44 protein-coding genes (1 of these 44 running past the window's edge) are annotated in these 57671 nt (G+C 42.3%); 28 read left to right on the top strand and 16 right to left on the bottom strand.

Annotated elements, in window-relative coordinates:
- Window positions 1-1117 carry the 5' portion of a 1-deoxy-D-xylulose-5-phosphate synthase gene (dxs, locus tag ABIN91_RS23710; protein WP_348054115.1) on the bottom strand. 812 nt of this gene lie to the left of the window's left edge, so 1117 of the gene's 1929 nt are visible here — the first part of the coding sequence; it begins with the start codon at window positions 1115-1117; the stop codon falls past the left edge of the window.
- A 352-nt stretch (window positions 1118-1469) separates the two neighbouring features.
- Here dxs and ABIN91_RS23705 point away from each other — a divergent pair, with 352 nt between their 5' ends.
- From ABIN91_RS23705 to ABIN91_RS23695, 3 genes are all read left to right on the top strand, one after another.
- Complete coding sequence (locus tag ABIN91_RS23705; protein WP_348054113.1) at window positions 1470-2213, top strand: segregation/condensation protein A; 744 nt, start codon at window positions 1470-1472, stop codon at window positions 2211-2213.
- Window positions 2214-2624: 411 nt separating this feature from the next.
- Window positions 2625-3896: a serine hydroxymethyltransferase gene (gene glyA, locus ABIN91_RS23700; protein ID WP_348054112.1), complete on the top strand. Its 1272-nt coding sequence runs from the start codon at window positions 2625-2627 to the stop codon at window positions 3894-3896.
- 14 nt (window positions 3897-3910) lie between these two features.
- Entirely contained in the window at window positions 3911-6304 is a 2394-nt protein-coding gene (locus ABIN91_RS23695) for a PAS domain S-box protein (protein ID WP_348054111.1), read from the top strand.
- Between the two features lie 96 nt (window positions 6305-6400).
- On the opposite strand, the gene ABIN91_RS23690 is transcribed toward ABIN91_RS23695, so the two are convergent.
- The 9 genes from ABIN91_RS23690 to rlmN form a co-directional block, all read right to left on the bottom strand.
- A complete protein-coding gene (locus ABIN91_RS23690) occupies window positions 6401-7105 on the bottom strand; it encodes a phosphoribosyltransferase family protein (protein WP_348054109.1) in 705 nt (234 codons plus the stop codon).
- Window positions 7106-7267: 162 nt separating this feature from the next.
- Window positions 7268-7909, bottom strand: coding sequence for an SCO family protein (locus tag ABIN91_RS23685; RefSeq protein ID WP_348054107.1), 642 nt, complete (start codon window positions 7907-7909; stop codon window positions 7268-7270).
- A gap of 4 nt (window positions 7910-7913) precedes the next feature.
- Window positions 7914-8486 carry a toxin-antitoxin system YwqK family antitoxin gene (locus ABIN91_RS23680; RefSeq protein ID WP_348054105.1) on the bottom strand — a complete coding sequence of 191 codons (573 nt, stop codon included), beginning with the start codon at window positions 8484-8486 and terminating at the stop codon, window positions 7914-7916.
- The gene (locus ABIN91_RS23675; protein WP_348054103.1) at window positions 8458-9243 is read right to left on the bottom strand and encodes a YHYH protein; all 786 of its coding nucleotides are present in this window, start codon (window positions 9241-9243) and stop codon (window positions 8458-8460) included. The genes ABIN91_RS23680 and ABIN91_RS23675 overlap by 29 nt, the downstream gene beginning before the upstream one ends.
- Window positions 9244-9335: 92 nt before the next feature.
- Complete coding sequence (locus tag ABIN91_RS23670; protein WP_348054102.1) at window positions 9336-10094, bottom strand: hypothetical protein; 759 nt, start codon at window positions 10092-10094, stop codon at window positions 9336-9338.
- 3 nt (window positions 10095-10097) lie between these two features.
- A complete protein-coding gene (locus tag ABIN91_RS23665; RefSeq protein ID WP_348054100.1) occupies window positions 10098-10418 on the bottom strand; it encodes a hypothetical protein in 321 nt (106 codons plus the stop codon).
- On the bottom strand, window positions 10415-10981 hold the full coding sequence (locus ABIN91_RS23660; protein WP_348054099.1) for an RNA polymerase sigma factor: 567 nt from the start codon (window positions 10979-10981) through the stop codon (window positions 10415-10417). The genes ABIN91_RS23665 and ABIN91_RS23660 overlap by 4 nt, the downstream gene beginning before the upstream one ends.
- Before the next feature lie 534 nt (window positions 10982-11515).
- Window positions 11516-11719, bottom strand: coding sequence for a hypothetical protein (locus tag ABIN91_RS23655; RefSeq protein ID WP_348054098.1), 204 nt, complete (start codon window positions 11717-11719; stop codon window positions 11516-11518).
- A gap of 73 nt (window positions 11720-11792) precedes the next feature.
- The gene (rlmN, locus tag ABIN91_RS23650) at window positions 11793-12845 is read right to left on the bottom strand and encodes a 23S rRNA (adenine(2503)-C(2))-methyltransferase RlmN (RefSeq protein WP_348054097.1); all 1053 of its coding nucleotides are present in this window, start codon (window positions 12843-12845) and stop codon (window positions 11793-11795) included.
- A gap of 145 nt (window positions 12846-12990) precedes the next feature.
- Between rlmN and ABIN91_RS23645 the strand changes: the two genes are divergently transcribed.
- The 14 genes from ABIN91_RS23645 (at window position 12991) to sprA (ending at window position 34359) form a co-directional block, all read left to right on the top strand.
- Window positions 12991-14169 (top strand): amidohydrolase family protein, encoded by a 1179-nt coding sequence (locus tag ABIN91_RS23645; protein ID WP_348054096.1) that lies wholly within the window; start codon window positions 12991-12993, stop codon window positions 14167-14169.
- Between the two features lie 62 nt (window positions 14170-14231).
- Window positions 14232-14528, top strand: a complete 297-nt coding sequence (locus tag ABIN91_RS23640) for an acylphosphatase (RefSeq protein WP_348054094.1) — start codon at window positions 14232-14234, stop codon at window positions 14526-14528.
- Window positions 14529-14552: 24 nt separating this feature from the next.
- The gene (locus tag ABIN91_RS23635; protein ID WP_348054093.1) at window positions 14553-16040 is read left to right on the top strand and encodes an oligosaccharide flippase family protein; all 1488 of its coding nucleotides are present in this window, start codon (window positions 14553-14555) and stop codon (window positions 16038-16040) included.
- On the top strand, window positions 16037-16468 hold the full coding sequence (gene dut, locus ABIN91_RS23630) for a dUTP diphosphatase (protein ID WP_348054091.1): 432 nt from the start codon (window positions 16037-16039) through the stop codon (window positions 16466-16468). The genes ABIN91_RS23635 and dut overlap by 4 nt, the downstream gene beginning before the upstream one ends.
- 7 nt (window positions 16469-16475) lie before the next feature.
- Window positions 16476-18218, top strand: a complete 1743-nt coding sequence (locus ABIN91_RS23625; RefSeq protein ID WP_348054090.1) for a tetratricopeptide repeat protein — start codon at window positions 16476-16478, stop codon at window positions 18216-18218.
- Window positions 18196-19083, top strand: coding sequence for a DUF4292 domain-containing protein (locus ABIN91_RS23620; protein WP_348054089.1), 888 nt, complete (start codon window positions 18196-18198; stop codon window positions 19081-19083). The genes ABIN91_RS23625 and ABIN91_RS23620 overlap by 23 nt, the downstream gene beginning before the upstream one ends.
- A 40-nt stretch (window positions 19084-19123) precedes the next feature.
- Complete coding sequence (locus tag ABIN91_RS23615; RefSeq protein WP_348054088.1) at window positions 19124-20398, top strand: peptidoglycan DD-metalloendopeptidase family protein; 1275 nt, start codon at window positions 19124-19126, stop codon at window positions 20396-20398.
- Between the two features lie 58 nt (window positions 20399-20456).
- The gene (locus ABIN91_RS23610) at window positions 20457-20900 is read left to right on the top strand and encodes a twin-arginine translocase TatA/TatE family subunit (protein ID WP_348054087.1); all 444 of its coding nucleotides are present in this window, start codon (window positions 20457-20459) and stop codon (window positions 20898-20900) included.
- 11 nt (window positions 20901-20911) lie between these two features.
- Complete coding sequence (locus ABIN91_RS23605; RefSeq protein WP_348054086.1) at window positions 20912-21094, top strand: twin-arginine translocase TatA/TatE family subunit; 183 nt, start codon at window positions 20912-20914, stop codon at window positions 21092-21094.
- Between the two features lie 105 nt (window positions 21095-21199).
- A complete protein-coding gene (gene gatA, locus ABIN91_RS23600; RefSeq protein WP_348054085.1) occupies window positions 21200-22633 on the top strand; it encodes an Asp-tRNA(Asn)/Glu-tRNA(Gln) amidotransferase subunit GatA in 1434 nt (477 codons plus the stop codon).
- 57 nt (window positions 22634-22690) lie between these two features.
- The gene (locus ABIN91_RS23595; protein WP_348054084.1) at window positions 22691-24133 is read left to right on the top strand and encodes a LysM peptidoglycan-binding domain-containing protein; all 1443 of its coding nucleotides are present in this window, start codon (window positions 22691-22693) and stop codon (window positions 24131-24133) included.
- Window positions 24134-24246: 113 nt separating this feature from the next.
- On the top strand, window positions 24247-26541 hold the full coding sequence (locus tag ABIN91_RS23590) for an NADP-dependent malic enzyme (RefSeq protein ID WP_348054083.1): 2295 nt from the start codon (window positions 24247-24249) through the stop codon (window positions 26539-26541).
- Between the two features lie 125 nt (window positions 26542-26666).
- Window positions 26667-27251 carry a Holliday junction branch migration protein RuvA gene (gene ruvA, locus ABIN91_RS23585; protein ID WP_348054082.1) on the top strand — a complete coding sequence of 195 codons (585 nt, stop codon included), beginning with the start codon at window positions 26667-26669 and terminating at the stop codon, window positions 27249-27251.
- A 25-nt stretch (window positions 27252-27276) separates the two neighbouring features.
- Window positions 27277-34359, top strand: a complete 7083-nt coding sequence (gene sprA / locus ABIN91_RS23580) for a cell surface protein SprA (RefSeq protein WP_348054081.1) — start codon at window positions 27277-27279, stop codon at window positions 34357-34359.
- 355 nt (window positions 34360-34714) lie between these two features.
- Here the strand turns inward: sprA and pruA are convergent, their stop codons facing one another.
- Window positions 34715-36349 (bottom strand): L-glutamate gamma-semialdehyde dehydrogenase, encoded by a 1635-nt coding sequence (pruA, locus tag ABIN91_RS23575; protein WP_348054080.1) that lies wholly within the window; start codon window positions 36347-36349, stop codon window positions 34715-34717.
- A gap of 93 nt (window positions 36350-36442) precedes the next feature.
- Window positions 36443-37090, bottom strand: a complete 648-nt coding sequence (locus ABIN91_RS23570) for an energy transducer TonB (protein ID WP_348054079.1) — start codon at window positions 37088-37090, stop codon at window positions 36443-36445.
- A 115-nt stretch (window positions 37091-37205) separates the two neighbouring features.
- Between ABIN91_RS23570 and ABIN91_RS23565 the strand changes: the two genes are divergently transcribed.
- Window positions 37206-37430, top strand: coding sequence for a hypothetical protein (locus ABIN91_RS23565; protein ID WP_348054078.1), 225 nt, complete (start codon window positions 37206-37208; stop codon window positions 37428-37430).
- Entirely contained in the window at window positions 37415-37804 is a 390-nt protein-coding gene (locus tag ABIN91_RS23560) for a type II toxin-antitoxin system VapC family toxin (protein WP_348054077.1), read from the top strand. The genes ABIN91_RS23565 and ABIN91_RS23560 overlap by 16 nt, the downstream gene beginning before the upstream one ends.
- Window positions 37805-37812: 8 nt before the next feature.
- On the opposite strand, the gene ABIN91_RS23555 is transcribed toward ABIN91_RS23560, so the two are convergent.
- Window positions 37813-38721: a serine hydrolase gene (locus ABIN91_RS23555; RefSeq protein WP_348054076.1), complete on the bottom strand. Its 909-nt coding sequence runs from the start codon at window positions 38719-38721 to the stop codon at window positions 37813-37815.
- A 136-nt stretch (window positions 38722-38857) separates the two neighbouring features.
- Here ABIN91_RS23555 and ABIN91_RS23550 point away from each other — a divergent pair, with 136 nt between their 5' ends.
- The 6 genes from ABIN91_RS23550 to ABIN91_RS23525 all read left to right on the top strand — a co-directional run bounded on the left by ABIN91_RS23550 (window position 38858) and on the right by ABIN91_RS23525 (window position 46486).
- Window positions 38858-39247 carry a hypothetical protein gene (locus ABIN91_RS23550; RefSeq protein WP_348054075.1) on the top strand — a complete coding sequence of 130 codons (390 nt, stop codon included), beginning with the start codon at window positions 38858-38860 and terminating at the stop codon, window positions 39245-39247.
- 166 nt (window positions 39248-39413) lie between these two features.
- On the top strand, window positions 39414-41624 hold the full coding sequence (locus ABIN91_RS23545) for a SulP family inorganic anion transporter (protein WP_348054074.1): 2211 nt from the start codon (window positions 39414-39416) through the stop codon (window positions 41622-41624).
- A gap of 79 nt (window positions 41625-41703) precedes the next feature.
- Window positions 41704-42483 carry a DUF2490 domain-containing protein gene (locus tag ABIN91_RS23540; RefSeq protein ID WP_348054073.1) on the top strand — a complete coding sequence of 260 codons (780 nt, stop codon included), beginning with the start codon at window positions 41704-41706 and terminating at the stop codon, window positions 42481-42483.
- 79 nt (window positions 42484-42562) lie between these two features.
- Window positions 42563-43603: a tetraacyldisaccharide 4'-kinase gene (lpxK, locus tag ABIN91_RS23535; protein WP_348054072.1), complete on the top strand. Its 1041-nt coding sequence runs from the start codon at window positions 42563-42565 to the stop codon at window positions 43601-43603.
- On the top strand, window positions 43593-44408 hold the full coding sequence (locus ABIN91_RS23530) for a purine-nucleoside phosphorylase (RefSeq protein ID WP_348054071.1): 816 nt from the start codon (window positions 43593-43595) through the stop codon (window positions 44406-44408). Before lpxK ends, ABIN91_RS23530 begins: the two co-directional genes overlap by 11 nt.
- The gene (locus ABIN91_RS23525) at window positions 44405-46486 is read left to right on the top strand and encodes a putative porin (RefSeq protein WP_348054070.1); all 2082 of its coding nucleotides are present in this window, start codon (window positions 44405-44407) and stop codon (window positions 46484-46486) included. Before ABIN91_RS23530 ends, ABIN91_RS23525 begins: the two co-directional genes overlap by 4 nt.
- 94 nt (window positions 46487-46580) lie before the next feature.
- On the opposite strand, the gene ABIN91_RS23520 is transcribed toward ABIN91_RS23525, so the two are convergent.
- Together ABIN91_RS23520 and ABIN91_RS23515 are read right to left on the bottom strand one after the other, a co-directional pair.
- On the bottom strand, window positions 46581-47846 hold the full coding sequence (locus ABIN91_RS23520) for an asparagine synthetase B (RefSeq protein WP_348054069.1): 1266 nt from the start codon (window positions 47844-47846) through the stop codon (window positions 46581-46583).
- Between the two features lie 319 nt (window positions 47847-48165).
- On the bottom strand, window positions 48166-51006 hold the full coding sequence (locus ABIN91_RS23515) for a T9SS type A sorting domain-containing protein (RefSeq protein WP_348054068.1): 2841 nt from the start codon (window positions 51004-51006) through the stop codon (window positions 48166-48168).
- Window positions 51007-51215: 209 nt separating this feature from the next.
- Here ABIN91_RS23515 and ABIN91_RS23510 point away from each other — a divergent pair, with 209 nt between their 5' ends.
- Together ABIN91_RS23510 and ABIN91_RS23505 are read left to right on the top strand one after the other, a co-directional pair.
- Window positions 51216-52643: an MBOAT family O-acyltransferase gene (locus ABIN91_RS23510; protein ID WP_348054067.1), complete on the top strand. Its 1428-nt coding sequence runs from the start codon at window positions 51216-51218 to the stop codon at window positions 52641-52643.
- On the top strand, window positions 52643-53623 hold the full coding sequence (locus ABIN91_RS23505) for a hypothetical protein (protein WP_348054066.1): 981 nt from the start codon (window positions 52643-52645) through the stop codon (window positions 53621-53623). Before ABIN91_RS23510 ends, ABIN91_RS23505 begins: the two co-directional genes overlap by 1 nt.
- Before the next feature lie 138 nt (window positions 53624-53761).
- Here ABIN91_RS23505 and uvrA read toward each other — a convergent pair whose 3' ends face one another.
- Window positions 53762-56581 (bottom strand): excinuclease ABC subunit UvrA, encoded by a 2820-nt coding sequence (gene uvrA / locus ABIN91_RS23500; protein ID WP_348054065.1) that lies wholly within the window; start codon window positions 56579-56581, stop codon window positions 53762-53764.
- Window positions 56582-56825: 244 nt separating this feature from the next.
- On the opposite strand from uvrA, the gene ABIN91_RS23495 reads away from it, so the two are divergent.
- A complete protein-coding gene (locus ABIN91_RS23495; RefSeq protein WP_348054064.1) occupies window positions 56826-57416 on the top strand; it encodes a sigma-70 family RNA polymerase sigma factor in 591 nt (196 codons plus the stop codon).
- Window positions 57417-57671: the final 255 nt, after the last annotated feature.

Below are 57671 nucleotides of genomic sequence, written 5' to 3'. Positions count from 1 at the left end.
CGTCAAAAGCGCGGTTAGGCATAGCCTTCATCATAATATTTAACGAGCATCCGCTAGGCATAGCCGGGGTAATACCCATTATTTTGGAGTTAGCCTCGGCCAATTCAACTATGGTATGGCCAAAAACATCCTGGTATTTAGGTGGCTGTGGTTTCTCGTAAACCGTTTTTTTAATCTCGCCGGTTATCTTATCAAACAAACCGGGAGCATGCCATTTGGTTTGGTCCTTTTCGGCTAAAGCATAACCTTTACCTTTTACAGTAACGCAATGCAATAGTTTAGGGCCGGGTATATCACGCAAATCTTTCAGCACACCCGCTAAATGTTCTACGTCGTGCCCGTCAATTGGGCCAAAGTATCTAAATTGTAACGATTCAAACAGGTTGCTCTTTTTCAGTAGCGTACCCTTAATACTCTTCTCAATCTTTTTGGCCAGTTTAAACGCATCCGGCCCGAACGATGATATCTTCGCCAGCATACTGGCGATATCGTCCCTAAAACGGTTATAAGGCCTTGAGGTCGATATGTCAGTCAGATATTCTTTCAGCGCACCCACATTCTGGTCGATAGCCATATTGTTATCGTTCAAAATAACTAACAGGTTGCTGTTTTCAATACCGGCATGGTTCAGAGCCTCAAACGCTAAACCGGCTGTCATCGAGCCATCGCCAATAACGGCCACGTGCTGCCTGTCGTTCTCGCCTTTATAGTGCGATGCCACAGCCATACCTAAAGCCGCCGAAATTGAAGTAGAAGAGTGCCCAACGCCAAAAGTATCATATTCACTTTCGCTCCTTTTCGGGAAGCCGCTAATACCGCCATGTATACGGTTGGTGTCAAAAACATCGCGGCGGCCGGTTAATATTTTATGACCGTAAGCCTGGTGGCCAACGTCCCAAACCAATTGGTCGTAAGGGGTATTTAGAATATAATGCAGGGCAACAGTTAACTCCACCACACCCAAACTGGCGCCAAAGTGGCCCCCGTTAACCGAAACAATGTCAATAATATACTGACGAAGTTCCTGACTAAGCTGTTTAAGTTCTTCTGGTTTAAGTTGCTTTAAATCAGAAGGGTAGTTTATTTGTTGCAGTAAGTTTCCCGCAGTTACTTTCATTAATTATGCTCGTGTAAAATAAAGATACAAATTAAGCTATTTATTGCCTAAAATCCACACAAATCGATGTCATTTCTTTCAGGTTAATTTCATTACCGATAACTCCAATAACCGGAGTAATAAAACATGGGTATTTATGGGTATTGAAAAATAACTTCCCAATAAATTCACCGCCTGTTCAGGCGTCTACGCCTGAACACCAACAGTCGTAAGCGTCCAAGCTTGCGAGGGGGGGATAAAGTAAGAAAATTTCAACTCGTCCCACCCAATAATTATCACCATACGCTTTGCGCTCCGCTTAACCTTAAAGATACAAAAAAATCCCGCAAATTCCGTTATTTTTGAACCTGTCATGGCCGAAGAAAGTTTCGAAATTCATCTACCCCAGTTCGAAGGCCCGTTCGATCTGCTCCTGTTCTTCATCGAGCGGGATGAGCTTGATATTCACGAAATCTCCATCTCCAAAATAACCGACGATTTTCTCGATTATCTCCACCACATGAACAGCCTCAACATGGAACTCGCCAGCGAATTCATCTTTGTAGCCGCAACGCTAATGCGCATCAAAGCCAAAATGCTGTTGCCACGATACGAACTTGACGAAGAAGGCAATGAGATCGACCTCAAGCAAGACCTCATCCGTAAACTTATCGAATACAAAAAATTCAAAGTAGTGTGCGAAGAGCTTAAACCCATGGAAGAGGAACGTCTGAAACAAGAAAAACGAGGCTATATCCATCTCGACATGGAAGCCGTTGCCGACCTGGCCGCCCCCGGCGAAGAACTCGAAAGCTTCGACCTCTATAAACTCATGCTCGTTTACAGCCGGGTAATGTCACGCTACAAAACCCAAACCCGCCAAGTAAAGCACACCGTAATACAATACCCCTACACCATCGAAAAACAAAAAAAAGCCATCGCGGCCTTACTCTCCATTAACCTCCGCCTTGATTTTGATGCGATGAGAAAAAACTCCGAAAATCGTGTCCACTTCGTCTACAACTTCCTCGCCGTATTAGAAATGCTCCAGCAAGAATTGGTTGATATCCAAATAGGCTTAGGCTACAATAATTTCTGGATATCGCCGAAGGCATAATTGCTGATCAACTTCTCAAACTGTGTCATTGCTGAGGAACGAAGCAACCGCACGGAGAAAAGCAGTTATGCAAATCTCACCACGCGATCCAATAACCTATCGGTATTTGTAAATTTAATCAAACCCCTCTTCTCTCGTCAGCAGGCAGCTTCGGCCAAAAGCGGAGAGAACGTGTAAGCCTGTGCGGCCGGGAAGGGCCTCTTGATTGTGCATAGCTCAGGCCTGTGAAACCTAAGCCCCCGCGGCTATGAGCGGGAACTATGCAAGACCGTGTTGCAGTCACCACATATTAGCCGACCAAACAACATGTTAATATCTTTCAAAAAAGTGTAAAACTTACCCCGAATTTCCACCCCAAATATCCCAAACCAAATAAAATTTGGTTACCTTTGCCGCATAATTCAACCCCCAATGAAAAGAGACAAACTTATTTTTGAATTACTTGAAGAAGAGTTACAACGCCAGGAAGAAGGTTTGGAACTTATCGCGTCAGAAAACTTTGTAAGCAAACAGGTTATGGAAGCCGCCGGTTCGGTAGCAACCAATAAATACGCCGAAGGCCTACCCGGTAAACGCTATTACGGCGGTTGCCAAATAGTTGATGAGATAGAAACCATTGCCATTGAGCGCGCCAAACAACTATTCAATGCCGCGTGGGCAAACGTTCAGCCACACTCTGGTGCTCAGGCTAACGCGGCCGTTATGCTGGCTTGCTTAAACCCTGGCGATAAAATTTTAGGTTTTGATCTGTCGCATGGTGGTCACTTAACACACGGTTCTCCGGTAAATTTCTCCGGTAAATTATATAAGCCATTCTTTTACGGCGTAGTAAAAGAAACTGGTTTGATAGATTACGATGCCCTGCGCGCTGTAGCCTTAAAAGAAAAACCAAAAATGATCATTTGTGGTGCATCAGCATACTCACGTGATTGGGATTACGAATTTATTCGCAAAGTGGCCGACGAAGTTGGCGCTTTGGTTTTAGCCGATATATCACACCCGGCTGGTTTAATAGCCCGTGGTTTATTGACAGATCCGCTTCCGCATTGCCATATTGTTACTACAACAACACATAAAACCCTGCGCGGCCCGCGTGGTGGAATGATCATGCTGGGCAAAGATTTTGAAAATCCATGGGGACTAAAAACTCCAAAAGGCGAAATCAGAATGATGTCGGCATTGTTAGATTCTGCCGTGTTCCCTGGCACACAAGGTGGCCCTTTAGAACACATCATCGCTGCAAAAGCCATCGCCTTTGGCGAAGCTTTAAGCGATAGCTACATGAAATACGTTGTACAGGTTAAAAAGAATGCCACAGCCATGGCCGAAGCATTTATTAAACTGGGATACAACATCGTTTCGGGCGGAACAGATAACCACTTGATCCTTTTAGATCTGCGTAACAAAAACATCTCTGGTAAAGATGCCGAGAATGCTTTAGTTAAGGCTGATATCACCGTGAACAAAAACATGGTTCCGTTTGATGATAAGTCGCCGTTTGTAACTTCGGGTATCCGTGTAGGTACCGCGGCGGTTACCACCCGTGGTTTCAAGGAAAAAGAAATGGAAAAAATTGTGGAATTGATAGATTCTGTATTGAAATCGCCAGATAGCGAACCTAATATCAAAAAAATACGTAAAAAAGTTAACGAATTAACGGCGAAGTTTCCGTTATATGATTAACTTTAGTACCTATAATGGTTTTAGATCGCAATCCTATTTCTGATAATGAGGTTGAGCGCATTGCTGCGCTCGAATCTTATCAGGTATTGGATACTCTTCCCGAGAAGGATTACGATGCCATTACCAGGTTAGCCTCCTATATTTGTGAAGCCCCAATAGCGTTGATCTCTCTGGTCGATACCGATCGTCAGTGGTTCAAATCAAAGGTGGGCTTCCAGGTAAACGAAACTCCGCGCACCGATGCATTTTGCCGTTATACCATCTTGGGTGATGAGATAATGGAAGTGCCCGATGCTTTGCTTAACGAGCGTTTTGTAGATAATGTACTGGTAACCGGCGAACCTAACATCCGCTTTTACGCCGGCGCGCCGCTGATTGATAACGATGGACATCATTTAGGTTCATTATGTGTTATCGATAGCATCCCGCGCAAACTTACTTTTGAGCAGCGCGATGCCTTAACCACGCTTTCGCGCGAGGTGATATCGCACTTAACCCTGCGCAAGCAAAAAAGGGAACTCGAAGAAACCTTAAAACTTCATAACGAGTTTTATAACCTGTTCAATAACTCTCCCGAGATCCACTGTATCATGGATCGGGATACTAATATTGAGCTCATAAACGATTCGGTTACCCGGATACTGGGTTTTACCCCCAAAGAGTCCATTGGTCATCCCATCTGGTACTTTTTCCCCGCCGGAGATCGCGAACGCGTGTTGCATGTTGTTGAAGAAGGGTTAAAGAGCCATAAAAAAGCGTATGATCTGGAAACCCGTATTGTAACCAAAAGCGGCGAGATCAAATGGGTAAGCTGGTCGGTAATTGCCAAAGACGAAAGATGGTACGCCAGCGGGCGCGATATTACGGATCAAAAACAAATGCTTGCCGATCTGGAGCAACTATCTTTAGTAGCCAGCAAAGTGAGCAATGGTGTGGTAATCAGCAATGCCGATAACAAGGTGATGTGGATAAACGAAGCCTTTGAAAAAATTACCGGCTATAGCATTGACGATGTTCATGATAATCACCTGGGCGATGTTTTGCGCGGCGAGTTAACAGATATCAGCATCATCTCAAAATCACGTGAGCTTTCAAAGGCCAAACAATCTTTCGAGGTCGATCTGTTGATCTATCGCAAAGACGGACAACCACTTTGGATCTCCGTCATCAACTCCATCATTTTAGATGCCAATGGTAACATCGATAAATATGTAGAAGTTATCATCGATATCACCGCCAAAAAGAAAGCCGAACTGGAGCTTATCGCCACCAAAGAAGAAGCTCTGCAACTTAACAGGGCAAAAGATATGTTCATCTCTGTAATGAGCCACGAGATCCGTACCCCATTGAACGCGGTTATCGGCATTTCCCATTTGCTCATGGATGATAATCCTAACCCATCTCAAAAGGAAAACCTAAGTATCCTCAAGTTTTCGGCCGAGAATTTAATGACGCTGATCAACGATGTACTCGATTTTACCAAGGTAGAAACAGGCAACATAGAACTCGAAAAGATAAACGTAGATATACGCGAGTTAGTGAACAGTGTGGTAAATTCCATGCAGTTTAAAGCTCAGGCCAAAGGCATTTATCTTAAAACAAAGATCGATGAAAGCTTGCCGCAATTCATCAAAGGCGATAAAACCCGCATCTGTCAGATCTTGTTAAACCTGGTGGGCAACTCGCTTAAATTTACCCAAGAGGGCGGCATTGTGATCGATCTGAAAGTAATTGAGCAAACCAACAAAGAGGTTCGCATTCGTTTCGAAGTATCAGATACAGGTATAGGTATTGCTGCCGATAAAATAAATACCGTATTCGAGTCGTTTAAACAAGCCGATGCCAACATTACCCGTTTATACGGCGGTACAGGTTTAGGTTTGGCAATTACCAAACGTTTGGTTGAACTGCACGATTCACGCATCAACGTAGAAAGCGTATATGGCCAAAGTTCAAAATTTTGGTTCAGCATAACCTTTGATAAAGGTGAAATTATATTAAACAAAAGTGTTAACGAAGTAAGAATAGGTTTGAAATTGAACGTTTTAGTAGTAGACGATAATCATATCAACAGATTGCTGATTGATAAGGTTTTAAAGAAATGGGATGTCAATGCCGAATTTGCCGAAGACGGTGAACAGGCCCTCGCCAAAATTGAAGCCAACCCTAATTACGATGTGGTATTAATGGACATCCACATGCCAATAATGGGCGGCCTGGAAGCCACTAAAATACTCCGCTCAAGGCCCGATGCCTATTCGCAGCAGCTACCCATCATAGCCCTAACAGCATCAATGCTCAACGATCAGATGGATATGATAGCCGAAGCAGGCATGAACGACTACATGCTCAAACCATTCGATCCAAAAACACTGTACGATAAGATCAGCAAATTCTCGAAGGAGTAGTTTAGCGAGTTGTGAATGGTGAGTAGTTATTGTTAAGAGGTGTTTTGCCTTAATTCACAAGTTTCCGCTCACTATTCACCTTTAACCATTCGCAACCTATTCGGCATATGCGATAGCACCTACGCTCAAAGTTAAGCCGGGTATCTCAAGTAGCACCAAACCACAAGCCTCTAAAGTTGATCCGGTAGTAATAATATCATCAACCAACAGCACATGTTTGCCCGCTAGTCTTTCGGGATACAATACACCAAACACGTCCTTCATATTCTCATATCGCGAAAATCTCGATTTTTTAGTCTGCGTATCCGTATGCTTTAAGCGGATCAAATTACCCAATTCAACATCGGCGTTCATCTTAACAGCCAGCCCTTCGGCAAACTGAGCACTCTGATTATAACCCCGCTGTTTTAGCTTCCGCGGATGCAAAGGCACCGGGATAATATAATCGATATTCTTAAACCGGTCTGTAATAGACAATTGTTTCCCCGCAATTTCGCCCAGTCGGTTACCAATACGTGGCATATTCTTATATTTAAATTGGTGCATCATATTCTGCACCTTGCCGCCCTTGCTAAAATAAAGCAGCACGTAAACGTTTTGTAACTCAATACGCCCCCAAAGCTGCCTTGCCACCACATTATCCGGTTGTTGATGAAAGTTGGTATAAGGCATATCATACACACAATTCATACAAATCACGTCTTCCCCACTCACCAAACTACCACCACAAGCCTGGCATAATTCCGGGAATATCAAAGCAATAAAATCGTGCAGGTAAGTACTAACCCTATTCATCAGCATGAAAGTAGCAGATTGAATTAAGATAAAGAAGAGATTAGAATATTTATTATAAAAGGGATGTCATTTCGAAAGAGCCTGCCTGCCGGCAGGCAGGGAACGAGAGAGAAATCTTCTGAAAGATTCACCGCAAGCAATAATCATTCATCATAATGCACCAATCAATTAATCCGCCTCCCGCTCCAGCAACTTAATGTGCCGTACCAAATTATCAACCTCAAAATCAATCGTCCCATTATACACCCCACGAATATGGCGGTGTTTATCAACCAGAATAAAGTTTTCGGTATGCAAAAACTCAGAAGCGTCTTTGTTGTACCCAATGGCATTATCGGCAAAATAGCCCTTGCGGGCAATGTCATATATCTGCTTTTTATCACCCGTAAGCAGATGCCAGTTCGGGTTTTTGATGCCCTTAACTTCGGCATATTTCTTAAGCACCATCGCGTTATCCAGCTCCGGTGTAACCGAGTGCGAAAGCATCATCACATTCCGGTCTTTTGAAAAAGCCTTTGCAACCTTACCCATATTGGTGGTCATTTTAGGGCAAATACTGCCGCAACGGGTGAAAAAGAAATCGACTACATAGATTTTATTCTCCACCGTCATGTCCGATACATTGTTCCCATCCTGATCGGTAAAACTAAACGCCGGTATGGTGTGCAGATTTTGGTAGGCATCCGTATTTTTGTTTAGCCAGATAGGTGTAAAATCGGGTGTGTCAAAATAAGGCAAAGTCGCCTGCTCTGTCTTTTTAGGGCTGCAAGCCGATAATAATACCATCAAAAATAGAATACCCTTTTTCATGATGTTAACCTTTAATATCATTCACACATAACTTTTGCCCAAACAGGCCAAATTTTTCACCGTTAACTATCACATAATTGGCCCTTATTTTGCCATCTTCCCACCACATTTTCTGGCTCCCGGCCTCATGCCCTGCAGCATAGTGAAATACCCGGGAAACTTTCCCGTTATTAAACCATTCCCTTACTTCGCCTTCATATTCATCGTTCACAAAATGATACTCAAACTGTATTTTGCCGTTGGGCCACCAACCTTTATGGAGGCCTTGTTTCCAGCCATTCACAAAAAAGCGTTCCTGTGCCAGTTGTTTATTGGGATGCCACCAGCGGGTTAAGCCATCTTCTTTACCATTTTTGTAACATATCGTTTTAGCCGTATCCCCATTATCATATAACTCATAAGTTTTTCCGGTAAACGGCACACCTTTTAAATATAAAAATCCCAGTTTCTGTTTAAGGCGGATATCGCTCATCACCACACGCCCCATACTCACCGGACTATTTTTACAAGCCGGCAGCATAGACACTAACAGTAGCAACAGAATTATCTTATTGAGATATTGTTCCCGGTGTGCCATAAAATCCATTCCCGTTAATGTAAGGATCAGCAGAGGTAATATGGTAATGATAAATTCCGGATGGATAGTCAGCAGTAACCCCGGTATGCCCATGATAAACATCAAGATCGGCATTGGCAATGGTTTTGCCATTTTCCAACGGCCCATAAACCGGAAACCCATCTAACAAAAAGCCTATCAACGCGTCCTTGCCTTTTTTAGTAGTTAGATAATAAGGCTCGGCATGGTAATGATAAACGCCACTTTGCTGCGGGTGGCCACCATATTGATCAAAACCATTCACCTCGTTGGTCAGTGGCGCACGCATAGCAGCATATTGGTTAAAAATAGCTATGCCATTCACTGCCACCCCCATCGAGCCTAAAGGCGTTGATACATGTGTACTCGCCACAGCCGGGTGCAAAGGTATTTTGTAAGTGGCATCATTTTCGGCAATGGTATTTGGGTTTTGGCTCCATTGCGAATTGGTGCCGTTATAAGCCTCATACATGGTTGATGCCCATTTGGTGTTTTGATAATAAGGTGTTTTATGGTCTGGCAGGTTTTTTGCCTTGATCACTACATAATCGCCTTCAATATAAATATCAGTGGCTCCATAAATCTTTTTGTAAACATCGGGAACACTGGCGCCAACATTAGTGGTTACCGTTACCGAATTATCGGTAGAAGAATCATTCGAAGCGTTCTTTTTGCATGCGCAAATAATAACCAGCAGCAACACTATGCTGCCGGTTGGTTGGAATAGTTTAATTTTCATTGCATTAGGGGCAAGAGGGTTATATACAACATTAGATGTCATCAAAAAACAATTTCTTCGGGTAAACTGAAATTATTTTTTACTGGCCTGATTTATTGCGGTGGCCTGCCGTCAGGCGGTGGCCCGTTTGGTGGCCCATTGGGTGGGCCTCCTCCCGGTGGCGAGCCGTATGGTGGCCGTCCATCAGGTCTTGGTGGTCTGCCATCTGGCGGAGGTGGGCGATGGCCATCTTTATCCACAGGTGGCGGTGGCATGCCTTCGGGTGGTGGTCCAAAATGCCTCCTGTGTCTGTCTCGTCCTGGTGGCATTCTGTCACCCGGAGTTGGGTTTCGCATCTCGTTCTTACCATCTCTTGCCGTTGGCATACCATCACCATGCGGAGGTCCGGGCCGTCCCATCATTTGCAACACATCGCTTATAATTCCGTCAAATTTACCTTGTTGTACAGGTGTTAAAATTGCACGTACTTCTCTAAAATGATACAGCGTAGCTTTTTCAATTTGCGATTGATTATCGCTTATATGTTTAGCTATCGCGTTGATCAGCACTGTATCGGCTTTTGGCTTTTTAATGTTATCAAATAAGCTATCCCGCAAAACATGGTTCTCGCCGTCAAGTTTATTTACAATTTGCCTGTGCTTATAACGTAAGGTGTCAAACAAGATCGTTTGCTTAGGTGTAAAGGCCAAACTGTATATCAAAATATCTTTAGGTTCCATTATTGGTTGCTGTTGAACATCACGGTGGTATCCAAACCCCGGATGTTTGTGGAACCACATAATGGCCAGTACCACACTGTTCACAACAAGCAGCGTAAGTACAATGGCCAGCCAAAATTTGTAATTTTTCATCGCTTAATAATTGTATTGACTACCGCTTAAATGATACTCCGAAGCAAACGCCTGGGCCGGAGTAGTTTTTTGCTGTACACTTTGTGGTTTTTGGCTGTTGCCCGATAAAAAATAATAGCTCCCCACGTTCAAACCGATAAACAACAGCAAAGCTGCCGACAAGCGCGATAACATTTTTATCCGCGCCACTTGCTCACAACTGCCCATCTGCATCCTGTTCTGTATCTTGCCAAACAAAAAGTTGTTAGCTTCAACAGGCTGTATCCCGTTAAGGGTGTTTAAAGTTTCATCAACCAGTTCCTCTATGTTTTTTTGTGCTTTCATTCTGTGTAATAATTGATCAGTGATTTTTTTAAATTAGCCTTAGCCCTTGTTAAAAGCGATTCTACCGCACCCTCGTTTATTTGCATGATCTCCGCAATTTTCTGCTGACTGCAATCCTGTGTTTTCTGCAGCAAAAAAGCCGTTTTTTGTTTATCAGGCAGTTTATTTATCGCTTCAAAAAGTATCGCTGCCTTCTCCTTATTCTCTGTAATAATACCCGGATGGTCATTATGCCCGGCCTGGTGCAGCAACTCATTATTGCTGCCAAACAAACTGGTAATTACAGCCCATCGTTTTTTCCGGTTCCTACTCCGTATAAAATCAAGGCTCTCGTTCACGCTTATCCTATAGATCCAGGTACTCAGTTTCGATTGCTGTTTAAAGCCACTCACAGTTTCAAAAACCCGGATAAACACATTCTGGGTTACGTCTTCGGCATCATCCCGGTTTTGGATAAAACCCAATACAGTATTAAACACCATATTTTTATAGGTATCAACCAAAAGCCTGAAAGCCTTTTCATTACCAATAAGTAAATCGTGTAAAAGTTGTTCGTCCGTCAATCTGTAAATTTGATCACACTAATTTGACGAGAATAAAATCAACTTCCTTCGGGTAGGAAGAAATAAATTTTTGAAAGACAATAGTTGTGTGTATTGAAATTATTTCAGAAGTGTCTTCAGATCAGATGTAGTTATAATTATCTCTGATTTTTTGGCCGATAGTCCATTCAATAATACTTTATCTCCTGTCCAAAGGTTTGTGCTAAGTTCAATCGCCAATGCTACAAATGGGGTATCGTCCTCATCAACATCTTTAGTTAACTCATATGCTTTTATCCACGATTGCTCACTGATTAATTCTTCTGAAACAAAAAGTAATATTCGAGAATATCAGTGCTTTTATGTTCTCTAAATCAGATAGATTTAGCTTTGTATAAGATGCTATTTTTGATGAGTACCTTTTTAGTTCTTCTTTTAAAAGCTCAGGAGCGAAGAATGTAATCCGGTCTTGAACATTCATTAAGATCTCGCCAATTGTGGAACTCGGATTTAGCAGGGTGCTAAATACAATGTTAGTATCAATAACTAACTTCACTATTTAATAAAACGTGTCTTATTTTCAGCCCACCAGCGTTTTTTAGATTCGTCAGCCAATTCATTCGCTTGCTCTTCGTTAGCTTCGCTCTTTAGGATGGTTTCTTTGTATTTAAGATAATCGACAATGCGCTGCAATCCGGCGATATCGATATCAACCGGCAATCGGAATATGATCTCTTTATTTGTTCTTTCAATCACCATATCTCAAAAATAAAGAATTTATTTAACAAAAACCATGCGAAATCTTTCGGACTTCCCATCTTCCAGACTAACTTTAAACCTTCTCTTTTTCCTTAATAGCCAACTGCCCACAAGCGGCATCAATATCCTTACCACGGCTGCGACGTACATTGGTAGTAATACCTTGTCTGCGCAAATAATCAGCGAAAGCCTCAATTTTATCTACAGTGGCATTGGTATAGCTGGCGAAAGATATGGGGTTATATTCAATAATGTTAACCTTGCAGGGCAGGTGCTTGCAAAACGCGGCTAACTCAACGGCATCCTGTATCTCGTCATTAAAGTCGTTAAATACAATGTATTCGTAGGTTACCGGGTTTTTGGTTTTAGCGTAGTAGTATTTAAGAGCTTCGGCTAAGGCTTTTAATGTGTTTTGTTCATTAATAGGCATTATTTCGTTACGCTTTTTGTCGTTAGCGGCATGTAATGATAGGGCCAGGTTAAACTTAACTTCATCGTCACCCAGTTTTTTTATCATTTTGGCTATTCCAGCGGTAGATACCGTGATCCGCTTTGCCGCCATGTTTAAACCATCATCCGCAGTAATGCGCTCTATCGATTTTAAAACATTAGCGTAATTAAGCAAGGGCTCGCCCATGCCCATGTACACAATATTTGTTAAATGGTGGTCATAGTTTTGGCGGGCCTGTTGGTCTATCAAAACAACCTGATCGTAAATTTCATCCGGATTGAGGTTGCGTTTACGCTCCATATAGCCTGTAGCACAAAATTTACAGGTCAAACTACAACCCACTTGTGATGATACACAGGCCGTCATCCGGTCGTCCATCGGAATTAATACACCTTCAATCAGGTGTCCATCGTGCAAAACAAAAGAATTTTTTATAGTTTTATCCGCGCTGAACTGCGAAGTATTTACTTTTACATTATTTATTGTAAATTGGTCTTCAAGTTTTTGGCGGAGTTCTTTAGAAAGATTGCTCATTTCATTAAAAGAAAAGCAGGATTTTTTCCAAAGCCATTCGTAAACCTGTTTTGCTCTGAAACTTTTTTCCCCTAATTGTAGAAAGTGTTTCTGTAACGTTTCCAGATTTAAGCTACGGATATCAATCTTGTTTTCTTGCATTGTAGTGCAAAGTTAACTATTTTTAAAAATCTATCTTTTTGCGACTAATGTTTTTATTGAAATAAGTCAAAACATTACTTTGAGTTAATAGTATTACCTTAAAGTAGTTGTGTGATTTGTAAAATGAGGCATTGATTTACTGTTAATGAAAAAATTTATAGCCGATTACGTTTTTCCTGTTAATGCCGATCCGATAAAAAATGGAATAATAACAGTAGATGATGCTGGAAAAATCATAGCCGTTGACGACGGACTATCAAAACCTGATCATAATTCAATTAAAATAGAAAAACTGGAGGGCGTAATTTGTCCCGGTTTTGTAAATGCCCACTGCCATGTGGAGCTATCACACTTAAAAAATAAAATTGCGCCCAAAACCGGGTTAGTTAGTTTTATTAAAGAAGTTCAGGGCCAACGCAATGGTACACAGGCAGATGCTATACTGGCTGCCGCGCAGGCCGCCGACGATGAAATGTACACAAATGGAATTGTTGCCGTTGGCGATATTTCAAATTCATCAGTCAGTATCGGTATCAAAAATAAAAGTAAAATATACTATCATACCTTTATCGAAGTGTTTGGTTTTGTTCCCGATAAGGCGCACGAGATCTATAACAATGCTTTGGCTTTACGCGACGAATTCAAAGCGCTCCCAACATCAATAACGCCGCATGCCCCATACTCGGTAAGTAAAGATTTATTTAAGTACATCAACAAACTATCCAACGAGCGGCCCAATATCATCAGCATCCACAACCAGGAGAGCGCCGAAGAAAATAAACTGTTTCGCTACAAAATGGGCGATTTTGTTGATCTGTACAATTTTTTTAAGATCGATATCTCCTTCTTTCGCCCGCAGGCACGCAACTCTATCCAAACCATGGTGCCTCTGCTAAACAATAAACACAATATATTGCTGGTGCATAATACATTCACCAACTTAAAAGATATCTACTTTGTTAAACGCTTTGATCGAAAAATAAACTGGTGTTTTTGCCCTAAGGCTAATTTGTATATCGAAGATCAGCTACCTAAGATCGATCTGTTTCTCGGTCACGGCTTCAACATTACCATTGGCACCGATAGCCTGGCATCAAACAACAAACTTTGCATCTTAAGCGAGATGCTCACCATTCAGCAAAACTTCAGTAGTTTGAGCTTTGAGCAGATATTGCCCTGGGCAACCTTAAATGGCGCCAAATTTTTAGGCATTGATAAAGACAAAGGAAGCATCGAAGTTGGTAAAACACCCGGCTTGAATTTAATAACCGGGTTGGATGGCTTAAAGATCACTCCTCAAACTAAGGTTAGGCGTTTAATTTAAATAAGCTTATTATCTACAAAACATAACTAAGCTTATATTTGTACCAACAGATATAGGCTTTTATGGCAATCAAACATTTAAATATAACAGTCCAGGGAAAAGTACAGGATGTATCCTACCGTTTTTCAACCAAAGCCGTGGCCGATCAGTTGGGCGTTAGAGGCATAATTAGCAACCAACCCGATGGCGGCGTTTACATAGAAGCCGAAGCCGACGATTGGAATATGCAATTATTTCTGGATTGGTGCAACGAGGGCCCCCAAGGCGCCGTAGTAAATTCGCTCGAAAGCCATGAGGCGGAGATCAAAAACTATCGTAATTTTGAGATCGTAAAAAAGAGCCCGGTAAAGGCATCTTAAAACTAATTACTTAGCAATAATACATTGTCTACAGCTAAAAAATTTGCCGGGCAAACGGCCATATATGGTTTAAGTACTATAGTACAGCGTTTGTTAAGCTCTATACTTACCCCACTCTATACTTCGGCTTACGCTCCAAAGGTGTACAGTATTTTCAGTACCATGTACAGTTATGCCTCCTTGCTTAATGCATTCCTGTCATTTGGTATGGAGACTACTTTTTTCAGGTATCTCAATAAATATCCCGATAATAAAAGGCAGGTTTACAATAATGGTTTCTGGGTAATATTCGTGGTATCGGTATTTTTCATGCTGCTTACTATACCATTTACGCATGTTATTGCAAGCTTTATAACCATTGGTAACAATACCTCACAACAGCAGTTTTTATTATTCATTAAACTGTTTATCGGTATTTTGGTTGTTGATGCCTGGTGTGTTATCCCTTTTGCCAAGCTACGTGCCGATGATCGCCCTATAAAATACGGAGTAATTAAACTCATCAATATCCTGGTAACAGTAACCCTTAACTTCATTCTTATTTTTGGCATACCGTATTGGATAGAGCATCAACTATTTGCCTGGCAATGGTTCAAAGGCTGGTATATTGAGGGCTGGGTAGCTTATGCATTTATATCAAATTTGGTAGCCAGCATTGTTACTTTATTGATATTGTTACCAGAGCTACTTAAGTTACAACTAAGGTTTGATAGCGTTATGTTTAAAGATATGCTTATCTATAGCTGGCCAATGCTTATCGCTAACCTGTCGTACATCGTGAACGAAAACTTCGACAAACTTTTACTCGGTAAACTCCTGCCAGCTAATATAAGCGAGCACGAGGTGGGGGTATATTCGGCATGTGCAAGGCTTTCCATATTTCTCAGTCTTTTTATTCAGGCCTTCCGTATGGGTGCCGAGCCTTTCTTTTTTAGCCACGCTAAAAATAAAAACGCCGCCAATACCTACGCCCGCATTATGGATTATTTTGTAATTACCATGTGCTTAATGTTTGTTGGCGTAATAGCAAATATTCAAATATTGAAATACTATGTAAGTAATCGTTCATACTGGGTTGGTTTAAACGTGGTACCGCCGCTGCTTTTAGGTTATGTATGTCTGGGTATTTACACTAACTTATCCGTTTGGTATAAACTATCCGATCAAACCCGATACGCTTTATACATATCCGGAATAGGCGCTGTGGCAACTATTGTGCTTAATGTAATTTTTATTCCGCAATACAGTTATATGGCTTCGGCATGGATTTCGTTTTCAGCATATTTTATTATGATGATCTTATCCTACATCTGGGGACAAAAAAATTACCCCATCCCGTATAATATTAAAAAGAATTTAGCCTATATTATCGCTTCAATTGTGATCGTATTTTTATCATTCACTGTTTTTAACCGGAATATTTTTGCAGGCAATGCGCTTTTGCTATTATTTGCGTTAATAACATTCTATGCCGAACGCAAAGAACTCATGTTGATCTTAAAAAAGAAATGAACATCCGCATCATCAACAAATCAAAAAATGCCCTGCCGGCTTACGAAACAGCCCATGCCGCAGGTATGGACCTGCGTGCCGAATTGGAAGCGACCATACACTTGCAACCTATGGAACGCAAACTGATACCCACTGGTTTGCACATTGAGTTACCCGTAGGTTACGAAGCCCAAATCCGCCCGCGCTCTGGCTTGGCTTATAAACATGGCATCAGCATCGTAAATTCACCCGGAACTATTGATGCCGATTATCGTGGCGAGATCAAAGTTTTACTGGTGAACCTATCAACCGAACCGTTTGAGATCAATACTGGCGATCGCATAGCCCAAATGGTAGTAGCCAAACACGAGCAAGTGAACTGGACCGAAGCCGAAGAATTAACCGATACATCACGCGGGCACGGCGGTTACGGCCACACCGGAGTTTAATCAACAGATGAAAAAAAGGCTTGCCATATTTCTTTTAGTATCGCCATTTATGATGGGGCTTGCCTGTGCGCAGGATAATAAACCAGCCGACAAAAAATTTGTACTCGTGGCTTCAAAACCCATGACGTATGCCGATAGTGTTGCCGTAAAACAATTGTTCTTTTCGGCCTTACGCGAAAAAACAATTGGTAGCTATGCATCGGCAACCGAACTGTTCAACAAGATATTACAAATAGACCCATCAAACGATGCCACTCTGTATGAGTTGGGTAAAATAAAACGTGTCCAAAACGACAACCAGGCCGCGCAGGGCCTGTTTGAAAAAGCCGTTACCGTTAGCCGGGATAATAAATACTATTGGATGGCCCTGGCCGAATCTTACGAAAAAAGCAACGACCTGCCTAAACTGGAAAGCGTTTTTAACGAATTGATCCGTCTTGATCCCGATAACCCCGAATACCAGTTTGACAAGGCCAACGCTTATTACATCCAAAAAAGATACGATGAAGCCCTCGCCATCTACAAGCAGATGGAACAAAACATTGGCTTAAATGATGACTTGGTATTAGCCCGTCAAAAAATATATATCAAGCAAGGTAAAATAGGCCCCGCCGCTGCCGGACTGGAAGATATGATCAAGGCTAACCCAAATCAGATCCGCTATTATTTAATGTTGAGCGAAATTTATAACTCCAACAATTTAAATGATAAGGCGCTCAAAATTTTAGAACGCGCTCAAAAAGTTGATCCCAATAATGGTTATATCCATTTGGCTTTAGCCGATATCTACAAAGATAAAAAGGATTACGTAGGCAGCTTTAACCAGCTTAAACTGGCCTTTGCCCAAAACGATCTGAGTGTTGAGCAGGAACTAACCATTATTATGGGATATCTGCCCAAATTTCCCGATCCTAATGCCAAAGCCAGTGCCCTGGAGTTGAGCCGAATTATTACAGTAACCCATCCAACCAATTCAAAGGCTTACGCTGTTTTAGGCGATATGCTGATGCAAAACGATTTAAGCAAAGATGCTAAGGCGGCTTACAAAAAATCGCTCCAGTTAGATGATCAGGTTTATGTAGCCTGGGAACAACTGGTTCGGATCGAGCTGAGTGATAACAGCATAGACGAAGCCATTAAAGATGGACAGGAAGCACTGTCAATTTTCCCTAACCAGGCCTGGATGAATTATCTGGTAGGAGTGGCCCTGGTTCAAAAGAAAAATTATACCAAAGCTTTAAGCTATATCAGTAATGTGCCATCGCTCGAAACTCAGGATAAATCACTTTTATCGCAGGCATACTCGGCAACAGGCGATTGCTATCATGGGATGAAGGATAATAAAAAATCGGACGAGGCTTACGAAAAATCAATAGAGTACAACCCTGATAACGCTTACACGCTTAACAATTACGCATACTATTTAAGCATACGCAACGAGCAATTGGAAAAGGCCGCGCAAATGTCAAAACACTCAAACGATATTCAACCCAATACGGCATCGTTTGAGGATACTTATGCCTGGATCCTTTTCAAACAAAAAAAATACACCGACGCTAAGATCTGGATAGAAAAGGCTATAGCCAACGATAAAGATAAAAGCGCCGTTCAAATTGAACATTACGGCGATATTTTGTTCTACTTAGGTGATGCCAACGCCGCCGTACTCAACTGGACCAAAGCCAAACAAATGGGGGGCAATGCCAGCGTTTTAGACCGTAAAATAAATGAAAAGAAATACATTGAATAAACTTATAGCCGTATTATGCCTGCTGGCATTATTTAGCTGTAAGTCGCGAAAGCACTTAATGGTTGATCGTAAACCCGATACGGCCAATGCTAAAGATTCTGTCGTGCTAAAAAATCCGGTGGTTACAGGCACCACATCAGTTGCGGCTTCAACGGCTGTAGTTAAACCTTCTGTAATAACTAAAACGCCTTTAGATAGTTATAAATTGGATAAGCTGAGGGCTATCCGTTTAAAGCAGGTTGATTTTGTTACGTTTTCCGGAAAGGCCCAGGCTAAATTGAGTATCGATGGCAGCAGCCATGATGTTACGTTTAACATTCGTATCAAAAAAAACCAGCAAATATGGGTTTCCATTACCGCGGTTTTAGGTGTTGAGGTAGCACGCGCGCTCATCACGCCTGATAGCATTAAAGTGATGAACAGGTTAGAGAGTACGTATCTCAAAAAACCTTTCAGCTTTGTTTATCAATATACCAGCAAGCAGGTCAATTACCAAACGCTGGAAGCATTATTGATCGGTAATGCAGTTCCTAATTTATTGAAAGACGATACCAGTGTAAAACCGGATAACGGAAATATTGTAATTAACGGCGAACTGCAACAACTGGTTTATCAGCTAAACATTGGTGCCGATTTACGGGTGAGCCGCACAGCCATGTCAAATGGAGCCGCGCAGCAATCCTTACAGGTGGATAATTCCGCTTTTATACAAGCCGGTACTAAGGTTATCCCCTCTAAGATCAATATCGATTCAAGAGCCGGGGCTAAAAGTATTCAGGCCGAGCTGCATTATACCAAAGCAGATTTTGACCAGAATTTAACTTATCCGTTTTCGGTTCCTACCCGGTTCGGCATTGTAAAGTAAGTGGTATATAAAAAGGTGAAAAATTGCTAAGTTTGCCCCAATGAAGTTTTTTAGATCGGTTATCATTTTATTAGTGTTTGTTTTGTTGGGAACGGTAAAAGGTTTCGCGCAAAGCAGTTCCGAACTTAAAAGGCAACGTGAGCAGCTAAACCAGCAGCTCGAAAAGCTAAATGCCGATCTGGAACAAACCACCAAAAGCAAAAAGTTCACCATCAAGCAACTGGAAGCTATTAAGGCCCAGATCTCCCTGCGCGAAGAAAAGATCAAAAACATCAGCTCAAGCATTCGCGCTTTAGATAACCAGATTACCGATAATACCAACACGGTACATAGCTTGCAATCGCAATTACAGCAGCTCAAAAAAGAGTATGCCGCTATGGTGCTCTTCGCATTCCATAATAAAAGCGCGTATAATAAATTGATGTTCGTTTTTATAGCTAAAGATTTTAACCAGGCGTACAAGCGCTTAAGATACATGCAACAAATAGGATCGTACCGTGAGCGCCAGGCAGCATATATTACGGGTACTCAAAAGGTGCTTGGCCAAAAAATTGTTGAGCTTGATAAAAACAAGCAAGAGAAAAGCGGTCTGTTAAAAGATCAGGAAACTGAAAAGCAAACCTTAGGTAAAGAGAAAGATAACCAGGCCAAAGTAGTTCAGGATCTGTCAAAGCACCAAAAAGAAGTTAAGCAGGAGCAAGCCATTACTCAGCGCAAATTATCTAAAATTAATAACGCCTACGCATCAGCGGTACGCAGGGAGTTGGAAGCTTTAAGGCGTAAAGAGGAGGAAGAGGCCCGCGCCGAAGCCGCCCGTGCCAAAGCTGCAAACGCACCTGCCCCGGTTCGCAAAAAGGTATCATCATCTTCATCAGAAGCGTTGAGTGCTACCCCCGAAGCTGCCAAACTATCAAGCGACTTTTTAGGCAACCGCGGCCGTTTGCCCTGGCCGGTTTCAAACGGTATAGTAACACACGGTTACGGTACTTACTACCTCAATGGTATTAAAGACGAAAACAAAGGTATTAACATTAAAACCAATGCAAATGCCAGTGTAAGAGCAGTATTTGAGGGCGATGTACTGCTGGTGCAGGATATTGAAGGTGCATATATGGTAATAGTACGCCATGGTGCTTATTTAACGGTGTATTCCAACTTAAAATCGGTAAGTGTATCAAAGGGGCAAAAGGTTTCAACAAAACAATCTATCGGCGTGGCAGCTACAGATTCGGCCAGCGGCGATACCGAAATTGGTTTTGAGGTTCACAAAGGGTTTGATGATATGAACCCCGCATCGTGGTTGGCTCCAAATTAAAAATAAACCTTATCACCCGCAAATTGTCTTATCTTTGTAGTCTGTAAAGAATCCGGATATGTTAAGTTCAGTTTTTTTGTTTTTTAGTTTCAGCGGAAGCGAGATCATGCTCATTCTGTTTGTCGCCCTTATTTTATTTGGAGGCGATAAGTTCCCTGAAATTGCACGTGGCCTGGGTAAAGGCATCCGCGAGTTTAAAGATATGAGCGACGGCGTAAAGCGCGAGATCCATTCGCAGATCAATAATTATGATGCCGAGCCAAAACGTACCGATACAACACCGGCGGCACCAATTACAGAAACACAGCCCGAAGAGCAGGTTTACGATCATACTGCAGATTTTCACGAAAATCATGACATATCAATAGTATCGCACGAAGAACATAACACTACACCTACACCTGATCCAACCGCTCCCCAGGAATCTGCCGCTGAAAAACCAACACTACCCAAACCTGATTTGAGCCAACCACCCAATACCATATCGCACCAATCTTATTAAAAAATTAATCAATGATACAGTCAACACTTTTGTTTATGAGTGCACCCGATATTGCAATAATTGTAGTATTGGCATTATTCCTTTTTGGTGGTAAAAAAATACCCGAATTCGCACGTGGTTTAGGTAAAGGAATTAAAGAATTTAAAGATGCACAGGCAGGCGTAGAGCCAACTGACACTGAAAAGAAAGCCTAAATTTCAAACTAAATATACTTAATCCAGTATGTTTGTCGATATTTAAACTTGTTGTACGCGGTTTAATAGCCAGTGTGCAATAAGTTTTTTATTTTCGCCCCTAATATGACGAAACTCTACACCACTTTGTCTGCCATTCAAGCCGATATCCAACAAGGCGCAACCAGCGTTGTTGAATTGGTTGAAATGTATTTACATAACATTAAAACTCACGAACACTTAAACGCGTTTAACGAAGTTTTTGGCGACGAGGCTTTGGAACAGGCCCATACTATTGACCATAAAATAAAGCAAGGCACCGCCGGGAGGCTTGCCGGCATGGTGCTCAGCATAAAAGACAACATTTGTTACAAAGGCCACCAGGTAACAGCCTCGTCAAAAATACTGGATGGTTTTGTCTCTATATTTTCGTCAACCGTTGTTGAGCGTTTGCTTGCGCAGGATGCAATTATTATTGGCCGTTGCAACAGCGATGAGTTTGCCATGGGGGGCGCTAACGAAACATCATACTTTGGCCCGGTAAAAAACTTTGCCGATAATACCCGTGTTCCGGGTGGTTCATCGGGTGGTTGCGCGGTTGCTGTACAAGCGGGCATGTGCCATGCTGCTATCGGTACCGATACCGGTGGTTCTATCAGGCAGCCAGCCGCGTTTTGCGGTAGTGTAGGGTTAAAACCAACTTATGGCCGTGTTTCGCGTTATGGTTTGATAGCCTATGCTTCGTCGTTTGATCAGGCGGGGCCTTTTGCCAATTCGGTGGAAGACGCGGCACTACTTTTAGAGATCATAGCCGGGGCCGACGAACGGGATGCTACCGCTGCCGATGTGCCCGTACCTGCGTATTCGCAAGATCTGCAAACCACAGGCAAAAAACGTATCGCCTACATTACCGAAACATTGGAAAGTGATGGGGTTGATCCCGAAATTAAAACCTTACAACGCTTATACATCGATAAACTAAAGCAGGATGGCCACGTTGTTGAGCCCGTATCGTTCGATCTGATGGAATATGTGGTGCCAACCTATTATATCTTAACTACAGCCGAAGCCTCGTCTAACCTGGCCCGTTTTGATGGTGTACACTACGGTTACCGTAGCCGCAACGCTACCGATCTGGAATCAACCTATAAAAAATCACGTTCCGAAGGTTTTGGTAAAGAAGTTAAACGCCGCATTATGCTGGGTACATTTGTATTGAGCGCAGGTTATTACGATGCTTACTATGCAAAAGCGCAAAGAGTTAGGCGCATGATACGCGATAAAACGAACGAAATACTACAGAATTACGATTTTATCCTGATACCAACATCACCAACACCGGCATTTCCATTGGGCGAAAAAATTACAGATCCTACGGTGCGTTATCTTGCCGATATCTTTACGGTGCAGGCTTCTTTGGCCGGAATTCCGGCAATTTCTTTACCGGTAGGCAATAATAGCGCCGGACTCCCGTTAGGATTACAGTTATTAACCAAATCTTTCGCGGAAGCACAGCTTCTCCAGTTCTCAAAATATTTTTTGGAACTATCTAAAAATTAGTATCTTAGTGAAGTTAAGTTAAAGTGCGGCTTGAATGCCGAAAAAAAAATGTAAAGCATGAAGAAAATTTCGACTTGTATCATCTGTATCCTCCTGATCCATTTTGCAAAAGCCGATTCGCTACACAGCAACAAAAAAAACAAAGCCACTTTTGGCAAAATCATTACCAGCACATCTGCTAATACCCAAGCCCCCGGCGATACTGTCAACGCTTTTGTTCCCGCTGTGGCGGATAACATTTTGGCATCATATCAAAACATGATCTACAAACACCGTTTAGATTCTGTTCAAAAGGATGTTCAGTTAGATTATAACCAATATGTACAAAGCTACATTGATATTTACACCGCACCGGGCCGTAAAGAATCAATAGCCCGTATTTTAGGCTTAACCAAATACTACTTCCCAATTTACGAAAAAGCTTTCAGGGATGCAGGCATCCCCGAAGAGATCAAATATTTATCAATAGTTGAATCAGCTCTTGATCCTAATGCTGTATCGCGAGTAGGCGCAACTGGTCCGTGGCAATTCATGTTCGCAACAGCTAAATTGTATGGATTAAATATGGATAATTACGTTGATGAGCGTAAAGACCCAATACAAGCCAGCTACGCAGCGGCGGCATACATTAAAGATGCCTATCAGGATTTTGGCGATTGGTTGGTAGCCATAGCATCATACAATTGCGGTAAAGGAAACATTACCCGCGCTATCCAAAAAGCCGGAGCAAGCGATTTTTGGTCCATCAGGCCATATTTACCTGCCGAAACCCGCAATTATGTACCAGCATATATTGCTGTTGCTTACGTAATGAACTATTACGCCAAGCACAATATTATGCCGTCTCAGTGCGATATGGCTGTTAAAACCGATACCATTCAAGTGAATAAATATGTGGGTTTATCTGATATATCAAGAGTTTTGAATGTTGATATGCGCCAGATATGTATGTTGAATCCGCAATACAAAAGGCAAATTATTAATGGTAGTGATGCCGCGCCTAAGCGTTTAGTTATCCCGCAAATAGATAAAACCCGTTTTGCTTTATTGTACGAAACACTGAACAGCCAGCCAAAAGCAGCAAACCAGTTTGAGGCCGTTACCGCGAGCTATAACGAACCATCATCATTTGTAAAACGTAAAGAGCGTGCTTTGCCAACATTCCACACCGTTAAGAGAGGCGAAACATTAACCTCAATAGCAGATAAGTTTGGATGCGAAGTGCAGGATATTAAAGTATGGAACAACCTGCGTAGCCTGAAAGCAATCCCCGGTGCCGAATTAAGGATTGCCGCGCCATCATCATCATCCGATGATAAATATAGCTCATCTAAAACTAAAGATGTAAAATCGGTAATGACTTATAAAGTTAAATCAGGAGATACCTTATCTCAAATTGCCGAAAAATTTGATAACTCGGTTGAGGATATCAAATCATTGAATGGTTTGAAAAAAGGTATCATTCAACCCGGTATGGTACTGAAAATTAACCGCGGATAAGCATAATAACATCCCTTTATATTTAAAAACGGCTCTGAAAACCTCAGAGCCGTTTTTATTTTTTAAGTTGGGTCAAAAAAGAATCGTAATTTTGATGTCTCTAATCATAACTGATGAACAAGACCAATCGTAAACTCGACGCGTTAGAATATCACTCAAAAGGACGCCCGGGAAAAATACAAGTAGTACCTACAAAACCAACCAATACACAACGCGATTTATCACTGGCCTACTCGCCGGGTGTGGCCGAGCCATGCCTGAGCATAGCCCAAACTAAAGACGATGTTTATAAATATACCGCTAAAGGTAACCTGGTTGCCGTAATTAGCAACGGAACAGCAGTTTTAGGTTTAGGCAATATTGGCCCCGAAGCCAGCAAGCCCGTAATGGAAGGCAAGGGCCTCCTCTTTAAAATTTATGCCGATATTGATGTATTCGATTTAGAAGTTGATTGCACCGATGTTGATCAGTTTGTTAAAATAGTAAAGGCTTTAGAACCAACCTTCGGTGGTATCAACCTCGAAGATATCTCGGCACCAACCTGCTTTGAAATTGAGCGCAGGCTTAAAGCCGAAATGAATATCCCCGTAATGCACGATGACCAGCATGGTACAGCCATTATATCGTCAGCGGCATTGATCAACGCCTGTGAGTTGCAAGGTAAAAAGTTGGACAAGATCAAAATGGTAGTAAATGGCGCGGGTGCCGCGGCCGTTTCCTGCTCTATGCTTTACCTATCGTTAGGGGTAAAGAAAGAGAATTTGGTGATGTTTGATATCAACGGTGTGATCCACCCAGGTCGTACCGATTTGGATGACATGCGTATGCAATTTGCAACAACCCGTACCGATGTGCAAACGTTGCCTGATGCCATGAAAAATGCCGACGTATTTATTGGCCTGTCGGCAGGTAATGTGCTTACACCGGATATGCTGAAACTGATGGCCAAGAATCCTATCGTGTTCGCTATGGCTAACCCTAACCCCGAGATTGCTTATGATGTTGCCGTAGCAGCGCGTAAAGATATCATTATGGCAACGGGCCGTTCAGATTATCCTAACCAGGTGAATAACGTATTGGGTTTTCCATACATATTCCGTGGTGCGTTAGATGTGAGGGCAACCTCCATTAACGAAGCCATGAAACTGGCCGCCGTACATGCTATAGCGGGTATTGCGAAAAAGACGGTCCCCGAAGAAGTAAATCTGGCTTATAACGCCCGTAACCTTCACTTCGATAAAGATTATATCATCCCTAAACCGATGGATAGCCGGTTAATAACCGAAGTTTCATCGGCTGTAGCCAAAGCGGCTATGGAATCGGGGGTAGCGCGCAAGCAAATTACCGATTGGGATGCCTATGCTGAAGAGCTAAAAGCGCGTTTGGGTGTTGATAATAAGATACTCCGTAATTTGACCAATAAAGCCAAATCAGGTTTAAAACGTGTTGTTTTTGCTGAGGCGGACAACTATAAGATCTTAAAATCGGCCCAGATCGTAATTGATGAGGGTATCGCTATCCCTATATTATTAGGAAACGTAGATCGCATCAAGCAGATCATGCTGGACAACGAACTGCAATTAGGCGATGTGCAGATCATCGACCCAAGGCAGGATACCGGCGAGCGTGCCTGTAAATATGCCGATTACCTGTTTAAAAAACGCCAACGCCGGGGGGTTACCTTGTACGAGGCCAAAAAGCTGATGCGCGATCGTAACTACTACGGTGCCTGTATGGTTCAGTTCGGTGATGCGGATGCTTTGATATCCGGTTTAACCAAAAACTATGTATCAACAGTAAAACCAGCTTTACAGATTATCGGTACCGAGCCCGGAGTACCCAAAGTAGCCGGTATGTATATGATGATCACAAAAAATGGCCCTGTGTTTTTTGGTGATACCACTGTTAATGTAAGCCCAACCGCGCAAGATCTGGTTGATATTACAGTATTGATTGAGCGCTCGGTTAAAAAGTTTAACATTAAACCAAGGGTAGCTTTATTATCATACTCTAACTTTGGCTCAAACGAAGGCGATATTCCCGAAAAAACGCGCGAGGCGGTAAAAATACTTCACGAAAAGTATCCTGAAATGGTAGTTGATGGTGAAATGCAGGCTAACTTTGCTACTAACCCAACCTTGCTTGCCGATAATTACTCATTCTCAACCCTGGTTGGTGATGCGGCGAATACACTGATATTCCCTAACCTGGAATCGGGTAATATTGCCTATAAATTATTGCAGGAATTAGGTGGAGCTGAGGCGGTTGGCCCGATATTATTGGGTATGAAAAAATCGGTTCACGTATTACAATTAGGTAGCTCCGTGCGCGAAATTGTGAACATGGTAACTATCGCAGTTGTTGATGCTCAGGAAAAAGAAGCCGCTTTAGCCACCGGGAAAAAATAAATAAAATGAATGTATTGTAATATGTTAAATAGCCGTTACTGTTTCAATTATTAAGTAAATTAGCCACAAAATAATTGTGCTTTTAAATCATTATTTAATAATATTACAATCATTCAAAAAAATACATGTACGCATACATCAGCGGTAAATTAGCATTTAAATGCCCTACCTATGTGGTTATTGACGCCGGCGGCGTTGGTTACCATATCAATATTTCACTAAACACATACAGCAGTATATCTGATAAAGAAAACTGTAAACTTTACACCTGGCTTCATGTAAAAGAGGATGCGCATACCCTATACGGCTTTGCCGAAGAAGGTGAGCGCAGGCTGTTCTTACACTTGATCTCCGTTTCCGGGATAGGAGCGGGTACGGGAAGGATGATCTTATCATCCATAACCCCTACTGAGATACAGAACGCCATTATTAAGGGTGATGTTCCTTTAATACAACGTATTAAGGGCATAGGGCCAAAATCCGCGCAGCGTATCGTGCTGGAATTGCAGGACAAACTTCGTAAAGACGGACCGGATACATTGATTAACGTACCCGTAATACACACGGCGAAAGACGAAGCACTTTCGGCCCTGGTTATGCTGGGATTTGCAAAAAATGTTGGCGAAAAGGCACTTGATAATGCTATGAAGTCGACAACTGAAAATTTAACTGTAGAGCAATTAATAAAAATTGCACTTAAAAGCTTATAATTACTGAACATTTTTACTTAGCCACTTGACCAACACTTTTACCCGAAGGCTTGCTTTCTGCATCGTTTTTTTTGCCGCTATTTTTAGCTGTTCGCAGCTGCGCGCGCAAACGGGTACGCCGTTGAAAAAGGATTCGGTTTCGGCTAAGTATCCTATCAAAATTGATAAAACCAATACGGCCAAAGCCCGCGAGGGTGTATTTGATCTGGATCCGCCAAACCTGATACGTACCATTGAGTACGATTTGGCAAGTAACCGTTACATACTAACCGAACGCGTGGGCAATATGCTTTATCGCCCGGTTCAATATTTAACCTTCGCGCAATACCTGGAACTTAAAAAGCGCGAATCGCAACGGTCGTACTTTAAACAACTGGCCGATAATTATGCCTATGCATCACAGCAACCCGGTTTTATTCCGCAGATAAAAATAAGGAGCCATACATTTGAGCAAATATTTGGCAGTAATACCATTGATATCCGTCCGCAAGGTTCTGCCGAAATGGTGTTTGCCGGGCAGATCAACACCAACCAAAATCCGCTGTTCAATAGTACGCAACGCACACAGGCCAACTTCAATTTTGATCAGCATATCCAGATGAACGTAACCGGTATGATCGGCGATAAGCTAAAGATCAATACCAATTACAATACCGATGCTCAGTTCCAGTTTGAGAACCAGGTTAAGTTGGATTATACAGGCAAGCCCGACGAGATCATCCAGAAAATTGAGGCCGGTACCGTGAGCATGCCATTACCTACCAGCCTTATTACAGGTAGTCAGGCCCTTTTCGGAGTAAAAACGAAGCTCAAGTTTGGTAAGCTGGATGTAACCAGTATTTTCTCGCAACAGCGCTCACAATCACAGCAGATCACCATTACCAATGGTACGCAACAAGCGCCTTTCCGGTTAACACCTGTTGATTATGAGGCTAATAAACACTACTTTTTAGCGCAGTACTTCCGCGATAATTACAACAGGGCATTGGCCAACATTCCCATCATAGCTTCCAATATCAGCATTACCAAAATTGAGGTTTGGACAACCAACCGCAACAACAGTACCACAGATTCGCGCGATATTATTGGCTTTATAGATTTGGGTGAGAATAGACCTTACAACACTACTTTGCTAGCCGGTGGGAGTTCCGCATTGCCTGCGGGTTTTGTAGGGCCGGGCTTTCCGCAGCAATCTAACAACCTGTTAACCAATATTAATAATTTGCCGGGCAATCCGCGTTTAACAAGCAGTACCGCTATTAATACTTATTTCCAGTCTACCGGGGCTACCAATAACTATTCAAAATTAACCTATGCCCGTAAGCTTACCGATAAAGAATTTACCCTGCATTCGCAATTGGGTTATATCTCGTTAAATTACCCATTAAACAACGATGAGGTTTTAACGGTAGCTTATCGTTATACCTACAATGGTGTTGAATACCAGGTGGGTGAGTTTTCATCGGATATTAAGGTTGACCCCGCCGCTCCAACCGCTTTATATACCAAATTGCTGAAAGGCGAGATCTTAAAAACCAATCTGCCAACCTGGAAACTGATGATGAAAAACATCTATTCGCTGGGGGCATACGGTATTAGTCCGGCTGATTTTAAACTGAACATTACCCACCTTGATAACGCATCGGGCATTGAAAAACCCATTATGGAAGAGGGGCAGAATACCAAAAATAAACTCTGGATACAAGTAACCGGTTTAGATAACCTAAACCAGCAAAGCCAGAAACAACCCGATGGTTATTTCGACTTTTTGGAAGGCATAACCATTGATTCACAAAACGGACGGATCTCCTTCCCGGTACTGGAGCCTTTTGGTAAAGATCTGGCCAGTAAATTTTTGCCAAGCGAGCAGGATCTGGTTAGTAAATATGTTTATCAACCGCTCTACGATTCTACCAAAACTGTTGCGCAGCAATATTTCCCACAGTTAAACCGATACATTATTAAGGGAACATACACCTCGCAATCGGGGTCAGATTATCAATTGAACGCCATCAATATCCCGCAAGGTTCGGTAGTGGCAGCATCAGGCAGTTACAAACTGATTGAGGGAACTGACTTTACAGTAGATTATAATGCTGGCAGGGTACGTATCCTCAACACATCTTTACTTGCATCGGGCCAACCCATTACCATCAATGTAGAGAATAACGAACTGTTTGGTGTTCAGCAAAAGTCGTTATACGGCTCCCGGTTTGATTATAAGGTTGATAACAAACTAAGCGTTGGTGCAACCATAATGCACCTAAGCGAGCAGCCCATTACACAAAAAATAAGCATTGGCGATGAACCTATATCAAATACCATTTGGGGTTTTGATGCCAATTATAGTTCATCATCGCGCATGTTAACCCGTTTGGTTGATAAGATCCCTTTCATATCAACCAAAGCGCCATCATCGGTAAACTTTAGCGGCGAGTTTGCACAACTAATACCCGGCCATCCAAGCGCCTTAAACTTCGCCGGAGCTAACGGAACATCTTATTTGGATGACTTTGAGAATAGCCGCTCATTGATCGATATCAAGAGCGCTATTAACTGGCAAATATCCGGCACACCGCAACTCTTTTCCGAAGCACAGTTTACCAACAACCTGTCATACGGCTACAACCGTGCAAGGCTGGCTTTTTATAATATCGATCCTATATTCTATAACCGTTCAAGCGGCGATTCGCCACCATTGGCCAATGCCAGTAACGAGCTATCCAACCATTACGTACGCCAGGTTTTTGAGCAGGAAGTTTATCCATACAAGCAATCGGTAACCGGTACGCCGCTGCCATTGCCCACTTTAGATCTGGCCTATTACCCAACCATCCGCGGTCCGTATAACTTTACAACTACCGGTTTAAATATTGATGGTACGCTGCAAAATCCTAAAACCCGATGGGGTGGCATGTTCCGCCGCATTGATGTAAACGATTTTGAATCACTTAATGTGGCCTACATTGAGTTTTGGGTACTCGACCCATTCATCTACAAGCCCGCATCACCGGGTGGCGATCTGTATTTCAACCTGGGTAGTATCTCCGAAGATATATTAAAAGATGGCCGCAAAGGTTTAGAGAACGGTTTGCCTGTTGATGGTGACCTGACCAAAGTTGACGAAACCGTTTGGGGTCGTGTGCCCAAACTACAACCCGTAGTAAACTCGTTCGATAATAACCCGGATGCCCGCCTTTTACAGGATGTAGGTTTAGATGGCATGAACGATGCCGACGAACGTGTAAAATATGCCAGCATTGTTGCACAGGTAAGGGCGCAGCTAAATGCTACCGCTGCCAATAATTTTGCTAATGACCCTTCTGGCGATGATTTTCAATACTACCGTGGCGGTGCTTTAGACCAGGCCAATGCCGGTATTTTACAACGCTATGCCAAGTACAACGGTACCGAGGGTAACTCCATGACATCCCAGCAATCACAGGCTTTGTTGGGGATCTCAACAGGTGCTTCAACATCACTGCCGGATGGTGAGGATGTTAACCGCGACAATACGATGAGCGAGGCTGATGAGTATTTCCAATACAAAGTATCAGTGCGCCCGCAGGATATGTTGATCGGTCAGAATTTTATCACCGATAAGGTAGCCGCCAATGTAAAACTGGCCAATGGTACTACCCAAACAGTAAACTGGTACCAGTTCCGCATCCCCATCCGCAGCTACCAAAGTAAGGTGGGTAATATTCAGGATTTTAAGGCTATCCGCTTTATCCGCATGTTCATGACCAACTTTGCCGATACCGCCGTTCTCCGTTTTGCTGCCCTGCAATTGGTTAGGGGCGAATGGCGCGCGTTCAACACCGAAAATAACCCTGCAAACGTAATTGCCGACCCAGGTTTGGGTACTACACCCGCTTTAGATAATTCTACCATTGACGTAGGTACCGTTAACATTGAAGAGAACGGTACACGCTCACCAATACCTTATGTAGTGCCACCGGGCATTGTTCGCCAGCGCGATTATAATAACCTGGCTACTAACGTTCAATTGAACGAACAATCCCTATCGGTTACGGTTAAGGCGCTCCGTGATGGTTATTCAAGGGCAACCTTCAAAACCTTCAATAACGATCTGCGCCAGTATAAACACTTACAAATGTTTATCCACGCCGAGCAAATTGGGGCTTCATCACTAAAAGACAATGACATTAGCGGCTTTATCCGGATGGGAGTTGACTATGTAGATAACTACTACGAGTACGAAGTGCCTTTAACAATTACTCAACCCGGTACAAGTGATGGGGGTTTGATATGGCCTGCTACAAATAGTCTTGATTTCGATTTATCGCTGTTAACCAATGCCAAAATTGCCCGTAATAATGCCAGGCTAAACAATGCTTCGTGGCCTATTAATGTTCCGTATACCTTTACCAGCGGCAAAAACAGGATCACCATTAAAGGTCAGCCCGATTTGAGCCGTTTGGCTACCGTAATGCTGGGTGTGCGCAACCCCTACAAAGGCAACGTAGCATCTGGCGATGATGGTTTAGATAAATCGGCCATTGTATGGTTTAATGAGTTACGCTTAACTGATTTTGAAGAGCAGGGCGGCTGGGCGGCAACTGCCCGTTTAAATGCCAAACTTGCCGATCTGGCTGTGGTAACCGTATCCGGAAGTATGAGTACGGCAGGCTTTGGAAACATTGACCAAAAGGTGAGTCAGCGCAGTTTGAACGATACCCGTAATTTTGATGTATCTATGAATATGGAGCTGGGCAAGTTTTTCCCTGAAAAAACTGGTATGCGTATCCCGCTTTATGTTGATGTGTCATCACAATTAATCACGCCGAAATACGATCCTGCATCGCCGGATTTAAAACTGAAGGACGAGATAAACGCAGCATCCGCGGCCAAACACGATTCTATTCAAAACGTGGTACAAACGGCCGAAGATTATACCCTGCGTAAGAGTATCAACCTGGCTAACGTTCATAAGGTTAAAACAGATGTTAAATCGCCAAACCATCTTTGGGATGTTGAGAACCTGAGCGGAACCTACGCCTATACCGAGTATGATCATCATGATTTTACCACATCAAACGCTTTGCAAAAAACCTACAAGGTATCATTGGCCTATAACTATAGCGACCAGCCGAGATACTACACACCTTTTCAGAAGGTGATCAAGAACAATTTGCTCGCTATCTTCCGCGATTTTAACTATAGCTTATTACCATCGCGCTTAAACTTCCGGATCGATTTTGACAGGTTATATTCCGAAAACACCCTGCGTAATAACGACCCTAATAACTATATCCCGTTAAACCAGGATCTGCTAACTACTTATAACAAAAACTTCCTTATTACCCGTGTATATGGTATCGGCTGGAACTTATCCAAATCATTACAGATGGATATTGACGCCACCAACCTATCCGTAGTTGATGAACCTGCCGGGCGTATCAATGGGTTAAAGCAGGATACCTTGTGGAACAATTTGAAGAGCCTTGGCCGTACTACCGATTATTACCATACGCTTAACTTTGGCTATACTGTACCCATCAACAAAATACCGGGCTTAGACTGGACAAGCCTCGTTGCCCATTATCAAACCAAATTTGAATGGAAAACCGCGCCGCTTTTCGCCATCACCGATCCCCAGTTTAACGTAGGTAACAGTATTCAAAATTCGCGTGCTATCCAATTAAACCCAACTTTGAACCTGGTATCGCTCTATAACAAATTTGCCTTCATCCGTAAAGCCAGCGATCCTAATAATAAGGGTAGCGTGAGCAGCGTATTGGTAGGCTTGTTAACCAGCATCAAAAATATTAGTGGCTCATACAACCGTACCGAGGGTACATTTATACCGGGTTACCTGCCTAATACTAATTGGTATGGCGAAGACCCCAGCTACAATGCGCCGGGTATAGGCTTCTTATTAGGCAGCCAGGCCGATCTTCGTAGCCGTGCGCTGGCTAACGGCTGGATCAGTAGGGACACCTTGCAAAACCAGTTATATGTAACTACCCTTAACGAGGATATGCACTTTAAAAGTTCTATCGAGCTGTTAAAAGATCTGCGTATTGAGCTAACGGCCTTTAAAACCCGCAACCTTAATTATCAAACCAACTTTAAGTTTTCGCCGCTTACTAATAGTTTTGAAAACCTGAGTCCGTTAACTACAGGCGATTACAGCATCTCGTACCTATCCATAGCTACCGCGTTCAGCAAAAGCAGCGGGGTTAACAATACATCAAGCGTATTCCAAAAATTCCTGGATAATCGTACCGTGGTATCACAACGACTGGGCCGTACTAACCCTAACTCCACCGGTGTAACGGCTGGTTTTGCCGATGGCTACGGGCCAAACTCACAGAATGTATTGGTTGATGCCTTCCTGGCCGCATATTCAGGCAAAGATCCATCGGGTTCTAAAACTGGTGGCTTCCCCAATATACCGATACCAAACTGGCAGATCACCTACGGAGGCTTAAGCAAGCTGCCATTCCTGGCCGAGATCTTCGACTCGTTCGATATCCGCCATGGCTATCGTTCAAGTTACAATATCAATGGCTTCAGCACCCTGCAACGTTACCACGAAAGCAATGGCGGTGTTGATGTGCGCGATGTGAACAACGATTTCCTGCCATCGTACCAGTTCTCGCAGGTAACTATTTTTGAGCAATTTGTGCCCTTGATCGGGATGGATATGCGTTTTCATAACACCATGACCACTAATATAGAATACCGCCAGGCCCGTACACTGAGCTTAAGTTTGGCCAACAGCCAGCTCGCCCAGCAAAACGAAAGCAACCTGGTATTTGGCTTTGGCTACCGTACCAACCACTTCAGGTTCCCATTCGGCTTATTCAGCGGTTTGTTGTTAAATAACGACATGAACTTTAAGCTCGATTTCTCTATCAACGATACCAAAACTCTCATCTATCGTGCCGACGTACAATCTGCCGAAGTATCATCAGGTTCACAAAATATCGCCGTAAGGCCATCGGTTGATTACATGCTCAACAAACGTTTCACCATGCGCGTGTTCTACGATTCAACCATCACAAAACCATACACCTCACAAGCCTTCAACACTTCGTTCGCCAACTTCGGCTTTAGTTTGAAATTGTTGTTGCAGTAAGAAAGATTTGAGACAATAATCTCAATAATAGTAATAACAAATTATGTCTGCCTGTCGGCAGACAGGGGTATTTATGGGTGTTTTCACCATGCTGTCATTGCGAGGTACGAAGCAATCGCACGGAGCCAGTTAGCCATTTTATCAGTCTTGCATAGTTCGCGATTGCTTCGTACCTCGCAATGACACACATGAGTAAATATGGGTGTTTCAAAATCTCAATTCTGCATCTTTCCTCTCGCTCTCATTCCCTACAATATACAAAATTCAATCCGTATAAACAAAAAATAGCGCTGGGTTTCAAACCCATCGCTATTAATATGCTTTTCAAAAACTCCCCCTTTAGGGGGCTGGGGGGCTATTCCTTATCCAAAAACGGATACTTATAACTCTTCGGCGAATCAAAAGTTTCCTTAATTGTCCTCGGTGAAACCCAGCGTAATAAATTGATCATAGAACCAGCCTTATCGTTAGTTCCAGAACCCCTGGCACCACCAAAAGGTTGCTGACCAACTACGGCTCCGGTTGGTTTATCGTTCACGTAGAAGTTCCCGGCAGCATTGCGTAGGGCATGCGATGCCTGTGCGATAGCATACCTATCCTGCGAAATGATACATCCCGTTAAGGCGTAGATAGATGTAGTATCTATAATGCCTAATACCTTATCAAACTCAGCATCATCGTAAACATAAAGCGTTAATACCGGGCCAAATAATTCTTCGCACATGGTAACATAATGCGGGTCTTGCGTAACAATAACGGTTGGCTCAATAAACCAGCCCTTGCTCTTATCGTATTTACCACCGGCTATTACCTCAACTTTACTATCGGCATTGGCGGCATCAACATATTTAGCCAGTTTATTAAACGATTTCTCATCAATAACGGCATTCACAAAATTCTCGAAATCCTCAACCGGGCCAACCTTGATCTCGGACAGGTCACGCAGCATACCTTCCTTAATTTTAGGCCATAGTGATTTTGGCAAGTAAGCCCTCGAAGCTGCCGAACATTTCTGCCCCTGGTACTCAAAAGCGCCACGTACCAAAGCGGTAACAGCTACATCAACATTGGCGCTTGGGTGGGCCAGCACAAAGTCTTTACCACCGGTTTCACCCACAATGCGCGGGTAGGTTTTATATTTATGAATGTTGGTACCAATAGTTTGCCAGATATTCTGGAACACCGCGGTCGATCCTGTAAAGTGAACACCCGCAAAATCAGGGTGACTGAATATAATATCGCCCGCAACTGGCCCGTCAACATAGATCAGGTTAATTACACCCGCCGGAACACCAGCTTCAATAAAGGCCTGCATCAAAACATTGGCGGCATAAACCTGGGTATCGTTCGGTTTCCAAACTACAACATTACCCATCATAGCTGCCGAAGTTGGCAGATTACCCGCTATAGCCGTAAAGTTAAATGGCGTTATAGCGAATACAAAACCCTCCAAAGGGCGTTGCTCAACACGGTTCCATATCCCTTTTGGAGATACGGGAGGCTGTTGCGCATAAATTTCGGACATGTAACTTACATTGAACCTCAAAAAATCAACCATCTCGCAAGCCGCGTCAATTTCGGCCTGGTAAGCGTTTTTAGATTGACCAAGCATAGTAGCCGCGTTAATTTTAGCGCGGTAGGGTCCGGATAATAAATCGGCAGCTTTTAAAAATATGGCCGCACGCTCTTCCCAGGCTAAAGCTTCCCATCCCGCCTTAGCGGCCATGGCGGCATCAATAGCGGCGTTAACATGAGATGCATCGCCAATATGGAAATTAGCTAAAATATGTTGATGATCATGTGGCGGGCGAATGGTTCCGGTATTCCCGGTACGTACTTCCTTACCACCAATGTACATGGGTATGTCGGTTACTTTTGAACGGCCTTCGGCAAGGGCAGCCTTTAAAGCGGCACGTTCTGCACTATTCGGAGCATAATTCAGCACCGGCTCATTATGCGGTGTGGGCACATTAAAAAATCCTTTAAGCATGTCAGTTATAATAAGATTGCAAAGATAAGGATTTTGTAATGCCCCGTTAACCGGATAGATAATTGTGAGAATTAGGTGATTAATTATTCGTATCTATAAATTAAATGGTAAGGTATACTGCACACGTACGATTCTACCGTTTTGTATACCAGGCCTCCAATGCGGTGCATTTTTAAGCAAATTGATAATTTGTTCGTTTAATAATTTTTCGCCACCTCTAATTATCTTAATGTTGCTCAACGAACCATCTTTTTCAACCACGAATTGAGTAAACACCTTTCCTCTATATTCTCCGGTATATTTTAATTTTTGACTCAAATATTTTGTCCACGCAGTTTCGCCACCAGGGAATGACGGGTCAATTTCAGATATACCACCAAAAATCATATCTTTTTGCGTAGTGTCTGTTCTCAAAACCACGTTTTTGCCTTGGTATAATAGTGGTTCTCCTTTTACATGATTATCACAAGCGTTTAAACCCAATAATAACATAGCCGCTGATGCTAACCTATACCATTCAGGTCTTTGTGGCGCTATTTTAATACGGTTGGCATCATACATGCCACATAAAGGTTTGCCGCTTTGTCTAAAGATTTCTAATATTTCATCCTCGCTCATACCCCTAAAATCAAAAACCATTTGTTTACAGCTATTACAGTGCCAGCCACCACCGCAAGGTTGTAATTCGTCCAATGCTTTGGGACATTTAAAAGATAGCTGAATGTTTTGAAAAGCTTCCATAAATATTGGTTTATACTATACAGATGCCGGGGCAAACTGTAATTCCATAAATGGTTGTAATAAAAATTGCATTTAATTCATTATATTATCAATCAGAAAAATCTTAAATTTGAATATGCAATTACAAGTTGATATAGGTTTTGACCAATTGGTTAAATTAGTGAAGGCTTTGCCCAAAGCTCAACTATTGAAGCTTAAGCGTGAAATAAATAAGGAAAAGCTTGAAACGGAAAAAGACGATTTAAAAACGTTTTTATTAAAAGGACCTGTATTTTCAAAAGACCAGCTTGATGCTATCGAGGAAACCAGAAAAGGTATTAATCAATGGCGGACAAAATAGTATTAACAGATACTTCTATCTTAATCGACTATTTTAGAAAGAAAGATAAATCCAAAACTAAACTTATAGAATTATTAGATCGTGGTTATGAATTTTGTATTTGTGTAGTAACTGAATATGAGATTTACTCTGGTGCAACAATTCAACAAAATGAATATTGGAAGGATTTGCTTCAAAGAATTATTGTACTTCCGTTTGATCAATCAGCTGCACAGGTTGCTGTTACTATCAACAACAAGTTAAAACTCATAAATAAACAAATAGACACCGCCGACTTATTTATTGCTGCTATAGCTATAAGCAATGACTTGCCTTTTGTAACACTCAATAAAAAACACTTTGAGCGGATTGAAGATTTGGAACTGGTTGAATAACTCGCTTGTTACCAATACTTCTCCATCCCCACAGCAGGCACCCACTTATCCTTAGGCTCAAAATAGTGCCACAGCATGGCCGATAAATTCCTGATCAGTACCGATGCCTCATTATCATGCCGCCAGCTTTGGTCTTTAATGTTTTTGGTGATGATACAGAAAACATAATCCCCATGCGGCGCATTCACCATCACCACTTCCGATCGTGAATCGTTAACCGCGCCCGATTTGGAAGCTACCTGTATATAAGGTGGAATCTGAGATAACGCGTTCCCATCCCAATATATCCGGATCAGGTTGCGGTACATGCGCTCGCTCGCCGCAGGGCTAACCGCTTTGCCTTGTTGTATCATGGTCAGCAAGCGGCACATTTCTTTGGGCGATGTAACACCCCAGCCATAAGCTCTTTGCATAGCTTGCCTTCCGGGTGTGCGCGAGTTGATCCGGGTACTTTCAAAACCATTTTGCCCCAGCCAATCATTAATGTGTTGGCCCGTAACCAGTTTTTGGATCCATAAGCTTGCCGTATTATCACTCATCGTGATCATCAGCATAGCCACTTTACCTAATTCTATCGAATCCCCGTTTTTAAACGAACCTAAAATATCTTCCCCCGCGTACAGTAACGAATCGCGGTAACCCAGCTTTTGGTGATATTTCAATTCGCCTTTTTCAACCTTATCCATTAATCCGCATTGTATGCTCACCTTGATCATGCTCGCCGTAGGGAACAGCGTATCCGCGTTAAGCATAGCCACTTTACCTGTTTTTAAATTCTGTACATATAGGCCAACGATTCCCTTAAAATCTTTGGTAAGGTCCTCAATTTTAGCCTGTAACTTTTTATCGCTTTTTTGTGCGTAAGCCTTACCGGCGATGAAAAACAGAAGGATAAAGAGGAGATAGAATTTTTTCATGAGATAATGTTTAGGCTAATTTAACGTTTTCGACTAAATAATTGCCCTGCCGTTAAATAGTATATTTTATGTCAGCTTATTACAAAAGCCATATTTGAGGTTTTTAAATTAACATTTGTTCGCTATCTTCGCAGTAATGAGTATCAAAAAATACATGGTTTACTTTTTACTCTTCGCCTTTTTCATGGCGAGGGTTGAGCCTGTGTTTCCATACTTAAAGGCGGTGCCTAAGGTTACCCACAACTTAATCACCAATATCACTTCTTTTTGTACCGGATCGGACAAGGTAAATTTAATGGCCGATGTTGCCATTGATGATCAGGACGATCAAAACAACAAAGAGGCTGAAAAAGAGGGCGAAAAAGAATTTGGCAAATCGGTAAAAGAAGAATGTAAAATGCTTTTGCATGATCACGTTGCCCATCTCATTTTCAGCGCCAATTCTATCCAAACCCTGTTCCACCTTTACCAATCCGGTAAAGAACGTACCCACGTAAACGAAGTATTCCGACCACCACTCGTTTAATTGAATCAATAGATCTTCTTTTTGCTTAACGCAAGGCAGGTATCCACTTGTCCCGGAGTCTTTTGCCGTGATTTTTCATCCCGGTTAAATAATTAATTTATTGCTTTTATCACTCCCTTATGGGATATGATATAGGCTGATCCAAACTATTTAGATTTCAATTCAAATGAACACATTAGCATTTAAAAATACATTCAGAGCCAACCTGTCGTCGGGTTTGGTGGTCTTCCTGGTAGCATTGCCACTATGTTTAGGCATTGCCCTGGCCAGTGGCGCGCCTTTATTATCGGGTGTTATAACCGGTATAATCGGCGGTATTATAGTAGGCAGTTTAAGTGGCTCGCAACTGGCCGTGAGTGGTCCGGCGGCTGGTTTAACAACCATTGTAGCGGCAGCTATCATTACTTTACAATCTTACGAAACCTTTTTACTGAGCGTAATGTTAGCTGGGGCCATCCAAATTGTTTTGGGCGTGGTAAAGGCCGGTAAAGTTGGCTTATTCTTTCCATCCAATGTAATTAAGGGTATGCTTGCCGCGATAGGCATCATCCTGATACTAAAACAAATTCCTCACGCGTTTGGCTATGATGCCGATGCAGAGGGTGATTTTACCTTTTTACAGGCTGATCAGAACAATACCTTTAGCGAGATAATTCACCTGCTATCTAAACTTAACATAGGTGCCAGTGTCATCTTCCTGATATCAATGGCTATCCTGATACTTTGGGATACTCCGGCATTTAAAAAAGTCAAATCGCTGCCTGGTGGATTGGTTGTGGTAATATTAGGCGTGCTGGTATCAATAGGTTTAAATGCCATGCCCGATGCCTGGCACCTGCGAACAAACAGCTTCGTTAAAATTCCGGCGCTATCCGGCCTTAGTGATTTTGCCACTGTATTAAAGTTTCCAAACTTTAGCCAGGTAGGCAATCCCGACGTTTGGACCATCGCCCTAACCATCGCCTTTGTTGCCAGCTTAGAAACCTTGTTGAGTATAGAAGCTGTAGATAAATTGGATCCGCAAAAGCGCTCAACCCCTTTAAACCGCGAATTAATTGCACAAGGTGTAGGTAACACCATATCCGGTTTAATAGGTGGTATCCCTTTAACCGCGGTAATTGTACGCGGTGCAACCAATGTAAACGCGGGCGCAAAAACAAAGTTCTCGGCTATATTTCATGGTATATTGTTATTGGTTACCGTTATACTTATTCCAGGAATATTGAACATGATACCATTAGCCAGCTTGGCTGCTGTATTAATTATGGTAGGATACAAGTTAACTAAGGTTAAACTGTTTACCGATATGTACAAAGCAGGCTGGAACCAGTTCACACCCTTTGTAATAACTGTGGTAGCTATTATTTTAACCGATTTACTTAAAGGTGTTTTAATAGGTATGGCGGTAAGTATCGTATTCATTTTAGTTAATGCTACTAAAGATCTGATCTTCTCTACCGAAACGGATAGCGCCAAGGGTAAAGTAAAACGCCTGGTATTATCAGAACAGGTAACCTTTTTGAATAAAGCCCATTTGAACGAGTTTTTTAACAATGTTACCCCAGGAACAAGCGTTTGGATAGATGCCAGCCAAACCCGCTATATTGAACAGGATTGCCTCGAAATTTTGCAGGATTTTAAAGTGAGAGCTGCTGAGCAACGCATATCTGTAACCATCACCGGATTAAAGGATCATTACTCGTTTTTAGAAGCTAAAAGCGAAGTAATAGCACACGATCATGAGCACGACCATGATCACAGCCATCAAAACTATCAAGACTTGTTTGCCAATAACCGCAAGTTTATTGCCGATAAATTGCATTTGGATATTAACTACTTCTCTAAGTTAAGCGCGGGCCAGTCGCCACCATATTTAATAGTAGGTTGTTCTGATAGCCGTGCACCGCTTGAAATGATCACCGGGGCTCAACCCGGCGAGATCTTCAGTCAGCGTAACATAGCCAATCAGGTTATACCGAGCGATCCTAACCTTATGTCGGTTCTGCAATATGCTGTAGAAGCGTTAAAGGTTAAACACATTATTGTTTGTGGTCACTACGGTTGTGGTGGTATTAAAGCCGCGGTTGCCGGAGGCACTAATGGCACGCTTGACCAATGGTTGGGTCACGTTCGTGAAATATATCGTACCCACAAAGACGAGCTGGAAGCCATTGCTGACCCGGAAATGCAACACCGTCGTTTAGTTGAATTAAACGTGGAAGAGCAGATCCATCATCTAAAATCGACAGCTATAGTACAAGATGCTTTAAAACGCGGCCAGCCACTAAACATATATGGTTGGGTTTATGATTTGACCGACGGTATGCTGCACGATCTGCAAATACAAGATACCAAACCCCAACCAGAGTTGGTATAAGCTCTTAATTAGCCGATACTCAAATTGTTTTACTTACCCAGGCCGGATGTTCCCATACATCCGGCTTTATTAACTTATTATGCTTATTCAAAAAAATAAGGCAATACTAACGGTATTGCTTATTCTATCCATATTTTCCAATAAACTTTCGGCTCAAACGGCCCGGTACAACACCACAAATTTCCATGCCTGGACGGTGCTCAACAGTCAGATATCACTGAACGATAAATTTGGTATTCACGCCGAGGTACAGATCAGGCGTAACGATGGTTTTAACAAATGGCAGCAGTTGCTATTAAGGCCGGGTATTTTTTATAACATCAACGCAAACCTATCCGCTACAGCGGGATATGCTTATGTAGAAACTTACCCTTACGGCGAAATACCAAGCGCCAAGGTAGCTTTCCCCGAACACCGCATCTGGCAGCAATTTCAACTCACCCAAAAAACCGGGAGTGTTGATGTAGTTAGCCGCTTAAGGTTAGAACAGCGCTTTTTTGGCGACGCCAGTTTAGGTACCTTCACCAATACCCGGTACGAAAACCGTTTCCGTTATATGCTGCGCGCGGTTATCCCCATCACAAAAGATGCAAACAAAACCACCAAACTGTATCTGCCCGTTTATGATGAAGTATTTATCAACTTTGGCGAGAACGTAAAATATAACACCTTCGATCAAAACCGTTTTGGTGCAGGCCTGGGCCTAAACACCGGCAAAACCGGCAAAATAGAAGTTGGCTATATGTACCAATACGTACAACAACGTAATCTACTGCCCGATTTAAGGCAGGTGGTTGAAAATAACCATACGCTAAGTATCAGTTGGTTTACCGCCATAAAGCTTGGTAAAAAACATTAACCGACTAAATCAATATCTAATAAAATCAGCGCAATCATAGTAATCAATAAAATCAACGGTCTATCTTTGCCCTTTGCTTATGTTGAAATACTTGCGCTGGTTTTTATTACCCTTTTCGTGGCTTTACGGATGCATCATCATCATCCGTAATTGGTGCTATAATGCAGGTATATTCAAAAGCACGGCTTTTGATCTGCCTGTAATCTCGATCGGAAACCTCGATGTAGGCGGCGCAGGCAAAAGCCCAATGACTGAATATTTAGTACGCCTGTTTAAAGCCGACCACAAACTGGCAACCCTAAGCCGTGGCTATGGTCGTACAACAACAGGTTTTATACTTGCCACTGCTACTGCCAGTGCTACTGAAATAGGCGATGAACCCGCCCAGTTCAAGCAAAAATTTCCGGATATTACTGTGGCTGTTTGTGAGGATAGGGTAGTAGGGGTCGATCAATTAAAAACAGATCACGATCTTATTATTTTAGATGATGCTTATCAGCACCGGGCCGTTAAACCGGGTTTTAGTATTTTGTTGTTTGATTACAGCAGGATATTTGAACCTCATTTTATGCTCCCGGCAGGAAACCTGCGCGAACCCTTCGGTGGGAGAGAACGAGGTGATATTATCATCATCAGTAAATGCCCCGATACATTAACTTCTACTGTGCAGGAGCGTATTAAAGGGCGCATTAAACCATTCAGCCATCAACAACTTTTTTTTACGTCCATCAATTATGCAGCTTTGCGCGATATGGATGATAATACCTCAGCAGCACTAATTTACCAGAATACTACCGTGTTTTTGATCACCGGGATAGCCAATCCTGCACCCTTGTTAAATCATGTTAAAAAGCATACTAAACAGGTAATACATCACAATTATCCCGATCATCATCAGTTTAGCTTAAAAAATATTACTAAACTTGCCGATGAGTTTAATGCCTGCCCTGCAGATAAAAAACTAATTATTACAACAGAAAAGGATATACAACGTTTACGAGAACACACACTGCTGCCAACCATAAAACAACTACCCGTTTTGGTAATACCAATTGAGGTTCAGTTTTTAAATAACCAGCAAGCCGTGTTCGATAAAATTATGAAAGAATATGTTAGATAACATACAATCAACCGCAAGTTATATCAAAAGCCGCATTGGCGATTTTGAACCCGAAATAGGTATCATTTTAGGAACCGGACTTGGTGGCCTGGTTAAAGAAATTGAGATAGAGAAACAAATGATGTACTCCAACATTCCCGATTTTCCTATTTCAACGCTGGAGTTTCACTCCGGTAAATTAATATTTGGTAAACTGGCTGGTAAAAATGTAGTGGCTATGCAAGGCCGTTTACATTATTACGAAGGTTATAGCATGCAGCAAATTACCTTCCCGGTAAGGGTGATGAAAATGCTGGGCATTAAAACCCTCTTCGTATCAAACGCCAGCGGCTCATTAAATCCCGATTTTAAAAAGGGTGACCTGATGGTGATTGAAGACCACATTAACCTGCAACCAGATAATCCGCTTATCGGCAATAACAATGTTGAATTGGGTCCGCGTTTTCCGGATATGAGCGAGCCTTACCGTCATGATCTGATTGAAAAAGGGTTGAAAATTGCTAAAGACAACAATATTACCTGCCACAAAGGTGTTTATGTATCGGTAACGGGCCCTAATTTAGAAACCCGTGCCGAGTACAAATATTTACGCATTATAGGTGGCGATGCTGTGGGGATGAGCACTGTACCCGAGGTAATTGTAGCCAACCATATGGGGCTCCCCGTTTTTGCTATTTCGGTATTAACGGATGAAGGTTTTCATGCTAACTTAACACCCGTATCATTACAAGAAATACTATCGGTAGCAACCGAAGCCGAACCCAAGCTTACGCTGATATTAAAAGAACTGATCGCCGCGCTTTGATAACAAAAAAGGTTAAATATTTACTGCTGCTGTTAATATGCTTATCGGTACAGGTTGCACACGCCCAATTTACGCGCCAAACCAATACTGTCGAAGATAACCGTAACCGCATGCGCGATACTACGCCAGTAACCAAAACTTTAACTGATGATGAGATGCTGGATTCTCTTCGTAAAAAGGAAGAGAAAAAAAAGGATACGGTCATCTTCTCTTCAAAGTACATTAAAATAACCAACGAGCGTTTACTAAACGATAGTACACAGATTTTTCCTTTGGATACGGGCTTGGCAAACTTTGAGAATTATAGTCCGCTTTACCAGCCGCACAGCCCCAAAATTGGTTTAGGTAACCTGGGTTTGGCAGAGCGCGATATGCTGTTTGAGCCGAGTAAAAATATTGGCTTTGATGTTGGGCAACATTATATGGATGCCTATCTGCTGCACCCCGAAGATATTTTATATTACAAAGCGCGTGTGCCCTTAACCAGTTTGTATTTGGTGAGCGGCGGGCAAATTGAGCAGCTATTTAAACTGAGCCACACGCAAAATATTTTGCCCAACTGGAACGTGGGTTTAAATTATAACAAGATAGGGTCTGATGGTTTATATGCCCGGCAAAAGCCCGATCACCTTAATGCCGCTTTTTTTACCTGGTACGAATCAAAAGACAAGCGGTACAATCTGTTGGCAAACACTTTCTTCAACAACCTTAAAGCTCCCGAAAATGGTTCAATAACCAGCGATACGGTTTTTACAGGTAATGCCGCTTTGGCTAAAAATGGTATCCCGATAAGGCTGACCAACACCCGCGATAACATACGCGATAATGGCGTTTACATTAAGCAGTTTTATTATTTAGGACGTGTTGATACCTTAAATAATGACGCCAACTCAAAAGTATTACCTACGCAGCGCATTGCCTATACGCTTTACTATAATGTACGTAAGTACAAGTTTCAGCAGGATGATATTGATAATTATAAAGTTTTTCCTGACTATTATTATGACAAAAGTATATCGCGAGATTCGCTGGCTTTACTGCATGTACAAAACGAGTTTTCGTATAGTTTTTATCTGCGTGGCCAATCGGTAAAGTTTGTGAAGAACGAAGCCAAGCTTGATCTGGGTATCCGTCATGATTATTATAGCTACTCGCAATGGGTACGTGATACATTAACCACGCAAGGGCAATCAGGAACGGGCTTACCGCAGATGGATAAAAAACAGGGAACAACCTTTCAGGATATTACACTCAAAGCTAAATTAGGCTACAGTTTTAGCGATAAGATGGGCTTGGATGCCGATTTTCAGCAGATTGTTCAGGGCCGGGATTTTGGTAACTATTTATACGATGCCAAGTTAAATTTATCGGCAGGGGATAAGATCGGTAAGATCATTATGGAAGCCTATACCCAAAACAGTTCGCCGCCGTTAATTTATACCAATTGGGATAGTAACCATTTTAGGTGGCAAAATAATTTTAAGAACGTTAAAACCACCAGTGCATCGTTTACTTACATTAACGATAAATTGCAGTTTAACATAAAGGCCGAATACTTTTTGATCAACAACTACCTATATTTTACCGCACAGCCAAATGGTATTGATGCCACACCAACGCAAGAGGTTGCACCCATTAATTTGTTAAAGATAAGCGTAAGTAAAAACCTGTCTTTTGGCCGTTGGCACTTTGATAACTTTGCCGTTTACCAAAAAACCGATTATCAGAATACTTTGCGCACTCCCGAATTATACACCTATAGTAGCCTGTATTATGGCAAACTGTTATTCAATGTGCTCAATACTAATATAGGTTTAAATGTGCGCTACAACTCGCCATTTGTTGCGCCATCGTACGCGGTAGGTTTGGGTCAGTTTTATAACGGACCGGCAGTTAAATTTTCATCGTACCCGGTTGGTACAGTTTTTATTAAAGCCACGCTTAAGCGTACCAATTTATTCCTGATGTATGATTATGCGAACCAGGGCCTACTCAGCAATGGTTACTACACCGTAAACCGCTACCCAATGCCCGATGCTATTTTAAAATTCGGCGTGTTATGGAATTTTTACGATTAACGAGGATAGACTCAAGAATCAGGATGCAAGAATCAAGATTTGAAATTTGATGATTTAATCTTGATTCCTGAGTCTCCTTCTTGATTCTCTTCCCCTACGTTTTCTGCTTCTTCTTCTTAGCAGCCGGGAATAACACGTTATTCAAAATCAACCGGTAACCGGGTGAATTAGGGTGCAAACTCAGATCAGTTGGCGGGTCGCCAACTTTGTGCTGGTAATCTTCGGGGTCGTGGCCGCTGTAGAACGTCCATTGGCCCTTGCCAAATTCGCCGTGTATGTAGCGTACTTCGTTCATAGTTTTGGCTTCACCTAAAACCGTAACGCTTGGCTTAATCAGTTTGGCGTTAAAGGCAGTTGTTAAGCCCATAAACCCCTTGATAACCTTATCATGATCCTGCGTAAGCATACTGGCTACCACATCCCACTTAGCCGAAAAATCAAACAAAGTGAAAAAATCACGTTCGCGCTCCACTTGTCTTGTGGGGGTATCATCAATATCGCTGAACGAGTGCGACATAGGGTTATTATCCAGGTGAAAGTTTTGAAAAGCGAAGGTTTGTGTAAAATCCAGTTTTGATTGCGCGTCCGGGTCGGCTGGGTCACCATCAAACATGCGTTCGCAAATATCGGTGTTTGATGCCGCAAGGGCTATGTCGAACGTATCGGTACCAGAACACATCGCGAACAAAAATCCACCACCGGCGCAAAAATCGCGAATGTGCTGCGCTACGGCCAGTTTCATTTGCGATACCTTTTTAAAGCCCAGTTTTTTTGCCAAAGCTTCCTGGTTGTTTACATCTTCAACATACCAGGGGTAAGAGTGATAAACCTGGTAAAACTTACTATACTGGCCCGTAAAATCTTCATGGTGAAGGTGCAACCAATCATATTTGGGCAGGTCGCCCTTAATTACTTCCTCATCATAAACCACATCATAAGGTATCTCGGCATATTTTAAAACCAGGGTAACGGCATCATCCCAGGGTAGTTTACTTTTGGGAGAGTACACGGCCATTTTGGGAGCTTTGAGCAACTTAACCACATCCATATTTACCGATGGATCACTCACTTCGGCAATAATAGCGTTTACCCGGGCTTCGGGTATAACCTCATAGCTAACTCCGCGTATTTTACATTCTTTTTCAATGTTGGCATCATACTTCATCATAAAGCTGCCGCCCCGGTAATTGAGTAGCCAGTCTACCTCTTCGTTATTTTTTAAGGTCCAGAAAGCTATTCCGTACGATTTTAGGTGATCCTTCTGCGTTTCGTCCATCGGCAATAATATGGACGATGCTTGGGTAATTAAAGCGGAAAGGCAAAAGGCAAAAGCTAAAATGGATCTCAAAAAATGCTTCATTTTCAAAAGTAACGAATAAAAACAAATGCTATTGTTGTTTACAGAGATTATAGGTTGTTACGATGCTTCAAAAATAATTTGTATTTCGCGTGCAACCTATTGGCAGGATAACGCATCTTATATAAAAATGAGATTCAATATTGGAACTAAAATATAACCTTCGGTGAGTGTGTACCCTCCAGCTTTTCCGGAATATCAATTGCGAGGGCCCTACGTGCCTTGTGCTCATTATATAATAAATGAAACAAAAGCCCCGCTAAGTTTTTAGCAGGGCTTTTGTTTTACAACATTTCGAACTTGAACTGAATATTAGTTTTTACTATTGATTTATTCTGATCAATTTTTTCATCATGGTATTGCTACCTTGTTTTATCTCAACCACATATACACCCATCGTTACGCCCGACATGTCGATTAGTTTTGAATAATCAAGGGTGCTTTTGGCATCCGTAAAGCTTGAGAATATTCTGCCGGTTTGCTCATTATAAATGCGCACGTTAACGCTGTTCTTCACATCAGGGCTGTTAAAGGCCACGCTTACATAACCAACCGATGGGTTAGGGTATAACTTTAAGGTATTTAGCTGGGTAACAGTTTTATTTACACCTGTAGGAGTTACTAATCCTTTGGTATCAACATTCGCCGGTAATGCATTTAGGCTTTGCCCTGTTACAACGGCGCCCATAACCGGGATAACAAATATGGGTGTTTCGGTAACGGTTAGTTGGAGTTTGCCGTTTATTACTTTAGCATATTGCATGTCCATGCTATCGGCGCCAATTTTCAGGGTGTAAACTTTGGCGGAATCTGCTCCCGGCAGATCGAGCGAATAATCGGCTGTTCTTCCTTTCTCATCCGGTACAACCAGAATATAAGCCGATTTACCATTCAAATCATATTTGTCAACAATTGGATCACTATTTAAAGTTTGTTTAAAAGTGTATTCGCCTAAAAGTTTGTTAGTTTGATACATATAATCAGCTGCAGGCCGGCGAGTTTTATCATCATTGATCAAACCTGACGAGCCAAATTGGATAGGATTAAGCGCGTTATCATCATACATCTGATAAAAGAAGATCCTGTCCACACCGTTACGGGCATATAATAATGAGGAACGTAAAATCCAGTCGGCTTGGGTTTGGATAGGCGTTTTATTGCCTATCTGGATAGCTTTATACGGACTGCCCTGATTCAGATCATAACCAACTTCGGTAACCCAAACCGGCATATCGCCGGCTACCTCATGCGCCATCTTAACAAAATCGCGGGCTGATTTTCCGGTGAACGAATCAACCTCCGGTGCCATGCCACGTGTTGATGTTCCGTTTTGCGAACTGTTGGCATCGTTTGAGTAGAGGTGGTAATTGATCACATCCCAGCAAAGGTTTACTGAGCCATCCGCTTTGTAACCACGGTGCTGTTTACACCAATCAACCATGCCGCGCACATAGCCCGGGTCGGCGTGTGATAGACCGCACATCACCACTTTCATAGATGCATCCGCATTTTTTACACCCACGCCGGGGCCCATGGTGTTTTTATTACCATCGTAAAAAGCAGATAGGTTGGCGGCATACTCATAAGCGGTTTGGAAACCTTTGCGGCCTTTCCACCATTTATCGCGCTCGTTATCGCACTCAATGTATTTGATCAGGCCCATTCCTTTTTTGATCACATTAACCGGGTCGCCCGTCCAGCGCTGGGTGCCGTTCACACTTAATAATGTACTATCAACCTGCGCGTTTGAACCGTAACGGGCCACGTATTGAAAGGCCGTTTTGGCCTGCTCTATGTAAGATGCCGGGTCGGAAAAATCCTTACCATACTTTAGCGGAACATTCTCGCCATCCTTCAAGCTATCAGGGTAACTGTCCACCATCCAACCTGGCAATTGCTTTAAGTCGGCCAACACTTCAATGCCATTATCCTTGCAAAACTGGTACATGGCATCGTAGCTCCAACCACCATTGCGGGTAGGGTTATAGGTATAGCTACCCTGATCGGCTTCCAGTTTTTCCCAATCCATATAATGCCTAACCTGGGTGAATGATTTTAGCGCCTTGATCTGGTCGGGATCTATCTTGGTAGGATCAATAGCTCCATTCTCAAAATTCCACTCGAAGGCGTTTATGCCAAAAAATTGTTTAAGCTTGGTTGGCCTTTGCACCATAGGCGCGATAGGAGTTGGCGCTTTGTAAGTACCATATAATTCCATTTCGGTAGGGTAGCCACTGTTGCTGTTTACCACCAGGTATTTGATATCCGTTATGGTGCTGTCCAGATTAAATTTCGCATCACCATCGGTTGCTCTATCTGGATACGGACCTAACCATGTTAAATATTGAAAACCTTTGAATACCCCAACGTTTATGCGCTGGCCCTTGCTGTTAATGATGGCTAGCGTCATGGGTTTATCCAAACCGCCGTGATAGCTAAAAAATTTAACTTTGGATAGGGTGATCTTTTCGCCATCGGCAACGGGGTAAACGGCATCAAAGTTATCTATAAGTTTCCCCCAGCCGGTGTTTACATCCACATCAGTAACACCATCTGTTAAAGCATCCAGGCCATTGCTTACGTTGTTGAGCTGGTACCAGCGGCTTGCTGTGATAGGTATTTTGACAATGCTATCCGGCTTAACTACAGGTGGCGTTACAGGTACAGTAACCGGCGGAGTTGTTATGTTAGGATAGCCATAAATCAATACTTTTTGTGGTATGTTGTTACCGTATTTATGAACAATGATGGCATCAGCATCAACAGGTACATCATAAGTGTGATTTTCCCAGGTCATGTAACTTGGGCCGAAGAACTTGGTGAGTAATGTTTTTTTAGTGCCTTTTAAAGCATAAATGTAAGCAGGTTGTAATAAAAAAACACCCTGGTAATCGTAAAGGGATAATTTGGTTATTTTACCGGGTGTTGCTAGTTTGAGTGTAATATCTACATACACAGAATTACCTGACCATACGGCTTGTATCAGTGTATCCAGGCCGTCACTAAGCCAGGGGGAATAATCTTGCCCGGTGTTTTTGCTTACCGTAAAGCCCGAAAATTTTAAACGCTGCACTGTTTGCGCAAAACAAAGCTGGGTAACAAGCGTAAACAGAATGATAAAGAACGATAGCTTACCAGAAGCCATGTGGTAGATAGCTCTCATAATAATTAGTTTAGGATAAAATAATAAACCGGTTAGGTGAACCAGTCAATAAAAAGTTGGTTAGGCATTTATACGATACCCTTAAAAAACATGTTGCAATTTTTTTGGAAATAAATTCAACTAATAAGCAGTGTTTACGTAGAAGTATTATTGGTGTTTATGTACTAATTTGATTATTTTGCACCATGTTAAATCTCTTTTAAAGCAGTATGTTATTTAATTCTGTTGCGTTTGCGCTATTTTACATACTTGTAACCACCTTATATTTTGTTTGCCCTTACAGGTTTAGGTGGGTAATACTGCTGGCCGCCAGTTGCTATTTTTATATGGCTTTTGTGCCCATTTATATTTTAATACTGGGTTTTACTATTGTAATAGACTACATTGCAGGGATATATATTGAGAAGGAACAAGACCCCCGAAAGCGAAAACTACTGCTCGTTGTTAGTTTGATATCCAATATTGGGATACTGGCTTTCTTTAAGTATTTCAACTTTATCAATTTAAATATTGATTACATTTTCCACGAGTTTAACTGGCATAACCCAATACCTTACTTAACTATCCTGCTACCCATAGGTTTATCGTTCCACACCTTTCAGGCCATGAGTTACACCATTGAGGTGTACCGGGGTAATCATAAGGCCGAAAAGCATTTTGGTATTTACAGTTTATACGTAATGTTTTACCCGCAGCTGGTTGCAGGGCCGATAGAAAGGCCGCAGAATATTCTGTACCAGATGCATACCAAATACCCCTTCAACTATCAGCTGATGACATCGGGTTTGAAGATGATGCTTTGGGGTTTTTTCAAAAAACTGGTTATTGCCGATAGGCTCTCCATATTTGTTAACTCGGTTTATAACAATCCCGATCTGCATAACGGCACTACCATTGTTATCGCGTCCTTATTCTTCGCGGTACAGATCTATTGCGATTTTTCGGGTTATACCGATATCGCTATCGGTTGCGCCAAAACCATGGGTTTTGATTTAATGAAGAACTTTAATCGCCCTTATTTTGCAACAAACATTCAGGATTTTTGGCGCAGGTGGCACATCTCGCTCTCAACCTGGTTTCGCGATTATTTGTATATACCGTTGGGTGGAAGCAAGGTGTCAACCGGCAGGCGCTATTTAAACCTGTTCATCATATTTGCCGTGAGTGGGATATGGCATGGTGCAAACTATACCTATATTATATGGGGGGCACTACATGGTTTATATTCCGTAGTATATGTAATTATCAAGCCTTATCTCCGTAAGGAATCCGAAAACGAGTTTATCAATACCATCACCCGGATGGGTAATACAGTAATAACTATAGGCTTTGTAACCTTCGCCTGGATATTCTTCAGGGCTAATTCGGTGGGGGATGCGTTTACTGTTATCCGCAATTTAAAAAGCTTTGGCGCGAGGCCTTTCATGGGCGATGGGGTAAGCAACTTCGCGCACTCGCTTTTGGCTATCGCGATACTATTCGCGGTGGAGTACAAAATGGAGTTTATACCACAAAGGTTCAACTGGTTCACATCGCGCAATATTGTGGTGCGTTGGGGATCAATAGCGCTTACCGTGTTTTTATTGCTGATACTGGGTGTGTTTAACGGCGGACAGTTTATCTATTTTCAATTTTAATGAGACAACGATTGGTATTAAAGTTCCTGTTTCGCCTGACTGCTTTTTGCGTGCTGTTATTTGTGCTCGACCGGTTGATAGGTTATGGGTTTAAAACGGCCTATTTTAATCAACAGGTAGGGCAGTTTAGCCAAACTACCTATGCCATTGATAGCGCCCGCGCCGATGTAATGGTGTTTGGCAGCTCGCGTGCGGTGAGGCATTATTCAACAACTATTATATCAAAAGAATTGGGCTTAACCTGCTATAACTCCGGTCGTGATGGGCAAATGATACCTTACTCTGCCGCGGTTGAAGAGGTATCGCTAAATCGCCATAAACCCAAACTGATCATTTTAGATATCAACCCCTGGGAGTTGGCTAACAACCCATCTAAATACGAAAAGCTAACCATACTATTGCCGTATTGCGATGAGCATAAAGAGCTGGTGCCTTATATTAGTGAGGTGAGCGAGTTTGAACGGTATAAGCTAATGTCGAAGGTTTACCCGTATAACTCATCCATATTTATTTTGGCTACCAATGCGCTGTTCCCTAAGTCGGCAAAAAAGGATAGTGCAGGTTACTTGCCGCTTGAAGGTGTAATGACTCCGGCGTATTTAGCTGAATATACCACAAGGATGCAGGCAAGGTATCAGCGTATTAAAGTGAACAAAGAAGTTCCGGAAGAGAAGGGAATAGCCTATTTTAAAAAGTTTTTAGATAACACGGCTAAATACAACATTAAAACTGTTGTGGTAATATCGCCAACAATTTTGAAGGACCCGTTTGAGTTGGATAATCAGTCGCTGGAGAAGAAGTTAGTAGTCGATATCACTAAAAAGTATCCCAATGTTACCTTTTTGGATTACTCATCCGATGCGCGATTTAACAGCCAGCCACAAAAATTTTCGGATGAGTTTCACCTGAACAGGTATGGCTCTGAGGAGTTTTCGACCGGCTTTGCCAGGTATTTGAAAGCTAATAGGTTTGTGGAGTAATAAGAGCGTATTGTGCGCTTAATCCCATTTAATTCTAAATATGTCATTGCGAGGAACGAAGCAATCGCGAACTAATCAAGTCCGCCTTGCCTCCTTGCGATTGCTTCGTTCCTCGCAATGACGAATGGATAAAATGCGTTAATTAAATCGCTCCTTTAAATATTTCCCGGTGTGAGAATTTTTCTCTTTGATTAAATTCTCAGGTGTGCCTTCAAAAACTACTTTACCGCCGTAGTTACCACCTTCGGGGCCAATGTCAATTACCCAATCGGCGCATTTAATCACGTCCATGTTGTGTTCAATTACGATAATGGTATTGCCATGTTCCATTAAAGCATCGAATGATTTGAGCAGCTTTTTGATATCATGAAAATGCAAACCGGTTGTTGGCTCATCAAAAATGAACAACGTTTTGTTGGCGTTGTTCCCTTTCACCAGGAAGGACGCCAGCTTGATCCGCTGTGCTTCGCCGCCGGATAGGGTGTTTGATGATTGTCCTAAATGTACATAGCCCAAACCAACATCAACCAGCGGTTTTATTTTGCTGATGATCTTCGGCTCTTTGGAGAAGAACTCCAAAGCTTCGTCAATGGTCATGTTCAGTACATCGTCAACGTTCTTTTCGTTGTAGGTAACGTCGAGCACGTGTTGTTTAAAGCGTTTGCCTCCACAGGTTTCGCAGGTTAAAAATATATCGGCCATAAACTGCATTTCTATCTTCACCTCGCCTTCGCCTTGGCAGGTATCGCAACGGCCACCCTCTACGTTGAACGAGAATGCTGATGGTTTCAATCCGGCTGCTTTGGCTGTGGCTTGTGATGAATACAGGTTACGGATCTCGTCCCAGGCCTTAACATAAGTTACCGGGTTAGAGCGTGATGAACGGCCAATCGGATTTTGATCCACCAGTTCAACTTGTTCAATTTTACGATAATCACCTTCAATGCTATCGTAGCTGCCGGTTTGTTCTCCCGTATAGCTGCCCAATGCTTTTTGGATGGCCGGTGCTAAAATGCGTTTAACCAAACTTGTTTTGCCTGAGCCTGATACACCCGTAACAACCGTTAGTATCCCGATAGGAAATTTAGCGGTAACGTTCTGCAAATTATTTTCGCGTGCGCCTTTGATCTCGATAAAATCGGTCCAGGGGCGGCGGTGTTTTGGAATGGCTATCTCTTCGCGGCGGCTTAGGTATTTGCCTGTTAAGCTATGGTCGTCGGTTAATATTTCGGTATATGTTCCGGTGAATATCAATTCACCGCCATTTGTTCCGGCTTCGGGGCCAATGTCTATCAGGTAATCTGCGGCCTGCATAATTTCTTCTTCGTGCTCAACGATGATTACTGTGTTCCCTACATCCCGTAAAGATTTTAATACGCCAATTAGCTTTTGTGTATCGCGTGGGTGCAAACCAATGCTCGGTTCATCTAATACATAAATAGACCCCACCAAACTACTACCTAAAGAAGTAGCCAGATTGATCCGTTGCGATTCACCTCCCGAAAGGGTGTTTGATAAACGGTTCAGGGTTAAATATCCCAAGCCAACATCGTTTAAAAAGTTTAACCGGTTAATGATCTCTAAAAGTAAACGCTTACCAATGGTTTGATCGTGCTCGTTCAGTTTCAAATCGCGGAAAAACTCATAAGCTTTATCCAGCGGCATTAATACAATATCGGTAATGGATTTACCATCGATCTTAACGTAAGATGCATCCTGACGCAAACGGCTGCCTTTGCAATCCGGGCAATTGGTTTTGCCACGATAGCGGGATAGCAGTACCCGGTATTGTATTTTATAAGTTTGCTCTTCCAGTTCCTTAAAAAAGGCATCCAATCCACGGAAGTGTTTGTTGCCTTTCCACAACAATTCCTGCTGCTTATCGGTTAATTGATTGTATTGGCGATGGATAGGAAAATCGAATTTTAATGATTCCTTAACCAGCTTATCATTCCACTCGCGCATTTTTTCGCCGCGCCAGGGGGCAATAGCTCCTTCGTAAATGGTTTTGCTTTTATCGGGGATAACCAGGTCCTCGTCAATGCCAATTACCTTGCCGTAACCTTCGCACTTTTTACAAGCGCCGTAAGGGTTGTTAAAACTGAAAAAATTTGGCGATGGCTCTTCAAAACGCATTCCATCTAACTCGAACCTATCACAAAAGAATTGTTCTTTTTCTGTTTCGCCATCAGGCAACTGGTATCGCACATAGCAATCGCCTTTACCTTCAAAAAAAGCGGTTTGGGCGCTATCTGCAGCACGGCTCAGGGTTTCTTCTTCACCGTTTTTGTTGATACGGTCAATAACTATTTTAAGCTCTTCATCGTCTTTCAACGTTTCGTTACCTACCTCAATATCTTCGAGCATGCTCTCTATACGGGCCAACTTGCCGCGATATTCCACACGGACAAAGCCTTTTTGCATTAATACGGCCAGCTCTTCTTTTAAACTGCGGTTATTATGCGGGTGCAAGGGGCATAAAACGGTAACGGTAGTATCATCGGGCAAAGCACCAATAAAATTTACCACATCGGTAACGGTATCTTTTTTAACCTCCTGACCAGATACCGGTGAAATGGTACGGCCTATGCGCGAGAACAATAATTTTAAATAATCGTAGATCTCGGTTGATGTGCCTACGGTTGACCGTGGATTTGATGTAATTACCTTTTGCTCAATGGCGATGGCCGGGGCAATACCACGGATGTAATCAACATCGGGCTTGTTCATTCTACCCAAAAATTGGCGGGCGTATGATGAAAGGCTCTCTACATAGCGGCGCTGGCCCTCGGCATAAAGGGTATCAAAGGCGAGTGATGATTTGCCCGAACCCGACATACCTGTAATTACAACCAGTTTATTTTTAGGGATGGCCACGTCCATATTTTTGAGATTATGTACCCTGGCGCCCTTTATTATGATGTTTTTATGCGAATCCTGCTCTGCTTCTATCTTCATCTAAATGTTAAAAAACCTTAAATATTTGTGTAATAAGAACAATGTTCTTAAATTGTTTAGCATTTGCAAAAATATGGCTTATAGCTGGTTTAAAAATCAGAATTAAGTATTTTATTATTTGCAGATTGTCAAAATATTTATTTCATTTGAATAACGAATTTACTCACTAAAATATTTCCCCTATAGATAGCAACTCTACTTTATAAAATTTCGTATATTAATTTAGACTTAAAGTAGTAATTCTATGGATTTCCAACAGACTAGTGACCAGGATTTGATCCATCTTTATATTGGCGGCGATGAAAAAGGCCTTCAGGAACTGATACGCCGTTACCAACAAAAAATTTATACTTCCATTTATCTATTGGTTAAGGATGAGTACCTTGCCGAAGATATTTTTCAGGATACGTTTATTAAGGTTATCAATACCCTTAAAGCCGGGCGCTATAACGAGGAAGGTAAGTTTTTACCATGGGTGATACGTATTGCCCATAATTTGGTTATTGACCATTTTAGAAGAGAAAAACGTACCCCGGTAATTAACAATGGCGACGACTTTGATATTTTTGAAGTGCTGGGTCGTTATGATGAAAGTATTGAAGATAAGCTGGTGCGCGAACAAACCCACCGCGACCTTAAAGGATTGATACACCTTTTACCATCTGAACAAAAAGAGGTATTGATAATGCGCCATTATGGTGATCTGAGCTTTAAAGAGATTGCCGATATTACCGAAGTGAGCATTAACACCGCTTTGGGCCGTATGCGTTACGCGCTGAATAATTTGCGTAAGATGTTACAAAGTAAAGAAGGTACGTTGAAGTTGAATAATTAGTAGTGGTTGATGGCCGTAAGGCCGATGTAGAATTGTTATTATGTATGGCGATGGGTTTGAAAACCTGTCGCCATTTTTTTACCTGAGTGGGATTGGCTTTACTGTCTGTCATTGCGAGCCTGCCTGCCGGCAGGCTCGCAATTGTAAAGGTTTATTAATTCGGTAACAGAATTAGCTTTATACTATGTAAGCTAAAAGTTATGCGGAATATTAATAATGACCTAACGCTAAAGCGGAACTATCTGAGCAAGTATC

The organism is Mucilaginibacter sp., assembly GCF_039921305.1.
Classification (GTDB): Bacteria; Bacteroidota; Bacteroidia; order Sphingobacteriales; family Sphingobacteriaceae; genus Mucilaginibacter.
Note: the sequence above shows the minus strand (reverse complement) of the source record. Positions and strands in the feature narration are given on the sequence as shown.

Excerpts from the sequence above, each read along its gene's own strand:
- ABIN91_RS23705 (WP_348054113.1), top strand. The coding sequence starts at position 1,470 with ATGGCCGAAGAAAGTTTCGAAATTCATCTACCCCAGTTCGAAGGCCCG.
- glyA (WP_348054112.1), top strand. The coding sequence starts at position 2,625 with ATGAAAAGAGACAAACTTATTTTTGAATTACTTGAAGAAGAGTTACAA.
- ABIN91_RS23695 (WP_348054111.1), top strand. The coding sequence starts at position 3,911 with ATGGTTTTAGATCGCAATCCTATTTCTGATAATGAGGTTGAGCGCATT.
- ABIN91_RS23690 (WP_348054109.1), bottom strand. The coding sequence starts at position 7,105 with ATGCTGATGAATAGGGTTAGTACTTACCTGCACGATTTTATTGCTTTG.
- ABIN91_RS23685 (WP_348054107.1), bottom strand. The coding sequence starts at position 7,909 with ATGAAAAAGGGTATTCTATTTTTGATGGTATTATTATCGGCTTGCAGC.
- ABIN91_RS23680 (WP_348054105.1), bottom strand. The coding sequence starts at position 8,486 with ATGGCACACCGGGAACAATATCTCAATAAGATAATTCTGTTGCTACTG.
- ABIN91_RS23675 (WP_348054103.1), bottom strand. The coding sequence starts at position 9,243 with ATGAAAATTAAACTATTCCAACCAACCGGCAGCATAGTGTTGCTGCTG.
- ABIN91_RS23670 (WP_348054102.1), bottom strand. The coding sequence starts at position 10,094 with ATGAAAAATTACAAATTTTGGCTGGCCATTGTACTTACGCTGCTTGTT.
- ABIN91_RS23665 (WP_348054100.1), bottom strand. The coding sequence starts at position 10,418 with ATGAAAGCACAAAAAAACATAGAGGAACTGGTTGATGAAACTTTAAAC.
- ABIN91_RS23655 (WP_348054098.1), bottom strand. The coding sequence starts at position 11,719 with ATGGTGATTGAAAGAACAAATAAAGAGATCATATTCCGATTGCCGGTT.
- rlmN (WP_348054097.1), bottom strand. The coding sequence starts at position 12,845 with ATGCAAGAAAACAAGATTGATATCCGTAGCTTAAATCTGGAAACGTTA.
- ABIN91_RS23645 (WP_348054096.1), top strand. The coding sequence starts at position 12,991 with ATGAAAAAATTTATAGCCGATTACGTTTTTCCTGTTAATGCCGATCCG.
- ABIN91_RS23640 (WP_348054094.1), top strand. The coding sequence starts at position 14,232 with ATGGCAATCAAACATTTAAATATAACAGTCCAGGGAAAAGTACAGGAT.
- dut (WP_348054091.1), top strand. The coding sequence starts at position 16,037 with ATGAACATCCGCATCATCAACAAATCAAAAAATGCCCTGCCGGCTTAC.
- ABIN91_RS23625 (WP_348054090.1), top strand. The coding sequence starts at position 16,476 with ATGAAAAAAAGGCTTGCCATATTTCTTTTAGTATCGCCATTTATGATG.
- ABIN91_RS23620 (WP_348054089.1), top strand. The coding sequence starts at position 18,196 with ATGAAAAGAAATACATTGAATAAACTTATAGCCGTATTATGCCTGCTG.
- ABIN91_RS23615 (WP_348054088.1), top strand. The coding sequence starts at position 19,124 with ATGAAGTTTTTTAGATCGGTTATCATTTTATTAGTGTTTGTTTTGTTG.
- ABIN91_RS23610 (WP_348054087.1), top strand. The coding sequence starts at position 20,457 with ATGTTAAGTTCAGTTTTTTTGTTTTTTAGTTTCAGCGGAAGCGAGATC.
- ABIN91_RS23605 (WP_348054086.1), top strand. The coding sequence starts at position 20,912 with ATGATACAGTCAACACTTTTGTTTATGAGTGCACCCGATATTGCAATA.
- gatA (WP_348054085.1), top strand. The coding sequence starts at position 21,200 with ATGACGAAACTCTACACCACTTTGTCTGCCATTCAAGCCGATATCCAA.
- ABIN91_RS23595 (WP_348054084.1), top strand. The coding sequence starts at position 22,691 with ATGAAGAAAATTTCGACTTGTATCATCTGTATCCTCCTGATCCATTTT.
- ABIN91_RS23590 (WP_348054083.1), top strand. The coding sequence starts at position 24,247 with ATGAACAAGACCAATCGTAAACTCGACGCGTTAGAATATCACTCAAAA.
- ruvA (WP_348054082.1), top strand. The coding sequence starts at position 26,667 with ATGTACGCATACATCAGCGGTAAATTAGCATTTAAATGCCCTACCTAT.
- pruA (WP_348054080.1), bottom strand. The coding sequence starts at position 36,349 with ATGCTTAAAGGATTTTTTAATGTGCCCACACCGCATAATGAGCCGGTG.
- ABIN91_RS23570 (WP_348054079.1), bottom strand. The coding sequence starts at position 37,090 with ATGGAAGCTTTTCAAAACATTCAGCTATCTTTTAAATGTCCCAAAGCA.
- ABIN91_RS23565 (WP_348054078.1), top strand. The coding sequence starts at position 37,206 with ATGCAATTACAAGTTGATATAGGTTTTGACCAATTGGTTAAATTAGTG.
- ABIN91_RS23560 (WP_348054077.1), top strand. The coding sequence starts at position 37,415 with ATGGCGGACAAAATAGTATTAACAGATACTTCTATCTTAATCGACTAT.
- ABIN91_RS23555 (WP_348054076.1), bottom strand. The coding sequence starts at position 38,721 with ATGAAAAAATTCTATCTCCTCTTTATCCTTCTGTTTTTCATCGCCGGT.
- ABIN91_RS23550 (WP_348054075.1), top strand. The coding sequence starts at position 38,858 with ATGAGTATCAAAAAATACATGGTTTACTTTTTACTCTTCGCCTTTTTC.
- ABIN91_RS23545 (WP_348054074.1), top strand. The coding sequence starts at position 39,414 with ATGAACACATTAGCATTTAAAAATACATTCAGAGCCAACCTGTCGTCG.
- ABIN91_RS23540 (WP_348054073.1), top strand. The coding sequence starts at position 41,704 with ATGCTTATTCAAAAAAATAAGGCAATACTAACGGTATTGCTTATTCTA.
- lpxK (WP_348054072.1), top strand. The coding sequence starts at position 42,563 with ATGTTGAAATACTTGCGCTGGTTTTTATTACCCTTTTCGTGGCTTTAC.
- ABIN91_RS23530 (WP_348054071.1), top strand. The coding sequence starts at position 43,593 with ATGTTAGATAACATACAATCAACCGCAAGTTATATCAAAAGCCGCATT.
- ABIN91_RS23520 (WP_348054069.1), bottom strand. The coding sequence starts at position 47,846 with ATGAAGCATTTTTTGAGATCCATTTTAGCTTTTGCCTTTTGCCTTTCC.
- ABIN91_RS23515 (WP_348054068.1), bottom strand. The coding sequence starts at position 51,006 with ATGAGAGCTATCTACCACATGGCTTCTGGTAAGCTATCGTTCTTTATC.
- ABIN91_RS23510 (WP_348054067.1), top strand. The coding sequence starts at position 51,216 with ATGTTATTTAATTCTGTTGCGTTTGCGCTATTTTACATACTTGTAACC.
- ABIN91_RS23505 (WP_348054066.1), top strand. The coding sequence starts at position 52,643 with ATGAGACAACGATTGGTATTAAAGTTCCTGTTTCGCCTGACTGCTTTT.
- uvrA (WP_348054065.1), bottom strand. The coding sequence starts at position 56,581 with ATGAAGATAGAAGCAGAGCAGGATTCGCATAAAAACATCATAATAAAG.
- ABIN91_RS23495 (WP_348054064.1), top strand. The coding sequence starts at position 56,826 with ATGGATTTCCAACAGACTAGTGACCAGGATTTGATCCATCTTTATATT.